The organism is Amycolatopsis rubida, from assembly GCF_900115345.1.
GTDB classification, from domain to species: Bacteria; Actinomycetota; Actinomycetes; order Mycobacteriales; family Pseudonocardiaceae; genus Amycolatopsis; species Amycolatopsis rubida.
Genome location: NZ_FOWC01000004.1, coordinates 401,436 through 455,317, shown reverse-complemented (window position 1 = coordinate 455,317; position 53,882 = coordinate 401,436). Strand labels below are relative to the sequence as shown.

Annotated in this window: 62 protein-coding genes and 1 pseudogene (2 of these 63 cut by a window edge); 44 read left to right on the top strand and 19 right to left on the bottom strand. The window is 69.5% G+C overall.

Annotated features, from left to right (window positions below):
- On the top strand, positions 1–269 hold the 3' portion of the coding sequence (locus tag BM362_RS19735) for a ClpP family protease (RefSeq protein WP_009073577.1). 322 nt of this gene lie to the left of the window's left edge; 269 of the gene's 591 nt are visible here — the last part of the coding sequence; the start codon falls outside the window, past its left edge; the stop codon is at positions 267–269.
- 89 nt (positions 270–358) lie between these two features.
- Here the strand turns inward: BM362_RS19735 and BM362_RS19730 are convergent, their stop codons facing one another.
- Positions 359–706 carry a helix-turn-helix domain-containing protein gene (locus tag BM362_RS19730; protein ID WP_067591536.1) on the bottom strand — a complete coding sequence of 116 codons (348 nt, stop codon included), beginning with the start codon at positions 704–706 and terminating at the stop codon, positions 359–361.
- A 59-nt stretch (positions 707–765) separates the two neighbouring features.
- Complete coding sequence (locus BM362_RS19725; protein ID WP_143132456.1) at positions 766–1,173, bottom strand: hypothetical protein; 408 nt, start codon at positions 1,171–1,173, stop codon at positions 766–768.
- 127 nt (positions 1,174–1,300) lie between these two features.
- Here BM362_RS19725 and BM362_RS19720 point away from each other — a divergent pair, with 127 nt between their 5' ends.
- From BM362_RS19720 to BM362_RS19705, 4 genes are all read left to right on the top strand, one after another.
- A complete protein-coding gene (locus tag BM362_RS19720; protein ID WP_093574120.1) occupies positions 1,301–2,635 on the top strand; it encodes a pyridoxal phosphate-dependent decarboxylase family protein in 1,335 nt (444 codons plus the stop codon).
- 291 nt (positions 2,636–2,926) lie between these two features.
- Positions 2,927–3,307 carry a hypothetical protein gene (locus BM362_RS19715; protein WP_093574119.1) on the top strand — a complete coding sequence of 127 codons (381 nt, stop codon included), beginning with the start codon at positions 2,927–2,929 and terminating at the stop codon, positions 3,305–3,307.
- Positions 3,308–3,480: 173 nt separating this feature from the next.
- Positions 3,481–4,659: an MFS transporter gene (locus BM362_RS19710; RefSeq protein ID WP_093574118.1), complete on the top strand. Its 1,179-nt coding sequence runs from the start codon at positions 3,481–3,483 to the stop codon at positions 4,657–4,659.
- A gap of 14 nt (positions 4,660–4,673) precedes the next feature.
- On the top strand, positions 4,674–5,486 hold the full coding sequence (locus BM362_RS19705) for an aldo/keto reductase (protein WP_093574117.1): 813 nt from the start codon (positions 4,674–4,676) through the stop codon (positions 5,484–5,486).
- A gap of 385 nt (positions 5,487–5,871) precedes the next feature.
- Here the strand turns inward: BM362_RS19705 and BM362_RS19700 are convergent, their stop codons facing one another.
- Complete coding sequence (locus BM362_RS19700) at positions 5,872–6,456, bottom strand: dihydrofolate reductase family protein (RefSeq protein WP_093574116.1); 585 nt, start codon at positions 6,454–6,456, stop codon at positions 5,872–5,874.
- 71 nt (positions 6,457–6,527) lie between these two features.
- Between BM362_RS19700 and BM362_RS19695 the strand changes: the two genes are divergently transcribed.
- From BM362_RS19695 to BM362_RS19640, 13 genes and pseudogenes are all read left to right on the top strand, one after another.
- Entirely contained in the window at positions 6,528–7,097 is a 570-nt protein-coding gene (locus BM362_RS19695; protein ID WP_067591515.1) for a TetR/AcrR family transcriptional regulator, read from the top strand.
- Between the two features lie 76 nt (positions 7,098–7,173).
- Complete coding sequence (locus BM362_RS19690; RefSeq protein ID WP_143132455.1) at positions 7,174–8,424, top strand: Dyp-type peroxidase; 1,251 nt, start codon at positions 7,174–7,176, stop codon at positions 8,422–8,424.
- A gap of 30 nt (positions 8,425–8,454) precedes the next feature.
- Positions 8,455–8,871, top strand: coding sequence for a MerR family transcriptional regulator (locus BM362_RS19685; protein ID WP_232791947.1), 417 nt, complete (start codon positions 8,455–8,457; stop codon positions 8,869–8,871).
- Between the two features lie 410 nt (positions 8,872–9,281).
- A complete protein-coding gene (locus BM362_RS19680) occupies positions 9,282–9,803 on the top strand; it encodes a YlcI/YnfO family protein (RefSeq protein ID WP_067591483.1) in 522 nt (173 codons plus the stop codon).
- A gap of 76 nt (positions 9,804–9,879) precedes the next feature.
- The gene (locus tag BM362_RS19675) at positions 9,880–10,725 is read left to right on the top strand and encodes a DUF4097 family beta strand repeat-containing protein (RefSeq protein WP_067591480.1); all 846 of its coding nucleotides are present in this window, start codon (positions 9,880–9,882) and stop codon (positions 10,723–10,725) included.
- A gap of 21 nt (positions 10,726–10,746) precedes the next feature.
- Positions 10,747–11,706: an ATP-binding cassette domain-containing protein gene (locus tag BM362_RS19670; protein ID WP_093574115.1), complete on the top strand. Its 960-nt coding sequence runs from the start codon at positions 10,747–10,749 to the stop codon at positions 11,704–11,706.
- Complete coding sequence (locus BM362_RS19665) at positions 11,703–12,518, top strand: ABC transporter permease (protein WP_067591473.1); 816 nt, start codon at positions 11,703–11,705, stop codon at positions 12,516–12,518. The genes BM362_RS19670 and BM362_RS19665 overlap by 4 nt, the downstream gene beginning before the upstream one ends.
- Positions 12,519–12,532: 14 nt before the next feature.
- Positions 12,533–13,723, top strand: coding sequence for a cytochrome P450 (locus BM362_RS19660; RefSeq protein ID WP_093574114.1), 1,191 nt, complete (start codon positions 12,533–12,535; stop codon positions 13,721–13,723).
- Positions 13,724–13,767: 44 nt separating this feature from the next.
- Positions 13,768–14,523, top strand: a complete 756-nt coding sequence (locus BM362_RS19655; RefSeq protein WP_067591467.1) for an AAC(3) family N-acetyltransferase — start codon at positions 13,768–13,770, stop codon at positions 14,521–14,523.
- A 24-nt stretch (positions 14,524–14,547) separates the two neighbouring features.
- A pseudogene (locus BM362_RS19650) lies at positions 14,548–15,615 on the top strand (type III PLP-dependent enzyme); the annotation flags it as partial.
- Between the two features lie 60 nt (positions 15,616–15,675).
- On the top strand, positions 15,676–16,068 hold the full coding sequence (speD, locus tag BM362_RS49075) for an adenosylmethionine decarboxylase (protein ID WP_232791945.1): 393 nt from the start codon (positions 15,676–15,678) through the stop codon (positions 16,066–16,068).
- Positions 16,065–16,919, top strand: a complete 855-nt coding sequence (locus BM362_RS19645) for a spermidine synthase (protein WP_093574113.1) — start codon at positions 16,065–16,067, stop codon at positions 16,917–16,919. Before speD ends, BM362_RS19645 begins: the two co-directional genes overlap by 4 nt.
- Positions 16,892–17,128 carry a hypothetical protein gene (locus tag BM362_RS19640; RefSeq protein WP_093574112.1) on the top strand — a complete coding sequence of 79 codons (237 nt, stop codon included), beginning with the start codon at positions 16,892–16,894 and terminating at the stop codon, positions 17,126–17,128. The genes BM362_RS19645 and BM362_RS19640 overlap by 28 nt, the downstream gene beginning before the upstream one ends.
- A 322-nt stretch (positions 17,129–17,450) precedes the next feature.
- Here BM362_RS19640 and BM362_RS19635 read toward each other — a convergent pair whose 3' ends face one another.
- Positions 17,451–17,921, bottom strand: coding sequence for a MarR family winged helix-turn-helix transcriptional regulator (locus BM362_RS19635; protein WP_093574111.1), 471 nt, complete (start codon positions 17,919–17,921; stop codon positions 17,451–17,453).
- 62 nt (positions 17,922–17,983) lie between these two features.
- Between BM362_RS19635 and BM362_RS19630 the strand changes: the two genes are divergently transcribed.
- The 3 genes from BM362_RS19630 to BM362_RS19625 all read left to right on the top strand — a co-directional run bounded on the left by BM362_RS19630 (position 17,984) and on the right by BM362_RS19625 (position 19,130).
- Entirely contained in the window at positions 17,984–18,379 is a 396-nt protein-coding gene (locus tag BM362_RS19630; protein WP_067591509.1) for a cupin domain-containing protein, read from the top strand.
- Positions 18,380–18,430: 51 nt separating this feature from the next.
- Positions 18,431–18,556, top strand: a complete 126-nt coding sequence (locus BM362_RS49970; RefSeq protein WP_280142732.1) for a hypothetical protein — start codon at positions 18,431–18,433, stop codon at positions 18,554–18,556.
- A gap of 367 nt (positions 18,557–18,923) precedes the next feature.
- A complete protein-coding gene (locus tag BM362_RS19625; protein ID WP_067591453.1) occupies positions 18,924–19,130 on the top strand; it encodes a hypothetical protein in 207 nt (68 codons plus the stop codon).
- A gap of 145 nt (positions 19,131–19,275) precedes the next feature.
- On the opposite strand, the gene BM362_RS19620 is transcribed toward BM362_RS19625, so the two are convergent.
- On the bottom strand, positions 19,276–20,445 hold the full coding sequence (locus BM362_RS19620) for a GyrI-like domain-containing protein (protein ID WP_093574109.1): 1,170 nt from the start codon (positions 20,443–20,445) through the stop codon (positions 19,276–19,278).
- Between the two features lie 16 nt (positions 20,446–20,461).
- Positions 20,462–21,193 (bottom strand): phosphotransferase family protein, encoded by a 732-nt coding sequence (locus BM362_RS19615; protein ID WP_093574108.1) that lies wholly within the window; start codon positions 21,191–21,193, stop codon positions 20,462–20,464.
- 280 nt (positions 21,194–21,473) lie between these two features.
- On the opposite strand from BM362_RS19615, the gene BM362_RS19610 reads away from it, so the two are divergent.
- A complete protein-coding gene (locus BM362_RS19610) occupies positions 21,474–24,227 on the top strand; it encodes a BTAD domain-containing putative transcriptional regulator (RefSeq protein WP_093574107.1) in 2,754 nt (917 codons plus the stop codon).
- Here BM362_RS19610 and BM362_RS19605 read toward each other — a convergent pair.
- Positions 24,224–24,760, bottom strand: coding sequence for a M15 family metallopeptidase (locus tag BM362_RS19605; RefSeq protein WP_198545575.1), 537 nt, complete (start codon positions 24,758–24,760; stop codon positions 24,224–24,226). The two genes, BM362_RS19610 and BM362_RS19605, sit on opposite strands and share 4 nt — an antisense overlap.
- Positions 24,761–24,848: 88 nt before the next feature.
- Here BM362_RS19605 and BM362_RS19600 point away from each other — a divergent pair, with 88 nt between their 5' ends.
- Together BM362_RS19600 and BM362_RS19595 are read left to right on the top strand one after the other, a co-directional pair.
- Positions 24,849–25,523 (top strand): response regulator transcription factor, encoded by a 675-nt coding sequence (locus BM362_RS19600; RefSeq protein WP_067591448.1) that lies wholly within the window; start codon positions 24,849–24,851, stop codon positions 25,521–25,523.
- A complete protein-coding gene (locus tag BM362_RS19595; RefSeq protein WP_067591445.1) occupies positions 25,520–26,632 on the top strand; it encodes a sensor histidine kinase in 1,113 nt (370 codons plus the stop codon). The genes BM362_RS19600 and BM362_RS19595 overlap by 4 nt, the downstream gene beginning before the upstream one ends.
- Here the strand turns inward: BM362_RS19595 and BM362_RS19590 are convergent.
- From BM362_RS19590 to BM362_RS19575, 4 genes are read right to left on the bottom strand one after another with little or no spacing between them, the layout of a single operon-like run.
- Positions 26,582–27,679 (bottom strand): UDP-N-acetylglucosamine--N-acetylmuramyl-(pentapeptide) pyrophosphoryl-undecaprenol N-acetylglucosamine transferase, encoded by a 1,098-nt coding sequence (locus BM362_RS19590; protein ID WP_093574105.1) that lies wholly within the window; start codon positions 27,677–27,679, stop codon positions 26,582–26,584. The genes BM362_RS19595 and BM362_RS19590 overlap by 51 nt on opposite strands.
- The gene (gene vanX / locus BM362_RS19585) at positions 27,680–28,288 is read right to left on the bottom strand and encodes a D-Ala-D-Ala dipeptidase VanX (protein ID WP_067591440.1); all 609 of its coding nucleotides are present in this window, start codon (positions 28,286–28,288) and stop codon (positions 27,680–27,682) included. It abuts the gene before it with no gap.
- On the bottom strand, positions 28,285–29,322 hold the full coding sequence (vanA, locus tag BM362_RS19580) for a D-alanine--(R)-lactate ligase (protein WP_093574104.1): 1,038 nt from the start codon (positions 29,320–29,322) through the stop codon (positions 28,285–28,287). Before vanA ends, vanX begins: the two co-directional genes overlap by 4 nt.
- Positions 29,315–30,334 carry a D-isomer specific 2-hydroxyacid dehydrogenase family protein gene (locus BM362_RS19575; RefSeq protein ID WP_093574103.1) on the bottom strand — a complete coding sequence of 340 codons (1,020 nt, stop codon included), beginning with the start codon at positions 30,332–30,334 and terminating at the stop codon, positions 29,315–29,317. The genes vanA and BM362_RS19575 overlap by 8 nt, the downstream gene beginning before the upstream one ends.
- Positions 30,335–30,454: 120 nt before the next feature.
- On the opposite strand from BM362_RS19575, the gene BM362_RS48260 reads away from it, so the two are divergent.
- Both BM362_RS48260 and BM362_RS19565 read left to right on the top strand, forming a co-directional pair.
- Positions 30,455–31,351, top strand: a complete 897-nt coding sequence (locus BM362_RS48260) for a metal-dependent transcriptional regulator (RefSeq protein ID WP_093574102.1) — start codon at positions 30,455–30,457, stop codon at positions 31,349–31,351.
- Positions 31,352–31,388: 37 nt separating this feature from the next.
- Positions 31,389–31,673 carry a hypothetical protein gene (locus tag BM362_RS19565; protein WP_161269503.1) on the top strand — a complete coding sequence of 95 codons (285 nt, stop codon included), beginning with the start codon at positions 31,389–31,391 and terminating at the stop codon, positions 31,671–31,673.
- Between the two features lie 331 nt (positions 31,674–32,004).
- On the opposite strand, the gene BM362_RS19560 is transcribed toward BM362_RS19565, so the two are convergent.
- From BM362_RS19560 to BM362_RS19550, 3 genes are read right to left on the bottom strand one after another with little or no spacing between them, the layout of a single operon-like run.
- Positions 32,005–32,661 (bottom strand): response regulator, encoded by a 657-nt coding sequence (locus tag BM362_RS19560; protein WP_067591427.1) that lies wholly within the window; start codon positions 32,659–32,661, stop codon positions 32,005–32,007.
- Positions 32,658–33,812, bottom strand: coding sequence for a sensor histidine kinase (locus BM362_RS19555; protein ID WP_093574101.1), 1,155 nt, complete (start codon positions 33,810–33,812; stop codon positions 32,658–32,660). Before BM362_RS19555 ends, BM362_RS19560 begins: the two co-directional genes overlap by 4 nt.
- Positions 33,809–34,417: a DUF1453 family protein gene (locus BM362_RS19550; protein ID WP_067591422.1), complete on the bottom strand. Its 609-nt coding sequence runs from the start codon at positions 34,415–34,417 to the stop codon at positions 33,809–33,811. The genes BM362_RS19555 and BM362_RS19550 overlap by 4 nt, the downstream gene beginning before the upstream one ends.
- A 30-nt stretch (positions 34,418–34,447) precedes the next feature.
- Here BM362_RS19550 and BM362_RS19545 point away from each other — a divergent pair, with 30 nt between their 5' ends.
- Positions 34,448–35,266 (top strand): VC0807 family protein, encoded by an 819-nt coding sequence (locus BM362_RS19545; protein ID WP_232791939.1) that lies wholly within the window; start codon positions 34,448–34,450, stop codon positions 35,264–35,266.
- Here the strand turns inward: BM362_RS19545 and BM362_RS19540 are convergent.
- Positions 35,251–35,697 carry a MarR family winged helix-turn-helix transcriptional regulator gene (locus tag BM362_RS19540; protein WP_093574100.1) on the bottom strand — a complete coding sequence of 149 codons (447 nt, stop codon included), beginning with the start codon at positions 35,695–35,697 and terminating at the stop codon, positions 35,251–35,253. The two genes, BM362_RS19545 and BM362_RS19540, sit on opposite strands and share 16 nt — an antisense overlap.
- Before the next feature lie 47 nt (positions 35,698–35,744).
- On the opposite strand from BM362_RS19540, the gene BM362_RS19535 reads away from it, so the two are divergent.
- Together BM362_RS19535 and BM362_RS19530 are read left to right on the top strand one after the other, a co-directional pair.
- Positions 35,745–36,200 (top strand): nitroreductase/quinone reductase family protein, encoded by a 456-nt coding sequence (locus tag BM362_RS19535; protein ID WP_067591417.1) that lies wholly within the window; start codon positions 35,745–35,747, stop codon positions 36,198–36,200.
- Entirely contained in the window at positions 36,197–37,393 is a 1,197-nt protein-coding gene (locus BM362_RS19530; RefSeq protein WP_093574099.1) for an FAD-dependent oxidoreductase, read from the top strand. Before BM362_RS19535 ends, BM362_RS19530 begins: the two co-directional genes overlap by 4 nt.
- Here the strand turns inward: BM362_RS19530 and BM362_RS19525 are convergent.
- The 3 genes from BM362_RS19525 to BM362_RS50900 all read right to left on the bottom strand — a co-directional run bounded on the left by BM362_RS19525 (position 37,360) and on the right by BM362_RS50900 (position 39,158).
- The gene (locus BM362_RS19525; RefSeq protein WP_093574098.1) at positions 37,360–37,968 is read right to left on the bottom strand and encodes a CPBP family intramembrane glutamic endopeptidase; all 609 of its coding nucleotides are present in this window, start codon (positions 37,966–37,968) and stop codon (positions 37,360–37,362) included. The two genes, BM362_RS19530 and BM362_RS19525, sit on opposite strands and share 34 nt — an antisense overlap.
- On the bottom strand, positions 37,965–38,861 hold the full coding sequence (locus tag BM362_RS19520; protein ID WP_093574097.1) for an NAD(P)H-binding protein: 897 nt from the start codon (positions 38,859–38,861) through the stop codon (positions 37,965–37,967). Before BM362_RS19520 ends, BM362_RS19525 begins: the two co-directional genes overlap by 4 nt.
- Positions 38,862–38,942: 81 nt before the next feature.
- A complete protein-coding gene (locus BM362_RS50900) occupies positions 38,943–39,158 on the bottom strand; it encodes a hypothetical protein (protein ID WP_483073385.1) in 216 nt (71 codons plus the stop codon).
- On the opposite strand from BM362_RS50900, the gene BM362_RS50895 reads away from it, so the two are divergent.
- The 7 genes from BM362_RS50895 to BM362_RS19495 all read left to right on the top strand — a co-directional run bounded on the left by BM362_RS50895 (position 39,078) and on the right by BM362_RS19495 (position 43,535).
- Positions 39,078–39,356, top strand: coding sequence for a hypothetical protein (locus tag BM362_RS50895; RefSeq protein WP_093574096.1), 279 nt, complete (start codon positions 39,078–39,080; stop codon positions 39,354–39,356). The two genes, BM362_RS50900 and BM362_RS50895, sit on opposite strands and share 81 nt — an antisense overlap.
- A gap of 45 nt (positions 39,357–39,401) precedes the next feature.
- Positions 39,402–39,557 (top strand): hypothetical protein, encoded by a 156-nt coding sequence (locus tag BM362_RS47525; RefSeq protein WP_167545369.1) that lies wholly within the window; start codon positions 39,402–39,404, stop codon positions 39,555–39,557.
- 23 nt (positions 39,558–39,580) lie between these two features.
- On the top strand, positions 39,581–39,715 hold the full coding sequence (locus tag BM362_RS49965) for a hypothetical protein (protein WP_255366209.1): 135 nt from the start codon (positions 39,581–39,583) through the stop codon (positions 39,713–39,715).
- A gap of 73 nt (positions 39,716–39,788) precedes the next feature.
- Complete coding sequence (locus BM362_RS19510; RefSeq protein ID WP_244287210.1) at positions 39,789–40,703, top strand: 3-oxoacyl-[acyl-carrier-protein] synthase III C-terminal domain-containing protein; 915 nt, start codon at positions 39,789–39,791, stop codon at positions 40,701–40,703.
- A gap of 12 nt (positions 40,704–40,715) precedes the next feature.
- Positions 40,716–42,002: a type III PLP-dependent enzyme gene (locus tag BM362_RS19505; protein WP_067591401.1), complete on the top strand. Its 1,287-nt coding sequence runs from the start codon at positions 40,716–40,718 to the stop codon at positions 42,000–42,002.
- Positions 42,002–42,790: a beta-ketoacyl-[acyl-carrier-protein] synthase family protein gene (locus tag BM362_RS19500; RefSeq protein WP_093574094.1), complete on the top strand. Its 789-nt coding sequence runs from the start codon at positions 42,002–42,004 to the stop codon at positions 42,788–42,790. Before BM362_RS19505 ends, BM362_RS19500 begins: the two co-directional genes overlap by 1 nt.
- A 100-nt stretch (positions 42,791–42,890) precedes the next feature.
- On the top strand, positions 42,891–43,535 hold the full coding sequence (locus BM362_RS19495) for a LuxR C-terminal-related transcriptional regulator (RefSeq protein WP_067591395.1): 645 nt from the start codon (positions 42,891–42,893) through the stop codon (positions 43,533–43,535).
- Positions 43,536–43,589: 54 nt separating this feature from the next.
- On the opposite strand, the gene BM362_RS19490 is transcribed toward BM362_RS19495, so the two are convergent.
- The gene (locus BM362_RS19490; RefSeq protein WP_067591392.1) at positions 43,590–44,873 is read right to left on the bottom strand and encodes a sensor histidine kinase; all 1,284 of its coding nucleotides are present in this window, start codon (positions 44,871–44,873) and stop codon (positions 43,590–43,592) included.
- 137 nt (positions 44,874–45,010) lie between these two features.
- Here BM362_RS19490 and BM362_RS19485 point away from each other — a divergent pair, with 137 nt between their 5' ends.
- The 8 genes from BM362_RS19485 to BM362_RS19450 all read left to right on the top strand — a co-directional run.
- Positions 45,011–45,808 (top strand): ABC transporter ATP-binding protein, encoded by a 798-nt coding sequence (locus BM362_RS19485; protein ID WP_067591389.1) that lies wholly within the window; start codon positions 45,011–45,013, stop codon positions 45,806–45,808.
- Positions 45,808–48,381, top strand: coding sequence for an ABC transporter permease (locus BM362_RS19480; RefSeq protein WP_067591386.1), 2,574 nt, complete (start codon positions 45,808–45,810; stop codon positions 48,379–48,381). Before BM362_RS19485 ends, BM362_RS19480 begins: the two co-directional genes overlap by 1 nt.
- Positions 48,382–48,472: 91 nt before the next feature.
- Positions 48,473–50,149 carry a phytoene desaturase family protein gene (locus BM362_RS19475; RefSeq protein WP_093574093.1) on the top strand — a complete coding sequence of 559 codons (1,677 nt, stop codon included), beginning with the start codon at positions 48,473–48,475 and terminating at the stop codon, positions 50,147–50,149.
- 25 nt (positions 50,150–50,174) lie between these two features.
- Entirely contained in the window at positions 50,175–50,444 is a 270-nt protein-coding gene (locus BM362_RS19470) for an acyl carrier protein (protein WP_093574092.1), read from the top strand.
- Complete coding sequence (locus tag BM362_RS19465; protein ID WP_093574091.1) at positions 50,437–51,003, top strand: hypothetical protein; 567 nt, start codon at positions 50,437–50,439, stop codon at positions 51,001–51,003. Before BM362_RS19470 ends, BM362_RS19465 begins: the two co-directional genes overlap by 8 nt.
- A complete protein-coding gene (locus BM362_RS19460; protein ID WP_093574090.1) occupies positions 51,000–52,220 on the top strand; it encodes an acyl-CoA dehydrogenase family protein in 1,221 nt (406 codons plus the stop codon). The genes BM362_RS19465 and BM362_RS19460 overlap by 4 nt, the downstream gene beginning before the upstream one ends.
- A complete protein-coding gene (gene sbnA / locus BM362_RS19455) occupies positions 52,211–53,191 on the top strand; it encodes a 2,3-diaminopropionate biosynthesis protein SbnA (protein ID WP_093574089.1) in 981 nt (326 codons plus the stop codon). Before BM362_RS19460 ends, sbnA begins: the two co-directional genes overlap by 10 nt.
- On the top strand, positions 53,188–53,882 hold the start of the coding sequence (locus BM362_RS19450) for a non-ribosomal peptide synthetase (protein WP_093574088.1). Its footprint extends 8,986 nt past the window's final position; the window shows 695 of its 9,681 coding nt (coding positions 1–695); it begins with the start codon at positions 53,188–53,190; its stop codon lies beyond the right edge, outside the window. Before sbnA ends, BM362_RS19450 begins: the two co-directional genes overlap by 4 nt.

Genomic DNA, 53,882 nt, shown 5'->3' with positions numbered 1-53,882 from the left:
CCGGCGCCGCCGGCCGCCGATCGGTGCTGCCGCACGCTCGGGTGGTGCTGCACCAGCCCGCCGCACAGGGGCGCGGGACGATCCCGGACCTGATCCTGCAAGCGGACGAGGTGATCCGGGTCCGGACGCAGCTGGAGGAGATCACGTCCCGGCACACCGGCCACGACGTGGCCGAACTCCGGCACGACACCGACCGCGACCGTGTTTTCGACGCGGCCGGGGCAGTGGAGTACGGGCTGGCGGACCAGGTGATCGAAGCTCGTCCGTGAGGCGGGGCGCGGGCCGGTCTGGGGGTCCGGCCCGTGGCTTCACGCCTCGGCTCCGGCCGCCGTGGGCACTGGCCCGGTGGCGGGTCGGCTCAGGCGGCCATGAGCACCGGCCCGGCCGGACGCCGCGCAGGCCGCGGTCCGGCCACGCTGATCCGCCGCAGGTCTCCGGCGATCCCGCTCAGCAGACCGGCCAGGCCGACCCCGAGCGCACCGGTCACCGCGGCGATCATCTCGCTCGACGGTTCCTTCCGGCCGCGTTCGATCTCGGACAGGTACTGCGGCGAGATCCCGGCGCGCTCGGCGACGTCGACGAGCCGCTCGCCCTGGTTTTCCCGAGCGGCGCGGAGACTGCGGCCGAGCACCTCGCGCCACAGGGGTTCCGCCTCGTCGTCCCGGGCGGGGGCGCGGCGCTGGTGGAAAGGAAGGATGTCCGCCATAGGCCCAGCCTGGCATCCGCGCGGCCTTCGGCGACAGCGGTTCCGCTCTGGGCAGAACGTCAGCCCGCGACTTGATTGCCGAGCATGATCACGCCGAGCACCAGCGCGATCGCCGACACCCCGATGCCCACTCCCGACACCGGCTTGCCCGTGCGCCGTCCGACGACGCCGGCGAGTCCGCAGGCCAGCCCGGCCAGCCCGAACGGGAGCGCGAGGTACGCCCGGACGCCGGTCAGGTCGATCGGCAGCAGCGGGACCACGCAGCCGAGGACGCCCAGCACCAGCGACAGCACGCCCAGCCAGACACCGTTCGCCGGAGCGGGCAGGGCAGGCGGATAGGGGGAGTAGCCGGGGTACTGCTGGGCGTTCGGCTGAACCGGCCATGGCTGCGGCCGCCCGGTCCACTGCGCCGGTGGGTGTGCGGGTCCGGCCGGCGGCATTCCCTGCGGACGGGGTTCGTCAGGCATCGGAAAGCTCCTCACCGCGCGAAAGAAACGTCGTCACACCTTAGAGCGCGGGCGCGCGAAGCCCAATCCGCTTCCCGCCAGTCGGTAGGGTGCCCGAGGAAGCAACCCGCGACCGACGAGGTGACGCATGGACCGGCGCGAACTGATCGACCAGGCTCTCCGCGGGGTCGAGGCCTGGGAACGCAAGTGGGGTCCGTTCACCCCGTCCCCGGCGAGCGAACCGGACGTCGATCTCCCCGCGCTGCTCGACGACTACGCCGCCCGGATGGACGCGTCCTTCCCCTTCTTCCACCCCCGTTACGCGGGCCAGATGCTCAAACCGCCGCATCCGGTCGCGGTCGCCGCTTATCTCGCCGCGATGGTGGTCAACCCGAACAACCACGCGCTCGACGCCTCGCAGGCCACCTCGCCGATGGAGGTCGAGGTGATCGCGGACCTGGCCCGGATGTTCGGGTTCGCGCGGCCGTCGCTCGGCCACCTCACCTCCAGCGGAACGATCGCGAACCTCGAAGCCCTTTGGGTCGCCCGGGAACTGGCTCCCGGCAAGGCAGTCGTCCACTCGCGGGACGCGCACTACACGCACGGCCGCATGTGCCAGGTGCTCGGCGTGGAATCCCGAGCGGTGCCAGCGCTTCCCGACGGGCGCGTTGATCTGTCCGCCGTCGAAGCGGAGGTCCGCGGCGGCGGGGTCGGCACGGTGGTGCTGACCCCGGGAACGACCGGGCTCGGGGCGGTCGACGACATCCAGCAGGCCCTTGCGCTGAAGGAACAGTACGGAGTCCGCCTGCATGTCGACGGCGCGTACGGCGGGTTCTACACCTTGCTGGGCGAGTACGAGGCCTACCGTGCGATCGGCTCGTGCGATTCCGTCGTCGTCGACCCGCACAAGCATGGGCTTCAGCCGTACGGATGCGGGGCGGTGTTGTTCGCCGACCCGGCGGTCGGCCGGTTCTACCAACACGATTCTCCTTATACCTACTTCACTTCCGACGAGTTGCACCTCGGGGAGATCTCCCTGGAATGCTCCCGTTCGGGCGCTGCCGCGGGCGCACTTTGGCTTACCCTGCAAGCCTTCCCGCTGGAACGCGACCATGGCCTCGGCCGGTTGCTGGCCGCTTGCCGCCGAGCGGCGAGCGACTTTGCCGGACTGCTCAGGGAATCCGACCGTTTCGCGTTGCACCTTGAGCCCAGCTTGGACATCGTCGCCTACTGGCCGCGCCGGGCCCGGATGAGCGAGATCACCGAAGCCGCCAACGCCATCCTGCGGAACGGCATGGCGGACAAGGACAACCCGCTGTACCTGTCCACTTTGCGCGTTGACGCGGATGCGTTCGCCGCGCTGCATCCGGACGTCGAACGGGACGCCGAGACCGTCACCATTCTCCGCTCGGTGCTGATGAAACCCGAGCACGAGGCCTGGATTCCGCAGCTCAAGCAAGCGCTGGACCGGTTGGCGGAGTGAGTCCCGGACAGCGGGACTGACCCGCTCGATCCGGACGGACCGCCGGTTACCTCGGTCGCAGAGCGGTCGAGGGGGTATTACGTCGCGATCGTCGTGGCGATCGCGCTCCTGACCGAGAACGCCAACTTCTTTCGTCCGGGTGGGCCTGCCCGACATCGCCGCCGCCTTCGGGACCGGCCAGGTGGCGCTGGTGATGACCGTCGTCCTCGTCGCGTCGCTCGTGTTCCTCCCGATCGCCGGGAAACTCGCCGGCTCGCTGGCCCGGGGTACTGGCTTTTCCTTACCGGACGTGTGCTCCAGTCCGCTTTCGTCGTCGCGTTCGGCGGTCCGCTGCTCGGCGGCGGGATGGCAGTGCTCGTGCTCGGCCTGGTCGAGAAGGTGTATCTCGGTTACGCAGTGGCGCTTTCGGTGGTACTGCTGCTTGTGTCGGGCACCGCCATTTTCGTCACCACCGCCAACAGTTCCGTGCTCATCCCACAGTTGCTCAGGACTCCGCACGTGCCCGGGATCGCCGAACGCGGTCTCGGCATGAACGCTCTGGAATACGGTGTGAGCTACGGCCTGCCGTTCGGTCTGGCCGGCGCGGCCGCGGGTTATGCCGCTGGATGGGTGTGCCGGAGATTCGCGCCGAGAACTGCTCCGATTCTGTCGCCGCTGCGGCTTGCGCCGTAGGAGTCTCCGTTGCCCTGAGTTCGCCGCCCGGGCCGCGTCCTCTCCTCGTGCCTCCCCGGGCCGCCAGCAACTGTGACTCTCATCAACAACAAGCGCCAACAACATGCCGCGTATGCAACTATTGCCAAGGCCGACAAGCGGCACCAACACGTAGACCAAGGAGACGCGGGCTCATGCCACTGGCACTGGTAGCGCTGGCCATCGGGGCGTTCGGGATCGGCACCACCGAATTCGTGATCATGGGCCTTCTCCCCGAGATCGCCGCCGACTTCGGAGTGTCCATCCCGGCCGCGGGGCTTCTGGTGACCGGGTACGCGCTCGGGGTCGTCGCCGGAGCGCCGGTGATGACCATGCTCGGCACGAAGATCAATCGCAAGACCATGCTCATGCTGCTCATGGGCCTGTTCATCGCCGGGAACCTGCTGTCGGCGGTCGCGCCCGTGTTCGGGGTCATGCTCGCCGGGCGGATTGTCGCCTCGCTTGCGCACGGGGCGTTTTTCGGGATCGGCTCGGTCGTCGCGGCGGAGCTCGTCGCGCCGGGCAAGCGGGCCGGGGCGATCGCGATCATGTTCACCGGGCTCACGGTCGCCAACATCGTCGGCGTGCCGCTCGGCACGTTCGTCGGGCAGGCGGTTGGGTGGCGGGTCACCTTCGGGATCGTGGCGGCGCTCGGCGTCGTCGGGCTCGCCGGGGTCGCGAAGCTGGTGCCGGACCTTCCCCGGCCCGAAGGGGCGCATTTGCGCAAGGAACTGGCCGCGTTCCGGAACGTCCAGGTGGTGCTCGCGATGGCCATGACGGTCCTCGGCTTCGGCGGGGTCTTCGCCGCGATCACCTACATCGCCCCGATGATGACCGAGATCGCCGGATACTCGGCGGGCGCGGTGACCTGGCTGCTGGTGCTGTTCGGCATCGGCATGTTCCTCGGCAACCTGACCGGCGGCCGGTTCGCCGACCGCAAGCTCATGCCGATGCTCTACGTCAGCCTCGGCGGGCTCGCGATCGTCCTGGCTCTGTTCACCGTCACCGCGCACAGCAAAATCCTCGCCGCGGCAACGATTCTGCTGATCGGTGCGCTCGGCTTCGCCACTGTGCCGCCGCTGCAGAAGCGCGTTCTCGACCAGGCACACGGCGCGCCGACGCTGGCGTCCGTCGTCAACATCGGCGCGTTCAACCTCGGCAACGCGCTGTCCGCGTGGCTCGGCGGCGTCGTGATTTCCGCCGGATTCGGCTACACCGCACCGAACTGGGTCGGGGTCGCGCTCGCCGGTTCCGCGCTCGGCCTCGCCTTCCTGTCGGCCGCTCTCGAACGCCGTCCGCGCGTCGCGGCGACCGAACCCCTTGTCCAGCACTGAGAAAGGCAACTCCCATGAAGATCCGCCTCAACAACGGCGTCGAAATCCCGCAGCTCGGCTTCGGCGTCTTCCAAGTCCCGGACGACGAGACCACCGCCGCGGTGGCCAGCGCGCTTGAGGCCGGCTACCGCAGCATCGACACCGCCGCGATCTACGGCAACGAGGCAGGAGTCGGCCGCGCCATCGCCGAGTCCGGGATCTCGCGCGACGACCTCTTCGTCACCACCAAGCTGTGGAACGAAGACCAGGGCTACGACTCCACCCTGCGCGCCTTCGACGCCAGCCTCGCGAAACTCGGTCTCGACTACGTCGACCTGTACCTGATCCACTGGCCGGCACCCGCCCGCGACCGCTACCTCGACACCTGGCGCGCCCTGGAACACCTCGCCAAGAACGGCCGCATCCGCGCCGCGGGCGTGTCCAACTTCCAGCCCGCCCACCTGCGCCGCCTGCTCGACGACAGCGGCCTCGTGCCCGCGGTCAACCAGATCGAGCTGCACCCCGGTCTGCAGCAGGCCGAACTGCGCGCTTTCCACGCCGAGCACGGCATCGCGACCGAAGCGTGGAGCCCGCTCGCCCAGGGCGCGGTCCTGACCGACCCGGCGATCACCGAAATCGCCGCGCGCACCGGGAAATCCGCCGCGCAGGTGGTGCTGCGCTGGCACCTGCAGCTGGGCAACATCGTGATCCCGAAGTCCGTGACTCCCGCCCGGATCCGGCAGAACCTCGACGTCTTCGACTTCGAACTCGCCGACAGCGACCTCGCCGCCATCGCCGCCGCCGACCGCGGCCTGCGCACCGGGCCGGACCCGGATCAGTTCACCTGACGGATCGCCGCGAGGCAACGGAAAACCGCTTCCTCGACGCCGCATCAGATGCACGCCAGGCACTCGATGCGGCGATTGACCCTCCGGGCGCGGCTCGGTCCAGGCAGAGGTGGCGATGCGGGGCAGTTGGGTGTGGTCGCTGTGTCGGTCGAGGCGGAGATGTGCGGCAGCTGGGCCTGGGCCGCCGTGTCGGTCGAGGCGGAGATGTGCGGCAGCTGGACCTGGGCCGCCGTGTCGGTCGAGGTGGAGATGCGGGGCAGTTGGGTGTGGTCGCTGTGTCCGCCGAGGCGGAGATGTGTGGCAGCTGGACCTGGCCGCTGTGTCGGCCGAGCGCGGGCCGGCCTGGCCGATCCGCCCCGGAAAGCCGCGGCCACCGCCAGTCCGCCTAGTTTCGCACAAGCCGGGTCGCCGTGACCCCGTTCGGAAATGCCGTCCGTTCCGCCACCGAAAACACCGTCGGGTCGAACCCGCCGTCCACCATCGGGATGCCCGCACCGGCCACCACCGGATAGCTCTTCAGCACGATCTCGTCGATCTCCGGCAGCAGCGCCCCGGCCAGTGTGCCGCCGCCGCACAGCCAGACGTCCTTTCCGGTTTCCTCCTTCTTCAGCTCTCTCACCAGGCCGACCGGATCGCCGGGGACGACGGTCACCGCCGGGTCGAGGTCCGGTTTCAGGGTGCTCGACACGACGTACTGGCGCAGGTGCGCATAGGGACTGGGGATGCTCGGATCGAGTTGATGGGTCGCGCGGCCCATCAGGACGGTGTCGAACCGGCGGTTCGGGGCGTCCTCGACACCGGCGACGGCGCGGAAGGCGGTCGGGACGGTTTCCGGGTACAGCGTGCTCATGAATCCCATATAGGCGGCGGTCTGCTGGGCGTCGCCCTGCGGGAAGAAGTCGAACTCGCCCGCGGGGCCGGCGATGCGGCCGTCGAGGGTGACTGCGATGTAGTACACGAGCTTTCGCATCTGGTAACTCCGTTTGTAGTACTATGTATGAAGTGGTTTGAACCATACAACTACAACTGGAGTGGTGTCAAATGGTGCGGAGGAACGACCAGCGGCGGGCTGCGCTCGTCGACGCGGCGATCGAGGTTCTGGCGCGCGAGGGTGCGCGCGGCCTGACATTCCGGGCGGTCGACGGGGAGGCCGGCGTGCCCGCGGGTACCGCGTCGAACTACTTCGCCAACCGCGACGAGCTGTTCACGCAGGCCGGGGCTCGGGTGTACGAGCGGCTGCAGCCGGAGGACGACTCGCTGCCGCCTGGGCTCGGGGACCGGAAGTCGTATGCGCGGCTGATGCGCGAGCTGGTCAGCCGGATCGCGGCGTTTCGCACCGGATATCTGGCGTTGCTGGAGCTCAGGCTCGAGGCCACTCGGCGGCCGGAGCTGCGGAGGGTGCTGACGGAGCGGGTCCGGGCCGATGTCGAGGGGAACGTCGCCTACCACGTGGCGTCCGGGCTTCCCGGCGACGCCACCGCGGTCAAGCTGCTGATTCTCGCGTTGAACTGGTTGATCGTCGAACAGCTGACGTTGCCGGACGTTTTCTCCGAAGCGGAACGGGAGCAATTGATCACCGAGGCGGTCGAACGGATCATCGGCCCCGAATAGGGGCTATCCGGGAGAAAAGGAACCGGTTCCCGGTCCGCTCCCGACCGGCAATTTAGGTTTGCCTATCGTAATCTGCGTGCAGTGGGCAGACGCGGTTCCGAACCTGATGATCGGCTTGCGCGAAGGGCTGGAAGCAGGCCTCGTGGTGAGCATCCTGCTGGCCGCGCTGCGCAAGATCCGGCGACCCCAAGACAGTGCGGCAGAAGCGGTTTCCACCGTTCCGGTGTGGCTGGGCGCGGTGACCGTGGCGGGCAGTTTAGCCGCAATTCTCACCTTTTCCACCGATGTCCTTTCTTCCCGGGCGCAGCAGATCGTCGGCGGCTCGTTGAGCGTGCTCGCGGTATTCCTCGTCACCGGCATGGTGTTTTGGATGCGGCGGACCGCGATGGGGCTTTCCGCGCAATTGCGCGGCGAGGTCGAACGCGCGGTGGCGATCGGCGCGGGTGCGCTTGCGCTCACCGCGTTCCTGGCGGTCGGCCTCACTGTCACGGTTTCGTTCGGCGCGAGCCTCTTCGATCGCGTCGGCCTCGCTGCGCGGAAACCGAAAAAGCTGACCCCGATGAAGATCTTCCCGGACGACGCGCCGGAAGCCGCCTGGATGCACGGGGATCTGCTGATCCAGCTGTGCGCCAACAACCCGGACACCGTGCACCACGCGCTCCGCGACCTCACCCGGCACACCCGCGGCGCGATGCAGCTGCGGTGGAAGATGCACGGTTACAACCCGCCGCCGCGACCGTCCGGCGCGGGACGGAACCTGCTGGGGTTCAAGGACGGCACGGCGAATCCGGTCGGCGGCGAGGCGGGCGGGCTGGTGTGGGTCGATGATCCGGCCGAGCCCGCGTGGGCGCGCGGCGGCAGCTACCAGGTGGTGCGGCTGATCCGGATGCTGGTCGAGTTCTGGGACCGGGTGTCGATCAACGAACAGGAGAAGATGTTCGGCCGCCGCCGCGATTCGGGCGCCCCGCTCGACGGCCACGCCGATACCGACAACCCGGACTACGCCGCCGACCCGAAGGGCGCGGTGATCCCGCTGACCGCGCACATCCGCAAGGCCAACCCGCGCACGCCCGCCACCGGCGACCAGTGCCTGGTCCGCCGCCCCTACAACTACGACCTCGGCGTGGACGCGAACGGGGAACTCCAGGCCGGGCACGTGTTCGTCTGCTACCAGGAGGACGTGCGGCGGCAGTTCGAGACGGTGCAGCAGCGGCTGGCCGGCGAACCGCTGGTGGACTACGTCCAGCCGTTCGGCGGCGGCTACTTCTTCGCGCTGCCGGGCGTCCGCGACCAGGTCGACTGGTACGCCAGCGGTATGTTTAGTTAGGCTAACCTTGCTTATGGTGGCCGAGATGCGGTGCAATGGGGTGTGGACCTGTACTCGATCGGCGAGGTGTCGGCGCGCTTCGACGTGCCGGTGTCGACGCTGCACTACTGGGAGAACTGCGGCCTGATCGAGCCGCACCGCCGCTCCGGATGGCGGTTCTACGACCGGGACCAGCTCTACCGGATCGCGCTGATCCGCACCTGGCGCGAAACCGGCCACCTGAGCCTCGACGAGATCGCGGCGCTGCTCGGGGCCCACGGCCAGCCCGGCGACTGGCGGAGCACGGTCGCCTCTCGGATCGAGGCGATCCAGGAGCAGGTGACGCGGCTGCTCGACGCGCAGGCGTACTTGCACCACCTCATGACGTGCCGACACGAAGGCGCCCTGGACGAGTGCCCGCGTTTCCGCGCCGGGATCGACTTGCCGGTCGCGAAGGCGGCCAAGTAGCCGCACAGGCGGCGGTGGTCCGTAAAAGACTCCCTGAACGCAAGCACGCGAAGCCCCCCTCGCAGCTGGTGGAGGGTCGTGAAGGGAACCCTGACGGAATCAGATTCCCTGAGGGTTCCCCTCACGTACGCGCACATCGCGCCCGAACGGGGGCAACGTCGTGCTCTCTCGGGACCCGTCGCATGCCGCGCTGCTGAAAGACGTCATCGGGGCGTCGCGGATCGCGGCGGCGGTGGCTTCGACGTGAGGCTCACCCCGCTGTGGGATCGGGCGGTGTGCCATCGCGGCACCTGAACTTCTCGGGTGGCACCATGCGCTGAGCTGGGGGTTAACCCGTATCTGCGCCATAGTGGTGCCAATCTGGGTCAAGGTGGCTTGTGATGGTGCCAAGTGTGTGCCATAGTGGTGCCATGGACTTGACCACGTACGTAAGCAACCTCGGGCGGGAATTCGCGACGCTGGCCGAGGCCGGCGGCGAAGAGGGACGCGCGCTGGTCGAGCGGCTGACCGGATCGCTCGAATCGGCGATCCGGATGACCCTCCTGGACACCCTGTCCGGTGCCGTCGACGAGATCACCCGGGACCTCGCGCCCGGCTCGGTCGAACTGCGCTTGCGCGGCCGCGACCCGAACTTCGTCGTGACCGCGCCGCCCGCCGAACCCGCTCCGGCCGCGGCTCCGGCGGCAGAACCGGCTCCGGAGGCCGAACCGCTGTTTTCCGAGGACGGCCCGTCCGCGCGGATCAACGTGCGGCTGCCCGAACAGCTCAAGGCCGCGGTCGAGGAGGCCGCCGCCAAGGAGGGCCGTTCGGTCAACGCCTGGCTCGTCCGGGCGGCCACCGCGGCGCTGCGGCAGCGACCCGAACGCGAACAGCGGTTCGAGCCGCCCGGCGGCGCGTTCTCCAAGCAGAGCTTCACCGGCTGGGTCCGGTAGCTCCCTTCTTCGCTGATTCCTTCACCCGTCCCTGACCTGCGGGGACGGCACACCTCTCCGAAACGTGGGGACAACCATGCCTAAATTCGACACGCCCGACCCGATTTCCGTCACCCTCGACCTCGGCGTCGGCCAGGTCCGGTTCGCCGCGAGCGACCGCTCCGACACCGTCGTCGAGGTCCGTCCGACCGACGAGACGGACTCGTCCGACGTCAAGACCGCGAAGCAGGTCCGCGTCGACTACAGCAACGGCACGCTGCACATCACCGGCCCGAAGATGCGGGCGTTCGACTTCTCCCGCAAGACCCGCTCGGTCGACGTGACGGTCGAACTGCCCGCCGGCTCGCGGGTCGCCGCCGAGGTGCAGGCGGGTGCCTTCCAGGGCACCGGGCAGCTCGGGCAGTCGCGGTTCAAGACCGCGGCCGGGAACGTCAGCCTCGACCGCACCGGCCCGCTGCGCGTCGACACCTCGGTCGGCCACGTGACGGTCGAGGGGGTCGCGGGCGACGCCGAGGTCTCCACCTCGTCCGGGAAGGTCCGGCTCGGGCCGGTCGACGGGACCGTGGTCGTCAAGAACTCCAACGGAGACACCACGATCGAGTCCGCCGGGGACGAGGTCCGGGTGCGCGCGGCCAACGGCGACATCGTGGTCGAGCACGCCGGGGCCGGGGTCGACGCGAAGACGTCCAACGGGGCGATCCGGCTCGGCGAGGTCGTGCGCGGTTCGGTCCTGCTCGAAAGTGCGATCGGCGACCTGCGGATCGGCATCGCGGAGGGCACCGCGGCCTGGCTCGACGTGAAGACCAACTTCGGCCACGTGCGCAACCAGCTGGAGACGTCGGCCGGCGCGGGCGAGTCCACGGAAACCGTCGAGGTCCGCGGGCACACGGCGTTCGGCGAAATCGTCATCCACCGCTCCTGACCACAGCTTGGGGAGAAACCGATGTCCAGCAACCATTCCCGGCCGGCGATCACCGCGACCGGACTCCGCAAATCCTTCGGCGGCCACGTCGTGCTCGACGGCATCGACATCACAGTCGCCCGCGGCACGGTCTTCTCGCTGCTCGGCGCGAACGGCGCGGGCAAGACCACCACGGTGAAGATCCTGTCCACTTTGATCAATGCCGACGCCGGTGCGGCACAGGTCGCCGGGTACGACCTCGCCGCGGAAGCCGACGGGGTGCGCGCCTCGATCGGGGTCACCGGACAGTTCTCCGCCGTAGACAATCTGCTGACCGGCGAGGAAAACCTGCTGCTGATGGCGGATCTGCACCACCTCGACCGGACCGCTCGGCGGCAGCGCACCGCTGAACTGCTAGCACAGTTCGATCTCGTCGAAGCGGCCAAGAAGCCGGTGTCGACGTACTCCGGCGGCATGCGGCGCCGGCTCGACCTGGCGCTGACGCTCGTCGGCAGCCCGCAGGTGATCTTCCTCGACGAGCCGACCACCGGCCTCGACCCGCGCAGCCGCCGGGCGATGTGGGAGATCGTGCGCGAACTGGTGGCCGGCGGGGTCACGATTTTCCTTACCACGCAATACCTCGAAGAGGCCGACGAACTGGCCGACCGGATCGCGGTGCTCGACCACGGGCGGATCGTCGCCGAGGGCACCGCGGAAGAGCTGAAGCGCCAGATCCCCGGCGGCCACGTCCAGTTGCGTTTCGAAGAAGAGGCCGACCTTGGACGCGCCCAGGACGGGCTGAGCGAGGCGTCGCGGCAGAACGACGCGCTGGTGCTGCGCGTGCCCAGCGACGGCAGCCTCCAGTCGCTCAAGGCGGTGATCGACCGGCTCGACGCGCTGTCGGTGAAGGTCGGCGAACTGTCCGTGCACACCCCCGATCTCGACGACGTCTTCCTTGCCCTGACCGGCAACCCCGCGGACGAAAAGGTGATTTCCCGATGACTGCTCCCGCTCTCGCCGGACCGGATCTGCGGTTCCACCCGGTGCGCGATTCGCTGACCATGCTGCGCCGGAACCTCAAGCACATGCTCCGGTATCCGTCCCTGACGATCATGCTGGTCGGGATGCCGGTCGTGTTCCTGCTGCTGTTCGTCTACGTTTTCGGCGGCACATTAGGCGCCGGGCTGGGCGGGGCCGGCGGCGGCAGAGCCGAGTACGCCAACTTCGTCGCGCCGACGATCCTGCTGATGACCATCACCGCCACCGTGCAGGGAACGGCGATTTCGGTGGCGATGGACCTGACCGAGGGCGTCATCGCCCGGTTCCGGACCATGCACATCGCACGGGTTTCGGTGCTGACCGGGCATGTGCTCGGCAGTGTGCTGCAAGCGTTGTTCGGGCTCGTGGTGGTCACCGGGGTCGCGCTGCTGGTGGGTTTCCGGCCCGCCGCCGGGGTCGGTTCGTGGTTCGCCGCGGTCGGATTCCTTGTCGTGGTGGCACTTGCGCTGGTGTGGCTGTGCGTCGCGCTCGGACAGGTGAGCAAGAGCGTCGAATCGGCCAGCAACACGCCGATGCCGTTGCTGCTCCTGCCTTTCCTCGGCAGCGGGTTCGTGCCGGCCGACTCGATGCCGGGCGCGTTGCGGTGGTTCGCCGAGTACCAGCCGTTCACGCCGATCATCGAGACCCTGCGGGCGCTGCTGCTCGACAGGCCGCTGGGCAACCACCTGTGGTTCGCGCTCGGCTGGTGCGCCGTGCTGGGCGTCGGCGGCTATCTCTGGTCCAAGAAGCTTTTCAATCGCGAATACGCACACTGAAAGGGGCATGGGGGATGACTGGCGAAGAGATCGTGCAGGGGGTTCCGCAGGGGCGGGCGCGGGGATGCCCGTTCGATCCTCCGCCGTCGCTGACCGCGGTGCGGGACCGGGCTCCGCTGACGCGGATGGCGTTCCCGGACGGGCACGTCGGCTGGCTGGCCACCGGACACGCGGAGGTCCGGGCGATACTGGGGGACCAGCGGTTCAGCAACCGCTACGAATTGTGGCACTACCCGTTTCCCGGGATGGAGCAGTTCCCGGAACTGCCGCCGGCTCCGGTGGGGGACTTGACGGGGCTCGACGCGCCGGAGCACACGCGGTTCCGGAAGCTGCTGACCGGGAAGTTCACGGTGCGGCGGATGCGGTTGCTCAGTGACCGGGTGGCCGAGGTCTCCGGCGAGTGTCTGGACGCGATGGAAAAGGCCGGGCCGGGGGTCGATCTGCTGGAGGCTTACGCACATCCGGTGCCCGCGGTGATGATCTGCGAATTGCTCGGGGTGCCTTATTCGGATCGGGCCGCTTTTCTGGGGCATGCCGCGGCGATCAGCGATGTCGATCTGTCCGAAGAGGAGCGGATGACTGCTTATGGCCAGTTGCAGGAGTATGTGGCTTCGCTGGTGCCGGCCAAGCGGGCCACGCCCACCGACGATCTGTTCAGCGACCTGGCCGGCAGTGACCTGACTGACGAGGAACTGGCTGGGCTGGGGACGTTCCTGCTGGCGGCTGGGCTGGACACTACGGCGAACATGCTGGCGTTGGGGACGTATGCGCTGCTGCGTAATCCGTCGCAGTGGGCGGTGGTGCGGGATGAGCCGGAGGCTGCTGGCGGAGCGGTTGAGGAGCTGATGCGGTATCTGTCCATCGCGCATACCGGGGTGCGGGCCGCGCTGGAGGATGTCGAGGTCGGCGGGCAGGTTATCCGGGCCGGGGAGACGGTGGTGCTGTCGGTGCAGGCGGCCAACCGGGATCCGCTGAAGTTCGAGCGGCCGGACGAGCTGGATGTGCGGCGGGTCGCGGTGGGGCATGTCGGGTTCGGGCACGGGGTTCATCAGTGTCTGGGGCAGCAGTTGGCTCGGGTGGAGATGACTGTGGCGTTGCCTGCCCTGGTGCGGCGGTTTCCGGGGTTGCGGGTCGTGGGGGAGGTTTCGTTGCGGCCTGAGGTGCAGAATATTTACGGGGTTCGGAAGTTGCCTGTTGCTTGGTGAGGTCGAGGCGACTCCCTCGTAGCCGATTGGTGGGGCAGGGGAGAATGGTGGTTGTGGTCGACGCGGATGCGGTGTGTGCGGGGGTTCGGGAGCTGGGGGTCAGCGGCGGTGCGGTGATCGTGCATTCGTCGTTGTCCGCGTTCGGGGAGGTGGACGGCGGGGCGGAGGCTGTGGTTCGGGGGCTGGTGCAGGCGGCGGGGACGGTGGTGGTGCCTGCGTTTACGCCGCAGGTGGCGGATCCGTTTCCGGAGCATGCCGGTAACGCCGAGGTGGATGAGGCCCGGACGCGGGTGCCGTTGTTTCACGCGGGACTGGCGACGCCGATGGGGGCGATTCCCAACGCGGTGCTGGGATGGGACGGGAGTTGTCGCAGCCGGCATCCGCAGGCGTCGGTAGCCGCAGTGGGGGCGCGGGCGGCGGAGGCGGCTCTTCGGCAGCCGCTGGCGTATGCGGTGGGGCGGGGGTCGCCGTTCGAGTGGCTGTATCGGGAGCGGGCCCAGATCCTGCTGCTCGGCGTCGGGCACGACCGGAACTCGTTCCTGCACTACGCCGAATCGCTGGTCCCGCATCATCGGCGGAAGGTTCGTCGGTTTCCGTACCTGGTGGACGGGGAGCGGGTGTGGGTCCGGACCGACGACGTCGGGGACGACAACGGGCGCTTCTTTCCTCAGGTCGGGGCGGAATTCGGGGAGACGGGCGGAGTGCGGCGGGGGAAGATCGGAGCCGCGGACTGTCAAGTAATGGACTGTGTACCGTTCGTAGGGTTCGCGCAGCGGAGGCTCGCGGAGCTGCTGCGGTGAAGACGGCACCTATACTCGGGCGTTGTGACTGAAGGGTTCTCGCGGGTGCTGGAGCGTTGCCGGGCGTTCCTGGAGGAACGGCAGCCGCCGACGCCGTGTCTGGTCGTGGACCTTGACGTGGTGCGCGGGAACTGCGAGCGGCTTCGCCAGGTGCTGCCGGAAGCGCGGATGTACTACGCGGTCAAGGCTAATCCGGCGCCGGAGGTCGTGCGGGTTCTTCGGCAAGCGGGAGCCGGGTTCGATGTCGCGGGGCGCGAGGAGATCGAACTGTGTCTCGCGCAGGGGGTGCGGCCCGAGTTGCTGTCCTATGGCAACACGGTGAAGAAGGCGCGGGACATCGAGTTCGCGCACCGCGTGGGGGTGCGGCGGTTTACCTTTGACAGCCTGGCGGAGCTGGAGAAGATCGCGGAGTTCGCGCCGGGGGCGACTGTCTCGTGCCGGATTCTGGTCGACAGTCCTGGATCGCGGACACCGTTCGGGCGCAAGTTCGGGTGCGACGTCGAGATGGCGGTCGACCTGGTGGTGCGGGCGGCGGAGCTGGGGCTGGATCCGGAGGGGGTCGCGTTCCACGTCGGGTCGCAGCATGTCGATCCGCGGGCGTGGGAAGCCGGGGTCGCTGCCGCCGGCGAGGTGACTCGTGCGGTGGCGGAGCGCGGGGTCTGCTTGCGGGGGTTGAATATTGGCGGCGGATTTCCGGTCGGCTATCTGACTGAGCCGCCGCCGCTGGCGGAGTACGCGGCGGTTATTCGCGAGGCGGTGGGGCGGCATTTCGCGGTGACGCCTGAGTTGTCGTTCGAGCCGGGGCGGGCGGTGGTGGCGTCGGCCGGGGTGATTCGCAGCGAGGTTGTGCTGGTGTCGCGCAAGTCCGCGGCGGATGAGAAGCGTTGGGTGTACCTCGACATCGGCCGGTACGGCGGGCTGGCCGAGACGGAAAACGAGGCCATCGCGTACCGGTTGGTCACTGCGCATGATGGCGGCCCGGACGGGCCCGTTGTGGTCGCGGGGCCGACGTGCGACGGGGATGACGTGCTTTACCAGCGCACGCCGTATCGGTTGCCGTTGGCGTTGCGGGCGGGGGATTACGTCGACATCCCGGACGCTGGAGCGTACACGCAAAGTTATTCTTCGGTGTCGTTCAACGGGTTTCCGCCGTTGCGGTCGTACTTCACCGGCGGGGAGCCCGGCGGGGTCGGGGAATTCGCCGGACGGCATGTGCTGGCCGAGTTTTCCGGGGTGTCCGCGGAGTTGCTCGACGACCCGGTGTTTCTGTGCGAGAGCTTGGAGCGGGTACTGGACAAGGCCGGCGCGGCGGTGTGCGAGCTGACCTGCAAGCAATTCGAACCGCACGGGGTGACGGCGATGGCGTTGCTGGCGGAGTCGCACGCTTCGATTCACACGTATCCGGAGCGCGGATCGGCGTTCGTGGATGTGTTCACATGCGGGCGCAAGGCGGATCCGGAGCTGGCGGTTCAGTTGTTGCGGGACTTGCTCGGCGCGAGCGTTTCGCGGGTCACCACTATCCACAGAGGACAGGAAGACAGTTGAACATCGAGGAACCGGTCGGCGCGGGACTGACCCGGCAGTGGCACGTCTCGGACGTGCTGGTCGACACGCGGACTGCCTGCCAGCACCTGGTGATCGGCAAAACAGCGCAGGGGATTTCGCTGTTCTGCGACGGCGAGCGGCAGAGCACCGAGTTCAGCCAGCTGGTGTACCACGAGGCGTTGCTGGTTCCGGCGTTGCTGTTGGCGTCCACTGTGGACCGCGTGTTGGTGGTCGGGTCCAGTGAAGGCGTGGTGTGCCAGATCGCCGCCGAGGCGGGGGCCTCGGTCGATCACGTGGACATCGACGCCGAGGCGGTTCGGCTTTGTGCGGAGCATCTGCCGTACGGGTACACGTCGGACGAGCTGGCTCGGGCGGAGCGGGGCGAGGGGCCGGTTCGGGTGCGTTACGTTGACGGGTGGGAGTACGTCCACACCTGCGCGGAGAAGTACGACGTGGTGTTGGTGGATCTGCCGGATGAGCAGGATGGCACCGATGCTCAGCACAATCGGTTGTACGGTACGGAATTTTTGGCGCGGTGCCGGTCGTTGCTGACACCTGGCGGGGTGGTGGCGTATCAGGGCGGGTGCCCGACGTTGTGGCGGAACTCGACGTTGGTGAAGTGCTGGCGCCGGTTCGAGGAGGTCTTCCCGGCACCGGTGTACTTCGGGTCGCCGGAGCACGAGTGGGCGTTTTTCTTCGGGACGGACGTGGAGGCACCGGTGGAGACCATGGTGGCGCGGTTGGAGACGCTGCCGTACCGGCCGGTGTCGGTTGACGCTCTGACGTTGCGCGGGGCGACGGTTCCGCCGATGAGCCTTCGCCAGTGCCGGATGGGCGGACGTTCGCGCTGATCACGCCGGACGGAGTGGCCAGTGAAGCGTTCGATTCCATTGTGGATCTCGTGCAGCGCAATGACAAGGGCGTGACCCGGCTGGACACCGCTGAGCCGGGTGCCTTGGGGAGAACGTCATCCTCAATCTCCTGCATTGCCCAGGCGACCCCGGTCAACGTGATGCGCGAGCTGTCCATGGTGGTCGGCCCGGACGCTGCCGAGCGGTAGCGGGCCGCGGCGTTGCGTGCCAGCCTTCCGGCGACGCACGGCTGGGAGGCGATTTCCTGTCCGGGCGCGGTGAACCGCATCCGGCGGCGGATCGGGCAGCAGCTCGCGCCCGGCGACGAAGGCTTCCAAGCCATACTGGACGAGGAGCGTGATCGGATCGCGGTGTGCCGGGCCAGCGGTGACCGTCGGCCGGTCGCGGAGCGGGTGAATCCGCCGATCCAGCGGCGGCTGACCAGTCTCGGGCTCGGAGCGCCGCCGGGCCAGGGTGTCCTCGCTGAGCACGGCATCTTCGGTTCGGCTCTGGAGAAGCTGGTACGCGTGCTCAGTGGCCGGAGAACCACCCCGGCAGATCCAGCCGTGCGGAATCCGGCGAAACGACCTTCCGCAGATCCTCCTCCATCGCCCGAAGCCGCCCGGTGCCCAAGGTCTCAGCCCACTCCGCCCGCAACCGGTCGAAGATCTGCGCGGACTTGGCCAGGCAATCGAGACCCCGGTCGGTCAGCCGCACCAGCAGGCGGCGGCCGTCTTCTGGGTCGCGTTCCCGGTGGAGGTAGCCGAGCCGTTCCAGGGTGTCGATCGTCTTGCCCGCGGCCTGCTTGGTGACCCCGAGCGTGCGGCCCAGTTCCACGGCGGTGGTGCCGGACGGGCCGATTGCCTGGAAGACGAAGCCGTGCATCGGGCGCAGGCCGGGGTGGCCTTGCTTCGCCAACTCGGCGTGCAGGTCGTCGATCAGGCCGCGGAAGGCGAACAGCAGGCGCAGCGGCAGCTCGTATCCCGGTGGATCGCTTGACATAGGTAGACAACCTCATTGACTATATGGACAACCTAATTGTCTACCTTAACGGGGAGAGCGGCGTGGCAGTGATCCGGGACGGCCGTCGGACGGAGACGCCCAACGCGGTGATGACGACGTTGGCTTCGCCGACGCAGGGCGGCAGCCGGCAGGCGGTATGGAGAGTCGAAATGGTGCCCGGTGCGGTCGGGCCGGTGCATGCGTTCGATACCGAGCAGGTGTGGACGATTCTCGGCGGCGCGGCGGAGATCACCGTGGGCGGTGTCGTTGAGGTCGTGCGGGAGGGAGAGACTGTGGTGCTGCCTGCCGACGCGGAGCGGCAGGTGCGGGCGGACGCGCGGAGCGGCATGGTGGCGATCGCGTGTGCGCCGGGGAGCACGAGGGTGTACCGGACGGGTGTGGTGCCGGCTTGCGCGAGGGCGGACGGGGACAGGATTCTTCCGGACTGGGTCGCCTGAGCTGTGGCGGGCGTCACGGAATGTTCGGCGATCTTGGGCGCTACAACGGATATGCCTGCTCCCACTGCGCCAGAAGAGTCCGCCTCGGTCGTTCCCGTTCTGGACGACTTCGATTTCCCGCTCGTCGACGGTGCCGCCTGCCGGATCGACGACCCGGACTGCGAAGCCTGCCAGTAACACCGCGCGCACGGAGGAATCCGGTGCGTGACAAGTGGTGACAACCGTCATTCTCGTGCCGTTGACATTGATGCGGTTCTCTCCCGACCGGGCCGACGCGGCTAACCTCAAGGCGCGGACCAATTCCGCATTGCCGGCCGAGGATCGCCGGGGCTGAGCTGCGGAGCCAGCCCACGGAACTGGCGGACGCCGCCGGTGCGGAACTGTTGCGGTACCTCGGTTTCACGAAGGTCGAGCGCGACGAAGGCGGGCGCGTTTCGGCCAGCACGCCAGGGGAGACGAGCGGACACGTCCGGACCCGGTTCGCCGACAAGTACGGCCGCGTTCGCGTTTCCCGGGCAGCGTGCGGTCTGCGGACGGCGGCTCCATGCACGTTGATCCGAAAGCGTTGAAGGCGTCGGCGAATTTCCGTCTCCTCGAAACCGGGCTGGCGTATCCGGCGTGCTACTCCAAGCTTTACCCGGATCTCCGGCAGACCATGGCCGACGCGGCGGTCGCGGCGCGGACCAGTCGCACCCAACTGCGCGACGATGTGGTGCTGTTGCCGAAACTGTTCCGCCGGTTGGTCGATTAGCTGAGCCTGGACGAAACCGGCGGCGTCTCGCACGCCGGGTTCGCGGATTGCGTCGACACCCGGGACGATCGGCTTTTCACCATCCCGGACGGGCACGCGACAGAACTCCCCACGCTCCTGTCCGTCCGGCAGCAGACGCTGAAGCTCAGGACTCCGCCAGAGCGGATCGTGTTCGAAGAGGCTTGACCGGCTGCCGTAGCACGGTCTTCAGCTTGTCGGGTGCCGTGCGGCGCGGGTCGCTCAGGTAGATCTCGTGATGGTCGCCGTTGAAGGTCAGGCCGTGCTCGGGCAGGTATTCCTGGTGGAGCCGGTGCAGTGTGGGCGTTTCGTCGTCGTACGAGCCGAGGTGCAGGATCTGGACGCTCGTGTCTTCGGTCAGTGTGCGTAGCCGAACTCGGGCGAGCGCGGGGTTGTCCTTCTTCTTCGCGACGCTTTCGGCTGCTTCCCGGACCATCTCCTCGGTGACCCAGTCCGGCTGATTGATCATCATCGTCCAGCCCCACTTCGCTTTTTCCCGCGTCAGGAAGACTGTGGGGTCGTCCGCGCGCCACAGCCCTTCGAGCGGTCCGACGACGAAGTCCCGGCCGAGGGCTTTCTTGCTGGCGAACTTCACCGAGTATGCGATTCCGTACAGCGCTTCGACGGCGTTCGTGTACTCCGGCGCGGTGTTCGGGTCGCCGTGGCCGTCGACGGCGAGGTACTGAAGCGCGGGGACGTCCACGACGGTGAAGTCTTTCGACGGCGGCGCATACAGCGCGCGGTGGGCCTTCTTGACGTCGTACTTCTCCATCGCGGTCTCCTCGGTGAGGACGCTCTCGGTCCAGGTGAGATCGGCCGTGAGCATCGCTTCGCTGTAATCGAAGATCGCTGCCGCGGCGTCGGGCAGGGGCTCTTGGCGGGCGCGCGTCGCCCGGACTTCGGCGAGTTGTTCGCGTACCGCGGCGAGTCGCGCGGTCAGTCCGGAATGCACTTCTGCGTCCGGCAGGCCGGGGCTGTTGGCCATGGCGATGAGGACGCGCGCGTGGATCGGCGTGCGGGCAGCGAGCGCTTCGCGGGTGGCGTCCGCGCAGAGTTGGCCGCCGGACGGCGTGGCCTGGAAGGTCGCGCGCGACTTCCCGGAGCGGGGGCCGTCGGCGGCTTCGATCAGGCCGCGCTTGGCCAGCTTGTCGAGGACGTAATAGATCGAGGAGAAGCCGAGTGCGGTCCAGGCGCGGATGCCGCGTTCCTCGATCACCCGCTCCAGTTCGTAGCCGTGCCGGGGTTGCTCGACGAGCAGGCCGAGGACGGTCAGTTCGGCGTCGGTGAGGACGGGCACGCCAGCTATTCTAGTGCTAGAATAGCTGGGCCGCCAAGACCGCGACTTCCGGAGCCGGGTCGAAGCCGTGTCCGATCAGCCAATAGACCACCCGGAGGCTGCGCAGCGACCACCACGCGCGGAGCACGTCGAGGTCGACGTCCGTGCCGTAGCCGGCCATGACGTCGGCGAGGTGTTCTTGATGGGCGAGGGTCAGGGCGGCGAGGTCGAAGAGGGCGTCGCCTTGGGCGGCTTCGGACCAGTCGAGGATGCCGGTGACCTCGTCGCCCTCGACGAAGATGTGCGCGACCTGCAGATCGCCGTGGGTGAACACCGGGATCCACGGGCGCAGCGCTGCTTTGGCGATCTGGTGGTTGCGGGTGACCAGGCCGGCGGGGAGGACGTCGTTCGCGATCAGCCACGCGCATTCGCGGTCGAGGTCCGCGGCGAGTTCGTCGGGGTTCAGGCCGGGCGACGGCGGCAGCGGTGCCTCGTGCAGCTTCCTGGCGGCGGCTCCCGCGGCGGCCCAGGCTGCCGATGACGCGGTCGACGGGGTGCCGGGGCGGCCCAGTTCGCGGCCGGGCAGCGCGGCGAGCGCGAGCACGGGCGGCTTCCGCCACCGGATCTCCGGCGTCGGGACCGGGGCCAGCGCCATCGCCGCGACCTCGGCGTCGGCGCGCGCCTGATCGGTGTCGACCTTCAGGAACACGTCGCCGACGCGCAGGGTCGCGCGTTCGTGGTGGGCGACGATGACTTCGACTTCCTCCACGGCCGCGATTGTCGCGAAGACGATCGCTCGCGTCGCCCGATTTTCCGGCGAACGGCGGCGAGTACCCCCAGCACCCGCCCCTGTCCAGAGGTTGTCCGCCCGGCCCCACCGCGTCGGCCCGGAGGCCGGCGACCAGGTCCCCACCTCGGGGGCCGGACGTGGTTTCCACCCTGCCCGGCGCCGTCCCCAAGCTGTCCCCGGTCTGTCCTTTCGCTCTCCGCGGTGCCGGTGACCTGCGCGGGTATGCTCGGACCCCGGAGCGGAGGAGGGAAGTCGCGGAATGGATTTTCGCGTGCTCGGAGCGCTGGAAATCCAGGACGGAACCGACCGGGTGACGCTGCCCGGAGCGCGCCATCGCCGCGTGCTGGCCTGTTTGCTGCTGTCGCCCAACTCGGTCGTTCCGCTGCCGAAGCTGATCGAGGCGACGTGGGACGGCGAGCCGCCCGCGACGGCCACCAAGCAGATCCAGAACTGCGTCTCCGTGCTCCGCGAGCGGCTCGGCGACCCCAAGCAGAAGCTCATCGTCACCGACGGCTCGGGCTACCGGATTACGGTCGGCAATCGACAAGTCGACTGGCTTCGGTTTACCGACGCCGTTGCCGCCGCCGGTCAGTCGGCGGAGGGCGGAGCGCTGGCCGACGCGGTCGAGAAGATCCGGTCGGCGTTGCGGCTGTGGCGCGGCCCGGTGCTGGACGGGCTGGACGCCGCGGGGCTCGCCGGGCGCGCGGCGCGGCTGGAGGAGCAGCGGCTCAACGCGATGGAGCTGTGCATCGACTGGCAGCTGAAGCTCGGGCAGCACCGCGAGGTGGTGGACGAGCTGAGGGCGATCGTCGAGGAACATCCGCTGCGGGAACGGCCGTACGCACAGCTGATGCTCGCGTTGGACCGCAGCGGTCGGCAGGCGGACGCGCTCGCGGTGTTCCAGCGGTTGCGGACGCAGCTCGCCGAAGAACTCGGGGTCGATCCCGGTGCGGAGGCGCGCCGGTTGCACGAGCAGATCCTGCGCGGGGAAACCGGAGAGCCGGTCGCCGCGGAGCCGCCCGAACGGCCTTCCGGTCAGCTCGATCGGGCGGCCGGGGAACTCGCGGCGGCGATCGTCCGGCAGTGGACCGCGGAGACCGAGATCCGTTCGCTGCACCGTCCGGAACCGGTGCCGCTGACCTGGACGAGCACCGAGCGTCCGGTGGCCGCGGCCGCGCCGGCGGTGCTCGGCCGGCCCGGCGGCCCCGACCGGCTGACCTTCAGCGGCGATCTCACCGACGTCGTCGCGAAGTTCCGGCAGGTCCCGGCGCGGCAGCTGGTCGTGCTCGGCGAACCGGGCGCGGGGAAGTCGGTGCTGGCCATCCTGCTCACGCTCGGGCTGCTGGCCGACCCGCCGCCGGGCGAACCGGTGCCGGTGCTGCTGCCGCTGTCGTCGTGGAATCCGCGCGAGGAACACCTGCACGGCTGGCTGGCCCGCCGCCTGGCCGAGGAGTATCCGGGCCTGGCCAACACCGGCGCGTACGGCAGGGGCGCGGCGCTGCGGCTGGTGCTCGAAGGCCGGGTCATCCCGGTGCTCGACGGTCTCGACGAGCTGGCTCCCGGGCTGCACACCGCCGCGATCGACGCGCTGGACCAGGCCGTTTCCGGAGGCCGTCCGCTCGTGGTGACCTGCCGCAGCACGGAATACGAATCCGCGGTGGCGCAGTCCGGGACCTTTCTGTCACGCGCGGCGGTGGTGGAGATCGAACCGGTCGAGACCGAGGACGCGATCGACTTCCTCACCGCCCGGCAGCGCTTCGGCGAAACCCGCTGGGATCCGGTCGTCCGGCAGCTGCGGCAGCATCCGGAAAGCCCGCTGGCGCAGGCACTTCGCACGCCGCTGATGGTCGATCTGGCCAGGACGGCGTACGCGCACCCCTCGACCGATCCCGGCGAACTCTGCGACACGACGCGGTTTCCCGGCCGCGCGGCGATCGAGGGCCATCTGCTCGACGAGTACCTGCCCGTGGTCTACACCTCGCGCCCGGCCCCGCCCGCCCGGCTCGACCGCCCGGCCCGCCCGCGCGATTACCCGGCGGAGCAGGCGCAGCGCTGGCTGAGCTTCTTCGCCCGGCAACTGGAACGGGACCAGAGCCGCGACCTCGCGTGGTGGCAGCTGGACCGTGCGGTGCCGAGGCTGGTACTGGGGCTCTGCCTCGGGCTGCCGCCCGCGTTGCTGTTCGCGCTGACCGGCTGGATCGCCGCGGGACCGGTGATCGGGGCGATCTACGGGCTGTCGTTCGCGGTGGCAGGTTGTGTGACGCATACCGTCGGCAGCCGACCGGGGCCGTTGCGCGTGGAGGCGCGGTTTCGCGGGACCGCGGGCCGCTTCCTGCGCCGGTTCGCGGTCGGGGTGCTGATCGGGGTGTGCCTCGGGCTGGCGTGGTCGCTGTCGGCCGGGGTGATCGCCCTGCTCGCGGTCGTGTTCGGGCTGGCGATCGGCGTGCACGTCTGGCTGGACACGCCGCTGGAGGCGAGCCGGGTGTCGAGTCCGGCGAGCGTCCTGCGCAACGACCGCGCCGCGACGCTGTCGTTCACCTTGTCCTTCATCGTTTCGCTGGGCTTGTTCTACGGGATGGCGTTCGCCTTCACGAAGGAAACGCGGTTCCTCGGCGTCTTCCACGACCATTACGACCTGGCGCTGGCCCTCGCGGGCGGCCTGGCGTCGGCGTTGCTGGGCCGGTTTCTGGTGCGGAGCCCGGGAAGCCTCGCCTATGGCATCGCGGGTGTGATCATCGGCGGCCAGGTCTTCTCGCGGGCATCGAGCACGGCACAAGCGGTGGCGGCCGGGGTGGTGTTCGGGTTGGCCGTGGGGTTGAGCGTGTGGATCGCCCGGGCTTGGGGCGCGTACACGTTCAGCCGGTTGTGGCTGGCCTCACGGAAGCGGATCCCGTTGGATCTGATGGGTTTTCTCGACGACGCGCATCGCCGCGGCGTGCTGCGTCAGGTCGGCGAGGTGTACCAGTTCCGGCACGCGCGGTTGCAGGAACGGCTCGCGGCGGATCCGGATTAACGCTGTAATCCCGGGTCCTGCGAAGGGTCCGCGTACATCGGCGGGCAGCCATGGCCGATGGCTTCCGGGCGCAGTTCGTAGTGCCACGGTTCGTTGCGGTAAATCTGGCACAGTCCATACGCGGCACCGTGCTCCGACAGCCACGCCGTCGCTTCGGCGGGGCCGAGGTCGATCGCGTTCCCCAGGACGTGCGCGGACCGGTCGGCGGTGGCTACCCAGCGAGCGGCTTCCTGCTCCGAGCCGTACTTGGCGATCGCCTGGTGCCGAAGCTGATTCTGATACGCCGGGGAACGCCAGCCGCTGTTGACGCGGAACTCGACGCCGTCGTTCGCGGCGTCCTTCGCCGCCCGGCGCAGCGCGTCCAGGAACACCGGGGCGAGATTGGCCACCGCCGGAATCTCGGCGAACACCGTCGTGCCGTACGGGACGGCTCCGTCGGCCTCGCTCAGTGCGCCACGACGGCGAAGCACCCGGCGGACGGTTCGCCGGAAGCCGGCGAGCGCCGGGCGTCGTGCTGACTCGCTGCGGGTCATGGCGTTCAGCCAAGGCGAACCGGTGTTGCCGGCACGTACGCGGTTTCGGATATGCCAGCGATACGCACCCGCTCGTAGCATCGAGTCCATGCGTGTGCTGATCGTCGAGGACGAGCCCTACCTGGCCGAGGCCATCCGGGACGGGCTGCGCCTGGAAGCGATCGCCGCCGACCTCGCCGGGGACGGGGACACCGCGCTGGAAATGCTGAGCGTCAACGCCTACGACCTGGCCGTGCTCGACCGGGACATCCCCGGACCGTCGGGCGACGAGATCGCGAAACGCGTCGTCGCCTCCGGCAGCGGCATGCCGATCCTGATGCTCACCGCCGCCGACCGGCTCGACGACAAGGTCTCCGGCTTCGAACTCGGCGCCGACGACTACCTCACCAAACCGTTCGAAATGCGGGAACTCGTGCTCCGGCTGCGCGCGCTCGACCGCAGGCGCGCGCACAACCGGCCGCCGGTGCGCGAGATCGCGGGGCTGAAACTGGACCCGTTCCGCCGCGAGGTCTACCGGGACGGCCGGTATGTCGCGCTGACCCGGAAACAATTCGCCGTCCTGGAGGTGCTCGTCGCGGCCGAGGGCGGGGTGGTCAGCGCCGAGGACCTTCTCGAACGGGCCTGGGACGAGAACGCGGACCCGTTCACCAACGCCGTGCGCATCACGGTTTCGGCGCTGCGCAAACGGCTCGGCGAACCGTGGCTGGTCGCGACCGTCCCCGGGGTCGGCTACCGGATCGACGACGGGCCGGACCGCGGATGATCCGCGAGCCCGGGATGAGCGTCCGGCTCAAACTGACCCTCAGCTACGCCGGATTCCTCATGCTGGCCGGGACGCTGCTGCTCGGCGCGGTGGGCTTCTTCCTGCTGGACTACCAGGACCGGGCGCTGGAGGTCATGCCGGTGGTGATGGCCCCGTCCGGCCGCGACCTGATCAAGGACTTCGCGCCGGACGCGGCCATCGTGATGCTGCTCCTGCTGATGTTCGGCCTGCTGGGCGGCTGGATTCTCGCCGGGCGCATGCTCGCCCCGCTGAACCGGATCACCGCCGCGACCCGGCAGGCCGCGACCGGTTCGCTCGCCCACCGGATCGAACTGGAAGGCCGCGACGACGAGTTCCGCGAACTCGCCGACAGCTTCGACGCCATGCTCGCCCGCCTCGACGCGCACGTCGCCGAACAGCGGAGATTCGCCGCCAACGCCTCCCACGAGCTGCGCACCCCGCTGGCGATCACGCAGAGCCTCCTCGAAGTCGCCCGCGATGACCCGGAGCGCGATATCGGCGAGCTGCACGAACGCCTCCGCGTCGTGAACGCGCGAGCGATCGAACTCACCGAAGCCTTGCTGCTGCTCAGCCGCGCGGATCAGCGTTCGTTCACTCGGGAGCCGGTCGACCTGTCGCTTCTGGCGGAAGAAGCCGCTGAGACGTTGCTCCCGCTTGCCGAGAAACACGGAGTGGCCATTGAGACCTCCGGTGATGTCACTGCCGTGAACGGGTCTCGGGCGCTTCTGCTGCAGTTGACGACGAATCTGCTGCACAACGCCATCGTCCACAATCTGCCGGAAGGCGGGACCGTGCAGCTCCGCACCACTGCCTCCGCGACGTCGAGCACGCTCGCGGTGGAAAACACCGGGGAGGAAGTCAGCCCGGAGCGGATCTGGACGTTCACCGAGCCGTTCCAGCGCGGCACCGAGCGGATCCGCCGCGATCACGTCGGGGTCGGGCTGGGGCTGGCGATCGTGAAGAGCATCGCGCAGGCGCATGACGGGACGCTCTCTCTCGCGCCGGGCGCCGCGGGCGGGCTGCGGGTGACGGTGCGGCTACCTGGCGGGTCGATGTCGTTGGGCGATCGCCAGGACGTGTCGCGCTAGGACGATGCCTGCGTCGGGTGCTCCGGTCGCGGAGGCGCGGGCGGACATCGCCGCGAGGCGCGCCGGGTCGGTGAGGATCGGGAGGAGAGCGGATTCGATCCAGGCTGGGGTGAGGTCGGCGTCGTCGACGAGCAGCGCGCCGCCTGCCGAGACGACTGGCCCTGCGTTCAGTCGTTGCTCGCCGCCGCGGTCGGGCAGCGGGACGAATGCGGCGGGGAGCCCGACCGCGGCCAGCTCGGCGCAGGTCATCGCGCCGGAACGGCAGATCGCGAAGTCGGCGGCGGCGTAGGCGTACTGCATTTCGTCGACAAACGGCAGGACGACATACGACGGATCGTCCGCTTCGACGGTGTGCCGCGGGCCGGTGATGTGCAGGACTCGCACCCCGGCCGCCCGTAGTGCGGCGGCTGCGCCGGAGGCGGCGGCGTTGATCGTTGTGGCGCCTTGCGATCCGCCGGTGACCAGCAGGACCGGGCCGTCGGGGTCGAGGCCGAACCGGCGGCGAGCCGCTTCCCGGGTCGCGAGCCGGTCGAGTCCGGTGATCGCTGGACGCAGCGGGATTCCGATCGCGGTGCCGTTTTTCAGCCGGACGTCCGGGGAGGCGGTGTACACGTGGGGCGTCATCCAGGCGGCCATTCGGTTGGCCGCTCCCGGGCGGATGTTCGCTTCGTGGATGACGATCGGCAACCGACGCTGGCGGGCGGCGAGGCAGGCCGGGGCGGCGACGTAGCCGCCGAAGCCCACCACGACGCCGGCTTGGACCTGGTCGAGGACCGCCCCGGCGGTCCGGATCGAATCGCGCAGGCGGGCGGGTGTGCGCAGGAGGGCCCAGGTGGCCTTGCGCGGCAGCGGGACCGGCGGGATGAGTTCCAGCGGGTACCCCCGAGCGGGGATCAGCGTCGTGTCCAGACCGCGGACAGTGCCGAGCGCGGTGATCTCCGCTGCGGGCGCCAATCGCCGCAGTGCGTCGGCGAAGTTCATCGCGGGTTCGATGTGCCCGGCCGAATGGCCTCCGGCGACGACCACGCGTGGTGCTCTGGTGTCCATCTAGGCGACGAGGAAATCGAAGTACGTGTCCGGATAGGGCTCGTCCTTCAGCGTGTAGTGCCACCACTCGGATTCGTAGGCGGCGAAACCGCAGTCCTCCATGATGGAACGGAGATGCTGCCGGTTCGCCGCCTCGGCCGCGGTGAGGCCTCGTGCGCCGTGGTGCGAGACCGCGTCCATCAGGTCGAAGCCGCCGCCCATGGGGACGAGTTCGCCGGTGTCAAGGCGATACAGCGTCAGATCCGCTGTGCTGCCTCGGGTGTGGCCGGATTTGGTTGCCACGTAACCGTTTTCGAACATCTCCGCACGGTTGAGGTTCGGGTAGTGCTGGCGCTTTTTCCGGCCGTCCTCCGGCTGTTTCGCCCAGCGCAGGAAACAGTCCACGGCGCGCTGCGGCCGGTAACCGTCCCAGATCAGCAGGCCGAAGCCCAGCGTCGCGGCTTTGTCCTGCGCGCTGTGCAGTGCGCCGCACAAGGCGTGGGTGCCGACGATCCGGTTCGCCAGGTAGCCCTCGACCGGTTTGCCGGTGAAGTTGTCCCAGGTGGCGTACTTGGCGTCCCAGCGAATCCCGGGCGCGATCTCGTCGAGGAAGGCGAAACCGGGCTTCATCGGGGCGTCCCGGCCAGCGCGAGCGACACCATCCGGTCGAGCATTCCGGAGAACGAGAGCCCGGCCGCCGCCATCATCCTCGGGTACCGGCTGTAGGAGGTCAGCCCGGGGAAGGTGTTGACCTCGTTGAGCATGACGGTGCCGTCTTCGAGCAGGAACAGGTCGACGCGGGCGAGTCCCTTGCAGCCCAGCGCGCGGTAGACGGTCTGCGCGCTCGCCTGGACGCGGGCGCGCGACTCCGCCGGGATGTCCGCGGGGACGAGGATGGTCGAGTTCTCGGAGCCGCTTTCCGGGTTGTCCTCCTGGTGGATCTTGAAGAACCCGTGCGACAGCCGGATCTGGTCCGGTTCGCCGACGATCAGGTCCGCGCCGTTGCCCAGGACCGCGCACCCGACCTCGCTGCCTTCGACCGCTTCCTCGATCAGCAGCTTGGAGTCGAACTGCGCCGCCTCCGCGATCGCGCCCGGCAGGTCTTCCTCGCGCGAGACCTTGGTGACGCCGAACGACGAACCGGACCGGGCCGGTTTCACGAAGACGGGATAGGCGAACTTGCTCGCGTCGACGTCCTCGTCCGCGGTGCCGGCCCAGAAATTCGGCGTCGCGATGCCCGCGCTGCCGACGACCAGGTACGCGAGGGATTTGTCCATGCACAGCGCGGAACTCTGCACGTCACAGCCCGCGTACGGGATGCCGGACAGTTCGAGGAGACCCTGCATCGCGCCGTCCTCGCCGAGTTTGCCGTGCAGCACCGGCAGCACCACGTCCAGCCGGACCGGTTCGTACTTGCCCTGCTCCTCGACGAGCAGCCCGTGGACGCCCCGGTCCGGCGACAGCATCGCCGGACGACCGCTGTCCTCCCACGCTTCGCCGGGGCCTGCGCACAGCTTCCACGCACCGTCCTTGGCGATCCCGACCCAGTACGGTTCGTATTTCTCCGGATCGAGGTTCTTCGCGACCTCTCGCGCGGATTTGACCGAGACGGGATGTTCCTCGGAGATTCCGCCGAAGACGACGCCGACCTTGAGCTTAGGCATGGTTTGTCCAGCTTTCGAAATTCAGGCAGTTGAGGAGACTGTTTTCCACCGCGTCGCGCAAGGCGTGGTCGGTGTGGTACGCGGTGTGCGGGCTGATCAGGACGTTCGGCAGAGTTCGCAGTCGCGCCAGATTGGTGTTTTCCATGGGTTCGCGGCGGCAGTCGGCATAGAACATCCCTTCCTCCCCTTCGAGGACGTCCAATGCCGCGCCGCCCAGCCTGCCGCTTTCCAGCGCGGACAGGAGGGCTTCGGTGTCGATCAATCCGCCGCGGCCGGTGTTGACGACGATCGCGCCGGGTTTCATCCGCTCGATCCGGCGCTGGTCCATGAGGTGGCGGGTTTCCGGGGTGAGCGGGGTGTGCAGGGTGACGATGTCGCTCTGCCGCAGCAAATCGTCGAGGGGAACGTAATCGGCCGACGTCCGGGGACGCAGGTCGTAAGCCAGCTTCTGTCCGCCGAAACCCCAGAGCCGGTCGATGACCGCCGCGCCGATCCGTCCGGTTCCGATGACGCCTACAGTGAGGTCGCGCAGTTCTTTTCCGGGCGTATGGCTCAATCGGTAATCGCGGGCGTCCGTCCGGCGGATAAGGGACTTCGCGTCGCGGATCGCCATCAGCATCAACATGATCGTGTAATCGGCGACGCTGTCGGGCGAATACGCGACGTTTTCCACCGAGATCCCGATTTTCTCGGCGTACCCGACGTCGAGATGATTGCAGCCGATGCTCCGCGTGGAGAGATACTTGACACCGATCTCGCTGAGCGCGCGCAAGGTGCCATTGGTGATGCGGGTTTTGTGGCTGACACTGACGCACCGCTTCCCGGCGGCGAGTTCGACCGTGGCTTCGGACAACGCCGCCTCGGTGACAGTCGGTGCCACCCCCAACCGAGACACCGCCTCCCGCACCAGGGCGGCTTCGTCGGGCCCGCAGCCGTAGATCGTGATCCCGGCCGCCGGAACCAGCGATCGAACCCGAAGGCCCGCGGCGCGTGCCGGTTCGCGGTAGGTCATGGGTGCCAGTCAAGGCAGGCCGATGTTGCCAGCACGTATGCGGTTTCCGATACACGGACGATATGCGGCTCCGCGGATCGCCTTGACCTCAACCCGAGTTGAGTTGCCAGGCTGGTTCTCGTGACCGCGCGGGGCCTGATCAACACCACCGAGATGTACCTCAAGGCGGCGTACGAACTGGAGGAGGACGGCGTGGTCCCGCGGCGGGCGCGGATCGCGGACCGGCTGGGGCAAGCCGCTCCCACGGTGAGCCAGACGGTCGCGCGGCTGGAGCGGGACGGATTGCTCGAGGTCGACGAGGACCGGCGGGTCGTGCTGTCCCCGGAGGGCCGGCGGATCGCGGTGCGGGTGATAAGCAAGCACCGGCTCGCGGAGGTGCTGCTGCACCAGGTGATCGGCTTGGATTGGGAGCGGGTGCACGTCGAGGCCTGCCGGTGGGAGCACGTGATGTCGGAGACCGTGGCCCGGCGGGTCTTCGAGGTGTGCGGGGGTCCGCGGCGTTCTCCCTACGGGGCACCGGTCCCTGGCCTTCCCGAGCTCGGGATCGACGTCGCTCCGCTGCCGGTTCCGCGGGGAACGCGAGCGCTGGCTGAGGCGGTGCGGGCCGGGCAGCGCTCTGCCCGGTTGTCTCGGGTCAGCGAGCGGATCCAGGACGACGTCGGGTTTCTCCGCGCGTTGCGGCTCGCCGGGGTGGTGCCGGGGGCGGAGGTACGACTGGCCGCGGCGGCGGACGGGCGGGTGTGCGTGGAGACCTCGGCGGGGGCGGTCGTGCTGGATACGCGGCAGGCCGGGATGGTGGCGGTGTGCTCGGCTGGGGTCTCCGGCCGGGGAAATGCGGTGGAGCTCGCGGACGCCGGCGTGGTCGGACGGGCGGGTGGGCGAGTGGGACCGGAAGAACGCGGCGCGCCGGGCGACGGTCTTGGCTCTGCCGACCGTCCAGACCTGGCATCATGCGCGAATCGTGCCGCCGCAGCGGGGGAACGTGCGGATTCCGGAGTCGATGGGGCCGCTCGGTGAGTTGATGGCGGTGTGGTCAGCCCCTGCGGACCGAGCGGTGAAGCTTCCCGAAGTGCGCGCAGCACGTCCGGTGCGGGTGACCGTGCACGTACCGGAGATGGCGGTCGCCGCGCTGATTCCCGATCTTCGGCTGGCGCGTCCGACGGTGCAACCACTGCCGGAGGGTCGCGTGCTGCTGGTCGACGGGCGGTCCGAAGGGCCAGACCGCAATGCGATGGTCTACGACTCTGACGGCGAAGCAGCGGCCGAGCAGACTTTCGGCGACGGTATCGACCACGTGCAGGCCACCCGGCGGCGAGGTCTGGGTCGGCTACTTCGATGAAGGCGTCCTCGGCTCGCTCGTCGCCGCGCCTCCCGCCGGCCGGAGCGGGCTGGTCCGGTTCTCGGCCGAATGGCGTACCCCGACTCCGCTCGCGCGGTGTGGGGCCACATCTTGGGCTGCTACGCCTTCACCGTCGACGGCGACACCGCATGGACGTGCTTCTGCACAGACTGGCCCGTCGTCCGCATCCACGACGGCCTACCGGGATCGGCTGGTTGCCGGAGTGCTGGAGGACGACCGGTTCCAGGTCACCGGCGAATATCGGCTCGGACGACTGGTACCGGCTCGGTCTCGAAGACCTGCCCGGGTAAGAACCCTTGCCGTGCCTCGGTTACTGCTGACGCCGGCCGTTCTGATAGTTGAGCGCGTAGCGGACCGCGTCGGCGCGCGAGTGGAAACCGGCTTTGGCGAAGAGGTTGTTGATGTGGGTTTTCACGGTGGCCTCGCTGATGACCAATGCGGCCGCGATTTCCGGATTGCGCAGGCCGTCGCCGATCAGGCCGAGGATTTCCCGTTCGCGCGCGGTCAGCGCGAGATCCGGTTCCGCGGGCGGGGCCGGTTTGGCCGCCAGTGCGAGCAACCGCCGCTGCACCTCGGGCGAGAGCACGGTCTGGCCCTGCGCCGCGGTGCGCACGGCGTGCAGGATCGTGGTGCGGTCCGCCTCTTTGGTCAGGTAGCCGCTCGCGCCCGCCTGCAGCGCGGCCAGGATCGATTCGTCGTCGTCGAACGTGGTGAGCACGAGAACCGTGGTGTCCGGCAGGGTTTCGCGGATCTTGCCGGTCGCGCCGACCCCGTCCAGGACCGGCATGTTGAGGTCCATCAGCACTACGTCCGGGCGGTGTTCCCGCGCCGCCTCGACCGCTTCCGCGCCGTTGGTCGCGGTCGCGACGACGTTGACGTCCTCGGCGAGGTCGAGCATGACCGCGAGCGCTTCGCGGACAGTCGCCTGGTCGTCGACGACAACGAGGCTGATCGGGCGGTCGGTCATCGAGGCAGCTCCAGTTCCACGGTCCAGCCGTCGCCGGCCGGACCTGCTCGCAGGGTGCCGCCGAGCAGGGCGGCCCGTTCGCGCATCCCGACGAGCCCGACCCCGGAACCGCCGGCCAGTTCGGCGCGGCGGGGTTCGGTAGCGGGCCCGTTGTGCACGGTCAGCCTGACATGATCGGCAGCGAAGGCCAGCCGGAGGCTGCGAGTCGCGCCCGGCGCGTACTTGGCCGCGTTGGTCATCGCCTCCTGCGCCGCCCGGACCATCGTGTGCGTGGTCTCCGGGCCGACCGCGCCGGCTTCGCCCTCGATCGCGAACCCGGCCGACGCGTGTTCGGCGAGTTGGCACAACGTCTCAGACAGCGGCAAGGTGTCTTCGCGCAGCGCGTGCACTGCGCGGCGGGTCTCGCTGATCGAGTCGACGGCGATGGCGCGTGCCTTGCGGACCGCGGCGGCTGCCTCGTCGTCGCGGCCGCTGTCGCGCAGTGCGTCGGCCATGTCCAATTGCAGGGCGATCCCGGAGAGCGAATGACCGAGGACGTCGTGAATCTCGCGCGCGATACGGCCGCGTTCGACAAGCGCTGCCTCACGGGCTTCGGACTCGCGGGCGCGCTGCGCCGATTCGGCGGCGAGCTGCGCGTTGCGGATCGCGTCGAGACGGTCGTGGTGCGAGATGCCGACCGCGACCGGAAGACTCACGGTCAGGGGCACCCACACCGGCCACACCGGGAAGCCCGGTGACAGCTCTCCGACCGTCCAGGTCGCGGCAACCGCGACGACCGCTCCGGCGACCGCGATGGTCACCGCGGCCCGGCGGGACGCGAGCTTGACCCCCGAGGCGGACGCGGCGACGAACGGGAACATCGCCGCGAACGTTCCGTGCGTGAGCGGCAGGAGCAGCGCGCCGAACAGCATGTACGCGCCCATCGCGGTGACCTGCCGCTTCTCGGACAGCCGGGTCCAGGGCAGCAGCGAGACGATCCCGGCGACCGAGCACAGCACGAACAGCGGCAAGGCCAATGGCCGGTACGCGATGGTCGCGTCCGGCCATTGAACCGCGGTGCAGGCGATCGCGGTGAGGACGAGGACGGGCTGGATCAACTCGTCCCGGCGCTGCCCGAGAAGGGACGGCGACCGCTGGTCCGGCGTGCTCATGGGACCAGGTTCCTCCTCGTCTGGCCGGCGTCGTGCGCGGACTGAGTGTTCCACTCGGCGGGGCGGCCGGTGAGGTTGCGCTGGATGGTGTCCAGCATCGGCGAGGTCTTCCCCGGCGCGCCGTCGCTGCCCTGGGTCCACATGACCTGGTGCCCGGCGCGCAGTGCGCGGTAGAGCACGACCAGCCCCTCGGCGAGGATGCCGACGCCGATGGTGAGCAGCATGCTGTTGGAGACGCCGCCCGCGTCCTGCGGGTCGAAGGCGTCGAGCGCGAGGTTCACGCCGATCTTGACCACGATGTTCGCCACCCACAGCCCGACTGTGACCGGGGTGTAGCGGACGAAGGCGGTGCCGTCGCGCCGGGAAATCCGGACGCTGACCCCGCGCAGGACGCCGAGGACGACGCTGATCGCCGCGGTCCCGACGAGGAAGACCAGCGAGGCCGCGGTTTTCACGTCGCCGGAGACTGTGCTGAGGCCGACGACGGACAGGATCGCGGGCAGGATGAGCATCTGCTTGGCCTGCGCGGGTTCGCCGATCAGCCGCCGCACCATCAGGTAGCCGACCGCCGCCACGATCAGGACGATCTCCACGGGTCCGCTCATGGGTTGTTCCTGCCTTTCGATTTCGTTCCGATGCCGAGAAAACTACGGCGGAACGGCGGCGAAGTCGTGCGGTGCGCGGCGTATCCGCGGGTGGAGAAATCCCTCCACCCGACCCTGGATTTCTCCACCCGCGGATACGCCTGCGGCGGCAAGACGACCGGCGGCGGCGACCGTAGCGTTTTCCGGGTGAATCCCAGCAGCCAAGCCAAACTCGGGGAGTACGGCATGACCTCGCACGCTCGCACGATGATCACCGCTCTGTTCCTGGACGTCGGCCTGCCCGTCGTCGCCTACTACGCGGCCAACCTGCTCGGCGCGAGTGCCTACGTGTCACTGCTGATCGGCACCGTCGTCGCGGGAGTGCGGACGATCTGGGTCGCGGTGGCACAGCGGCGGCTCGACCTCTTCTCGTCGTTCCTCGTGCTGCTTTTCGGCCTGGGCCTGGCGTTGAGCTTTGTCACCGGCGACCCGCGCCTGCTGTTGGCGAAGGAATCGGTGACCACCTTCTGCGCCGGCGTGGCTCTGGCCGGCAGCTGCGTGCTCAACCGTCCGCTCGCGTACTACGCGGCACGGCGCTTCGCTCGTTCGGCCGGCGGCGATCAGCAGCGCGAATTCGAGGCCACCGCGGGCGGCGCGGCGTTGCGGCGGCGTTGGTATCAGGTCTCGCTGGTGTGGGGCGTCGGGTTGATCGCCGACTCTGTGCTTCGCATCGTGGGCGTGTACACGCTGCCGTTCGACACGGCGGCCGCTTGTTCGCAGGCGTTGCTGGTCGTCGCGTTCGCGGGGCTCATTGGGTGGACGCTGCTGACCCGGCGGCGGGGTGAGCAGGCGGTTCAGCGTCGGTCGTAGGCGCGCATCGCCGCCGCGACCTCGTCCAGGAAGGACAGGACGACCGGGACGTGTTCGGGCTTGAGCCGATCGGTGATGGCTTCCATCTCGGCGAGCAGCGGGCCCAGCGCGGCCCGGATGTCCTCGCGGGCGTGGTCGGTGGCCTCGAGGTGGACGCGCCGCCGGTCGGCCGGGTCGGCGCGGCGGGCCAGGTGCCCGGCGGCGGCGAGCCGGTCGGCCAGCACGGTCGCGGACGCCGAGGTGATGCCGAGCCGATGGCCCAGCTCGCCCGGACCGATCGGCTCCGGACTGGAAACCACATGGTCGAGGGCTTGCACGTCGGTGACCCGCAGCGACAGTTTCCGGGCCAGCACCGCCTGCATGCCCCGGCCGGCTTGCAGGAGCCGCCGCACTGCCAGGGAGACCTCCCGCGCCGCTTGCTTGTCCGCCACGCCGGCATAGTAGCTAGAACTTCTAGCGACGAGGTACAGTGTCCGGTATGGCTAGAAAATCTAGCGAATTTGCCCAGGTCAATGCCGAGATGGTGCGCAAGCTGCTCGCCACCGAGCCGGATCCGGTCCCGGAAGGCGGCTACGGGCTTCGGGTGCTCGAAACGACCGGACGCCGCAGCGGCCGGATCCGGCAAACGCCGATCGGGGTTCTTCTGCTCGACGGCACCCGCTACCTGGTTTCGCCGGACGCGAACCGCGACTGGGTAGGCAATCTCGTCGCGACTCCGAACTGCCGTCTTCGGGCTGGTGGGGCCGACGAAAGCGGTTGCGCACAGCCGGTGGGCGGCGCCGAGGCGGTGTCGGTGATCTCGGCTTACTTGAACGCAGTGCGGGCTCCGTGGGCGATCGCCGCGTTTCCTGTCGGTCCCGCCGCGTCGGCAGCCGAGATCGCCGCGCAGCTGGGTTCGCTCGCCGTGTTCCGTCTCGAACCAGGGGCGGAATGACAACCGGGTCGCCGGTGGTCGTCGCGGGCGGCGGACCCGGCGGGATGGTGCTCGCCTACTTGCTCGGCCGCGCCGGAATCCCGGTCACCCTGCTGGAAGCGCACCAGGACTTCGACCGCGACTTCCGCGGCGATTCCCTGCACCCCTACACCCTCGAACTGCTCGACCGCCTCGGCTTGGCCGACCGGCTGCTCGCGCTGCCGCACCACAAAGCGCGCTTCTTCCGCTTCCACACCCCGGCCGGGTCGATCACCACCGCCGACTACGGCAAGCTCTCCTCGCCGTACAACTACGTCGCCCTGATGCCGCAGGCGCGCTTCCTCGACTTCCTCGCCGCCGAAACCGCCGCACTCCCGAGCGCGAGCGTGCGCACCGGAGCCAAAGTCGTTGACCTGAACCGCGACGACGACGGCCGAATCACCGGCGTCCGCTACCGCGACGACACCGGAACCCACGACCAGCCCGCCGCGCTCGTGGTCGGCGCGGACGGCCGGTTTTCCCGGATCCGCCGCCTGGCGGACGCGCCGGCCCGCTCCCTCGGCGCCACCACCGACCTGCTGTGGTTCCGGCTGCCGCACCGTCCCGAGGACCCGCCGGACGCCGACGTCGACCTCTTCTTCGGGCGACACCACTACGTCGGCCTGCTCGCCGGGACCGGCGGCTGGCAAGTGGGATACAGCCTGCCCAAGGGCGGCTACGCCGAAGCTCGCGAACAGGGTGTCGGTCCGATCCGGACATTTCTCGCCGAGCACGTGCCGTGGCTGGCCGACCGGGCCGATCTGCTGACCGATTTCGGCCAGACGACCCTGCTGTCGGTCGACATCTCCCGGGTGGAGCGCTGGTGGCGGCCAGGCCTGCTGCTCATCGGCGATGCCGCGCACGTCATCTCGCCGGTCGGCGGCAACGGGATCCTCATGGCGGTGCAGGACGCCGTCGCCGCGGCCAATCACCTCGTGCGGGATTCGTCCGACGCCGCCCTCGCGCGGATCCAAGCCGAACGCGAACCCGCGATCCGGAAGGTGCAGGCGCAGCAGGTCCGGCTGGAACAACGCGCCGCTCGCGCGAGGGAACGCGGTCGTCCCGCTGCCCCGCCGTATCGGCTGTTGCGCCTGCTCACCGGCATCCCGGGTGCCCGCGCTCGCGCCGCCCGCGCCAATGCCTACGGACCTGCTCCGCCACTGCTGGAATCCTGAGGCGGGAAAAGCCGGGGCAGGAAGCCGATCATCAGGGCGGACCAGGTCACGTGCGTCAGCACCGGTGCCTGCACTCCGCCGCCCCAACGGCGTTGCAGGGTGAAGAGCGTCCCCATAGTCGCCGACGCCAGCACCAAGGCCGGATTCCGCGTCGCCGTCGTCGACAGCACGTACATCGCGGTCGATGCTCGCGGGCCGAACGTGTCGTAAAGCGCGCCGCGGAAGAAAACCTCCTCAGCGGCACCGGTTACGAGCGTCGTCGTCACCACGGTCGGCGTCGAACCGTGATGGGCGTGGCCGAGCACGCCGGTGATCGCCCGGCGCAGCAACGGAATCCGGCGAGCGACCAGCGCGCAGCCGTAAAACGCCCCGAACGCGCCCGCACCCGCCAATACCGGCTGCACGACGTCGGTACGACCCCGTGGCACCGGCCCCGCCGAGCGCGCTCCGGCGAACCAGGTCGCCGCGACCGACGCGGTCAGCGCGTGAAACCGGCGCGATCCCGGCTTGCTCGCCAAGGACGCTCCCAGCAGCCCGGAACCCGCCGCGGTCACCGCCGTCAGGAACGCCTTCACCCGGTCCGCCGCTGTCGCACTCGTTCGCCCAGTGCTTGCAGCACGGCGTCGTTGTAGCTCATCGGCTCGAATTCGACGATGCGGCGGATCGCGTCGTCGCGGACGACGACCTCGTTGCCCATCGAGTCGATCAGCGCGCGCCCGGTCGTGGCATCGACGTCGGTGACCAGCGAAATCCAGTAGGACGACAGCCGGGGCGTGAGCAGCGGGACCGGCACGATCGCCAGCATCCTGCCCTCGATCACCGCGACGCGCTGCAGCATGTCCCGGTAGGTCAGCACTTCCGGGCCGCCGATGTCGAACGTCCGGCCCGCGGTCTCGGGATGCTCCAGCACGCCGGCCAGGTAGCGGACGACGTCGGCGAGCGCGATCGGCTGGGTGCGCGTGCCGACCCAGCGCGGGGTGATCATCGCGGGCAGGCGTTCGACGAGCTGGCGGGTCAGCTCCCACGACGTCCCGCCGTGTCCGATGACGATTCCCGCGCGCAGCACGGTCACCGGCACGCCGGTCTCCGCCAGCAGCCGTTCGACCTCGCGCCTGCTGGCCAGATGCGCCGACAGCGAGTCGGCGTCGTCGCCGAGACCGCCGAGGTAGACGATCCGGCGCACTCCCGCTTCCGCCGCGGCACGGGCGAACGCGCGGGCCGCGTTGGCGTCGCGCTTCTGGAAGTCCGCGCTGTCGAGGGAGTGGACCAGGTAGTAGGCGGCTTCGACGTTCTTGAGCGCGTCTCGCAGGGAGCCGATGTCGGCGACATCGCCGTGGATCGGCTCGCCGGCACCGCGGTACTGCTCGGGGCGGCGGGTCATGGCGAGCACGTCGTGCCCGGCGTCGGTCAGCGCCGGGCACAACCGTCTGCCGACGAACCCCGAGGCTCCGGCGACCAGTACGCGCATGCTTGCGACGGTAGCCGGACGAGCGGAATCCCGCTGATCACCGCGGCCCGGGACGCTCCCGGTCCGCCATGAGCTTGCCCATCAGCCGCGCGAGCGCCTCGTCCAGCTGGCCGCCGAGCCGCGGGCCGAGCAGGGCGTCCAGTTCGGCGTCGACGGCCGCAGCGAGCGAACCCGTCTCGGCCAGCAAGGATTTCCCTCCCCGGTGAGGGTGAGGATGTGCTTGCGCCGGTTGGCCGGGTCCCGCTGCCGCTCGATGAGGTCGCGCTGCTCCAGCCGGACGACCAGGCTGGGGCTCATCCGCATGAGCCGGGCGATGTCGTCCTGGGTCCGGGCGAAGCCCTGCTCGACCATGGCGAGCGTCCCGAGATGTTTGGGCTTCAGCCCGGATTCGCGCAGGTGCTCGCGAACTCGTTCGCCAGGTCGGCGCCGAGCACCATGAGCCGGAAGGCCGAGGTCTCGGGCAAGGAGCTGTCGGTCGCCACACCGGTACTTTAATCATCGATGAACAGTTCAATCTGTAAATAGTCGACTGGTGAGGTAATGACGATCGTCCTGGTGGTGGCCGATGCCGTGCTCGCGATGGTGGCGGCAGTGCGAGCGGCGGCGTTGAGCCACAGCGACGCGCCGACGAACGGCGAGAAGTTCCACGGCTGGATGTACGCGGTCAGGGCGGTGCGGCCGCGGTCGTGCCGCTGATCTGGTCTGGACCAGTCTGCGCGGTGGTCCTGATCGCGGCGGCGGTCGCGCAGGCAGGGGACGTCGGGATCGGGATCTTTCGCGGGGAACGGGGGATGCTCGCGGGGAGCGCCGTGGTGGGCGCGGCGCATGTGGTCACCGCCGTCGTGCTGTGGTGAACGAAGCCGGTTGAAAGCCGCGCGTCAGCGTCACGTCAGTGCCGGTTGGGACGCTGTCGGGGTGACGAGCCTGATGTCTGTGTCCAGTTACCTGCCCGCCGCGGTGCCGATCGCGACGCTGCAGGACGCGCTCGGCCTTACTGACGCCCAGTTGCGCAGGCTGCATCGCATCTACGGGTTGTCCGAGGTTTGCCGGTCGCCCGAGTCCGAGGCCGAGATGCTGCTCGGCGCGGTCGCGAAGCTCGACGGGTTCGCCGGGGTCGAGGAGCGCGTCCGCTACGTGCTGCGGCCGAAGACGGTACCCGCGGCGTCGCCGCATCCGTTCGATCCGCTGGCCGAGGTGCGCCAGCGGCTGGGATTGCAGAACGCGCTCGCCTTCACCGTCACCGACCACGCGTGCGCATCCGGACTGCTCGCGCTCGATCTCGCTGGTGCACTGCTCGAACAGGACGGCGACCCGGACGCGCTGGCGTTGGTTCTCGCCGGGGAGAAGGCTTTCACCCCGGCCGCGCAGATCATCCCGGACGTCGCGGTGATGGGCGAGGGGACCGCCGCGGTGCTGGTCGCCCCCGGCGGGCAACGGGATCGGCTGCTCGGCTACGCGACGACCACGCTCGGCGGTCCCGGCGGCGAGGTCATCACGAACGAAGAGCAGAACAAGGTCTTCCGGCAGATCTATCCGGACGCACTAGGCGACGTCACCCGCGCCGCGCTCGAAGCCGCCGGGTGCGCGGCGAGCGATCTCGCGCTCGTCCTGCCGCACAACGTCAACAAGGTTTCGTGGATCCGCGCGGCGGAGGCGATGGACGTGCCGCGGAAACGGATCTTCCTCGGCAACGTCCCGCGCACCGGCCATTGCTTCTGCGCGGACCCGTTCCTCAACTACCACACCGCGACCCGGCTCGGACTGCTCAACCCGGGCGAGCGCTACCTGATGGTTTCGGTCGGCCTCGGCTCGACGTTTTCCGCGATGGTCTTCGAACACTAGGAGCAGAACCTGATGAGTACGGAACTCGAGATCGAGGGCGTCGGGATCACCGAGCTGGCGGACCGCTACGGCACCCCGCTGTTCGTCTACGACGGCGGCGAGCTGGCCGGCCGGATGTCCCGGCTGCGCCGCGAACTGCACGACAGCATGGAGGTCTTCTTCTCGCTGAAGTCGAACCCGAACGTGTCGATTCTGGCTGTGCTGCACGACAACGGGGCCCGTGCCGAAGTGTCGAGCCTCGCCGAACTGCGCACCGCGCGCCGCGGCGGCGTCGAGCCGAACGACATCATTTTCCTGGGCCCCGGCAAGAGCCAGGCGGAACTCGAGGCCTGCCTGGACGAGGACATCGCGGCGATCGTCTGCGAATCCTTCGGGGAACTGGCGTTGATCGACCGGCTCGCCGCGGCGCGCGGAGTGCGAGCGCGGGTGGCGTTGCGGGTCAATCCGAGCTTCGCGGTCAAGGGGTCCGGACTGACGATGGGCGGGAAGCCGCGCCAGTTCGGCATGGACGAGGAACAGCTGTTCGCCGCCGAGGACCTGGTTTCCCGGCACGCGAACGTGCGGATCATGGGCGTCCAGGTCTACATGGGCACGCGCATTCTCAGCGAGGAATCGGTGGTGGAGAACACCACTCGCATCTTCGCGCTGGCCGAGCAGCTGTCCGCGCGACTGGGCTTCGGCCTCGACCTGGTCGACGTCGGCGGCGGGCTGGGCGTGGCGTACTTCGACGGGGAACGCGACCTCGACCTCGACCTGCTGACCTCGCGACTGAACCCGGTGATCGACGAGTTCGCCACCCGGCATCCGGACACACGGCTCGTGATGGAGCTGGGCCGCTACCTCACCGCGATGAGCGGCACCTACGTCGTGCGCGTCCGCTATGTCAAAACCTCGCTGGGGCAGAACTTCGCGGTCGCCGACGGCGGCACCAACCACCATATGGCGGCGGTCGGCATCGGCTCCTATGTCAAACGCGATTTCCCGATGCGGCTGCTGAACCGGATCGACGAACCGGCCACCGAGACCTGGCAGATCACCGGTCCGCTGTGCACCCCGAACGACGTGCTTGGCAAGAAAATCCCGCTGCCGCCGGTGCGGCCGGGCGACCTGATCGGCGTGGAACGCTCCGGTGCCTACGGCCCGAGCGCGTCGCCGGTGCTGTTCCTCAGCCACGGCTATCCCGCCGAGGTTCTGGTCCACGATGGACAGTCCTATGTGATCAGCGAGCGGGACCAGCCGGAGGACCTGCTGCGCCGCCAGCACCTGCATCGGCTGCCGGTTCCCGCGGTGGAGGGCTGATGTTCAGTGCCGGCGCTCCCGTGGCGGCCACGCGCACCTCGCCGTTCGCCGTGCTGCCGATGGGGCTGAAAACCGTGCTGCATCGGCGATTCGAGTCCGGCTCCGACCGGCTCGACGGCCCGATCATGACGCGCTACTTCACCGATCTGGCCGCCGGGCACGACGTCGGCTACTCGCCGGAGCTGGTCGCTCAGGCGCAGGGCAACACGTTCATCTCCCTGGCCCGGGATGTGCTGCACGGCCAGGTGAGCGAGCCGATCGACCTGGTCGTCGTCGCGCACGACGGCCCCGATTTCGACCCGCGGCTGTCCGCTCCGGTCAACCTCACCGCCGTGCTGCCGGGCGCCCCGATGACGTACTCGGTTTCCGGACAGGGCCCGCTCGCCGGTTTCCTCGCCTTGCGGGTGGCGGCCGGATACGTGCGCCGGAAGCCGATGCACCGCGTGCTGGTCCTGGTCATGGAGCAGCGAGGAATGCCCTACGCCGGAGAACGCCCGCCCGTGGACGCGGCGACCGCGCTGCTGTTCGAGTCCGGAGCAGGCAGCACCCGGGTCGCGGTGCTGCCCGGAATCGACCGGGCCGACGCCCGGGCCGAGACTGATCGGCTCGCGCCAGCGGATCGCTACGGACCGGGCTTGACCGGCGGACCGGTCGCGGAAGGACGTTCCGCCACCGCTCTGTGGGCCGAACCGCCCGCGGTGCTCGCCGATTACGACCCGATTCGCGGAACTCTGGGGATTTGCGCCTTCGCCCGGGAAAGCGAGCCGTCCGCGCCCCCGCTCGCCTGACCGCCGCTTTCGCGAACGCGGGCCGAACCGACACGGAACTCTCGTCCGCGCCCCTATAATCAGGAGCGGAACTGCCGCGGCGAAGAAAAGGTGAAGCTCTGTGCGCGTGGTCATCGGCGAAGACCAGTTCCTGCTCCGCGACGGGCTGGTCCGGCTGCTCGAAGCGCACGGGATGACGATCGTCGCGGCGCTGGACAACGGGCCGGATCTGCTGAACGCGCTGGTCACGGAGAAGCCGGACGTCGGCGTGGTCGACATCCGGCTCCCGCCGTCGTTCACCGACGAGGGCCTGCGCGCCGCGATCGAGGCGCGCCGTCAGGTGCCCGGACTGCCGGTGCTGGTGCTGTCGCAGTACGTCGAACGCTTGTACGTCAACGAATTGCTGGCCGACGGCGCGGGCGCGGTCGGCTACCAGCTCAAGGACCGGGTGCTCGACGGCGACCACTTCGTCGACGTCCTGCGCGGGGTCGCCGCGGGCAACACCATGATGGATCCCGAGGTGGTGTCGCGGCTGTTCACGCACAACACGCGCGACCGTGCGCTGGAAAGCCTCACTCCGCGAGAGAACGACGTGCTCCGGTTGATCGCCGAGGGACGGTCCAACAGCAACATCGCCGCCGAGCTGTACGTCACCGAGAAGGCGGTGTCCAAGCACATCAACAACATCCTGGCGAAACTGCAGCTGCCGGTGTCCGACGACAGCAACCGCCGGGTGCAGGCGGTGCTGGCCTACCTGCGTCACTGAGCGCCGATGCCAGGTCGGGTCGTGAGTGGCGCCGGTGAGAACCGGGATCGCCACTCACGACCCGACCGGCCGGCAGGGGATTTCGATGACCACCGAGGTCGGCCCGCCGAGCGGGCTGAGCACGGTGAGGAATCCGTCCAGCGGCGCGAGCCTGCGTTCGAGTTCCCGCAGGCCGGTGCCCTTGGCCGGGTCCGCGCCGCCCCTGCCGTAGTCGGTGACCGTGATGGACAGCCGTCCGCCGGAATGGTGTACGTCGATTTTCCCGGAATCCGCGCCGGAATGCTTCATCGCGTTGTTGAGCACCTCGGAAACGGTGAAATACGCGGCGGTCTCGACGGCGGGCGCGAACCGGCCGGGAAGGTCGACGGTGGTCTCCATCTCCAGCGCCGACTCCATCCCGAGTTCGCGGACCGCGTCGGCGAGACCGCGGTCGACCAGCACCGGCGGCTGGATCCCGCGAACCAGGTCGCGCAGTTCCTGCAGTGCTTTCACCGAGCTCGCCTTGGCCTCTTCCATCAGGCTCTTCGCCGCTTCCGGCTGCCGTTCGGCGAGTTTGGCCGCCGCGTCGAGCGTCATTCCCATCGCGACCAGCCGGGCTTGCGCGCCGTCGTGCAGATTGCGCTCGATCCGGCGCAGCTCCAGCGCCTGATGGCCGACCGCGTCGTCGCGCGTGGTGGTGAGGTGCTGCACGCGCTGGGCGAGCACGGTGCTTTCGGACGGGGAAAGGAATTTGGCCGCCAGCGCCGCGTGCAGTTTCAGCAGGTGCGGGGCGGCCCACAGGACGAGCGGGAAATGCAGCAGGCCCAGCACGACCGCGATCCAGGCGACGGCCGGATTGTCCACCGGCAGCGCCACGTACCAGTCGCCGAGCCACACATCGTCCAGAACCGGGTAGAGCAACGGCATGAGCAGCCCGCGCACGCCGTCGACCACGAGGGCCAGCGGGGCCAGCGTGAGCAGGCAGCCGATCGTGCCGTCCACCAGCAGCCAGGCCGTGTCCCGCCAGGTGGCGCGGTCGGCCAGCAACCGCGCGAACACCTGGAAGAACCGGGTGCCCTCGGGCAGCGGGAGATACGGCTCCGGCAGCTCGCGTCCGGTCCAGGCGCCGTGCAGTTTCCGCTGCAGATTGGCGACCGCGCGGACGGCGTAGACCACCGGGGGAATCAGGAACACGCCGACGCCGACTCCCAGCAGGGAAGCAGCGCAGGCCAGCAGCGCGAAAAGCACTACCTCGACCGGTGCGAGCAGGCCCAGCGCGGTGCTGTGCAGCACGGCGAGGCCGCCCCGCGCGAACCAGGGCTTCGGTGCCGCCGGCTCGCGGGCATCGGTGGAGGGCATATCCCGATTATGTGCTGTTCCGGGCTTTCCCGGCAGGGGTGCTAGGACCAGTCCGGATCGAAGAGCTAGCACCATCGGAATCGGCGCTCGTCGCTCGTAGGTTTTCGCTGTACCCGACGCGCCTGGGAGAGTGACCGATGTACCAGTCCGGACAGCCAAGCACGGATGCGGTGACACTCCGCTCCGTCACCAAGCTCTACGGAGGGAACCGGGCCCGCGTCGTCGCACTCGACGGGATTTCGGTTTCGTTCGCCCGCGGCAGTTTCACCGCGGTGATGGGACCGTCCGGTTCGGGCAAGAGCACGCTGCTGCACTGCGCGGCCGGGCTCGACCAGCCGGATTCGGGCACGGTCGTGCTGGCCGACCAGGATCTCGGCAGGCTCGACGAGGCGCAGCTGACCCGGATGCGCCGTGACCACATCGGGTTCATTTTCCAGCAGTTCAACCTGCTGCCGTCGCTCGACGTGGTCGACAACGTCACGCTTCCGCTGCGGCTGGCGGGCAAACGGGCCGACCCGGCGCTGGTGAACCGGATCATCGAGCAGGTCGGGCTCGGCGGACGGCGCGGGCACCGCCCCGGTGAATTGTCCGGTGGTCAACAGCAGCGCGTGGCGATCGCCCGCGCGCTGGTCAGCCGCCCGCACGTGACCTTCGCCGACGAGCCGACCGGCGCGCTGGACACGACGTCGGCGAGCGAGATCCTGGACCTGCTGCGCACCGCGGTGCGGGTCGAAGGGCAGACCATCGTGATGGTGACGCACGATCCGGTCGCCGCCTCCTACGCCGACCGGGTGCTGTTCCTCGCCGACGGGCAGTTCGCCGGCGAGTTGCACGAACCGACCGCGGACGAGGTCGCGCGCGGCCTGACCGCGTTGAGCTCGCGTACGACGCGGCTCGGCCGCGACGGCCGGAACACTGTCGGGACGGTGCGCTGATGCTGCGCCTTGCCCTGAGCACGCTCCGGTTCCGCAAGGCCGGATTCACCGCGACGTTCGTCGCGCTGCTCGTCGGAACCGCGATCGTGATGGCGTGCGGCGGGCTCATGCAGACCGGCGTCTCGCCGCGGGTGCCGCCGCAGCGGCTGGCCGAGGCCCCGGTGGTCGTCGCGGGCGACCAGCACTACGACCTGCCGCCGACGAACCCGGGCACCGAGGACGAGGACCACGAATCCGCGACCCTGCCCGAACGGGTGCGCCTTGACGCGTCGCTCGGGGCCAAGATCGCGGCCGTTCCCGGCGTCGCGAAGGTCATTCCCGACGTGTCGATCCCGGCGACGCTGCCCGCGGATCCCGACGTGAAGCTGGTACGCGGCACGGCGTTGGGGCACGACTGGGCGACTGCCGAGCTGGCCCCGTATTCGCTCACCGACGGCCGGGCTCCGCAGCGCGGCGGCGAAGTCGTGCTCGACCAGGCGACGGCCGCGGCCACCGGGGTCGCCTCGGGCGGTTCGGTGCAGATCGCCGTGCGCGGTGGTGTCCGGTCCTTCCAAGTAGTGGGAATCGCTGTCGCGGGCGGGAAAATGGCTTCCGACGCGGTGTTCTTCTCCCACGAAGACGCTCTCGCGCTGGCGCCCGCGCCCGGGCAGGTCGACGCGTTCGGCGTGCTTCCCGCCGCGGGCACGGATCCGGCCGCGTTGAGCACCCAGATCGCGAACGTGGTCCGGGACCAGCACGCGGTCGCGCTCACCGGCGTGGCGCGCGGGACGGCCGAGTTCGCGCAGGCGAGCGACGGCGGCGAAATCCTGGTGATCCTGGCCGCGGTGTTCGGCGGGCTCGCTGTGCAGGTCGCGTTGTTCGTGGTGGCCAGCACGCTGGGGCTGTCGGTGCAGCAGCGGCGGCGCGAGGTCGCGTTGCTGCGCGCGGTCGGCGCGACGCCCAAACAGGTCAGCCGCATGATCACCGCGGAGTCGATGGTGATCGGGGTCCTCGCGACCGTGCTGGCCGCTTTCCCCGGCGAACTGCTGGGGAACTGGCTGTTCGACCGGTTGTCCGGGTTCGGCGTCTTCGAACCGGTGCTGGCGTATCACCAGGACTGGATCCCGACCGCCGCCGGCGTTCTCGTCGGCCTGCTGTCCGCGTGGGGCGCGGGGTTCGTCGCGGCGCGGTACGCCGGGCGGACCCGTCCGGTGGAGGCGATGCAGGAACTGGTCTCGCCGAAGCGCTGGCTGACGTCGTTCCGGCTCTGGTGGGGCATCGGCAGCCTGATCGGCGGCGTGGCGCTGGCGTATCTGACGATCACCGTGATGGACGGACCGCTCGCGGCCAGTACGGCCGGTCCGGCGGTCACGCTCGTCGCGGCGGCGGTCGCGCTCTTCGCGCCGGGGATCACCCGGGGGATGGTCGCGGTGCTGCGGGTTCCGGTGCGGGCGGTGAGCGGGCTGTCCGGCTATCTCGCGATGGCCAACGCCCGGGTGCGGTGGCTGCCGATGTCCGGGGCGGTCGTGCCGGTCATGCTCGCCACGACGCTGGCGGTGTTCATGCTCTACTTCCAGACCACGCAGGTGGAATCGGCGAAGCAGAAGTACGCGTCGAACCTCTCGGCGGACGCGGTCGTCACTTCGTCGACCGGCGACGTCGGCACCGGGTTGCTCGACAAGGTCCGGTCGCTGCCCGGGGTCGGCACCGCTTCGGCGTACGTGACCAGCAAGGGCTACAACGAGAAGCCGTCCGATTCGAGCCAGGACGAGGACGGGCTCGCGCTGACGGGAGTCACCGGCGACGCGGTCGCGAAGACCCGGGCGTCCGAGGTCGCTACCGGCTCGCTGGACGCGTTGCAGGGCAATACCATCGCGCTTCCGGTCGACAACGCGACTCGGCTGCACGTCAAGCTCGGCGACGAGATCGGGCTGCGGCTCGGCGACGGCGCGCAGGTGCGGTTGCGGGTGGTGGCGACACTGCGGGCCGCGCCGGATTTCGCCACGGCGATGCTGCCCGCGGCCACGCTGGCCCCGCACACGACCGACGGGATCGCGTCGCAGGTGCTCGTCACCGCGGCGGCGGGCACGAGCGTCTCGCAGCTGATGAGCACGCTGGACGGGATGGCGCAGGCTTCGCCGGGAGTGCAGGTCGCGAACCGGGACACGCTCACCGCCAAGTTCGTGCAGGAACAGGAAGCGAACGCCTGGGTCAACTACCTCGTGGTCGGCATGATCCTGCTCTACGCGGCGATCTCGGTGGTGAACACGCTCGTGCTCTCGACCGCGCACCGGCGGCGCGAGTTCGGCCTGCAACGGCTGGCCGGGTCGAGCCGGGGCCAGGTGCTCGGGGTGATGGCCGTGGAGGGGATGGTCGTCGCGGTCATCGGCGTGGTCCTCGGCACCGCCGTCTCGCTCGCGATGCTGGTCCCGTTCAGCCAGGCCGTGTCCGACAGCTGGCTGCCGTATGGTCCATTGTGGATTTATGCGGTGGTGGTCTTGCTCGCGGTCGTGGTAAGCATGGTCGCCACGCTCTTCCCGACCTGGCTCGCGGTGCGCGGCAAGACCTCGATCGCCATGCTCTCTCCTGAATAGGTGACCCCCGGGCGACCGCCTGCCGCTGACTGCCCCCAGCTGTCAGCGCGCGGTCAGCCCGGGGTCACCGCCCCGCCGTAGCGTCACCGGCATGAGTCCGAACGAGGCGGGAAGCTCTTCCTGGGACGCGATCGTGATCGGGTCCGGGATCGGCGGCCTCGTCTGCGCCGGCTACCTCGCCGCCTTCGGCCGCCGGGTCCTGGTGCTCGAACAGCACGACGTGGCGGGCGGCAACTGCCACATGTTCCGGCGGCGGCGCTCCTACGAGTTCGACATCGGCGTGCACTACCTCGGCGACTGCGGGCCCGGCGGGCTGCTCCCGTCGCTGCTGGCCGGGCTCGGCGTCGGCGACCGGGTGCGGTTCCGCAGGCTCGACCCGGACGGCTTCGACCGGATCGTGCTGCCGGGCGTGCGCTTCGACGTGCCGGAAGGCTGGTCCCGGTACGGGGACCGGCTGCTCGCGACCTTCCCCGCGGAGGCCGCGGCGCTTCAGGAGTACCTGGCGATCTGCGGCGAGATCGCCGCGTCGGCTCGGTATTCCGCGAGTGCTCAGCCGGTGTTGGGCGGCTCGCCCGCGGTGGTGCGCTGGAGCCGCCGCGGCCTGAGCCGCCTGTTTGACCATTGTGGACTGTCTGCGGCCGCTCGCACGGTGCTGGCCGCGCAGTCCGGCAACTATGCTTCGTCGCCGGCGAACACCGTTGTCGCGGCGCACATTCGCATGCTCGACGACTACCTGACCGGCGGCGCGTACTACCCGGTCGGCGGCGGCCAGATGCTGGCGGCCGCGCTGGTGGAGCAGCTCGAAACGCACGGCGGGCAGCTGCGCACCAAAGCCCGCGCCGCGCGGATCCTGATCGAGGACGGTCGCGCGGCCGGTGTGGAGCTGACCGGTGGAGACGTGCTGCGCGCGCCGCTGGTGGTGTCCAATGCGGACTATCGGCGCACCGTGCTGGAGTTGTGCGGTGGCCGGGAAAACCTCCCCGAAGGCGTCGTCCGCCGCACCGAGGACGCGGTCATGCGGCTGCCGCTGGTCACCAGTTATGCGGTGGTGGCCGCGGAACTGCCCGAAGCGTCCGAGGCCAACATCTGGTACTGGCCGAGCGGTGACGTCGAAAGTGCTTACGCCCGAACCGAAGCGGGCCAGTTCGACGAGCTGCCGTTCGTGTTCATCTCGTCCGCGTCGCACAAGGACCCCGGCAACACCGCGGTCTGCCCGCCCGGACACACGAATCTTCAGATCATGACCGCGTGTCCGCCCGGCTATGCGCAGTGGGGCGTAACCGATGGCCCGGCGTCCGGGCTCCGCTACCGGCGGGTGGCCGAATACCGCGCGGCCAAAGAGAAACTCGCCGCCTGCCTGCTAGAGCGCGCCGAGGAGGTGCTCGGCCCGTTCCGGGATCGCATCGTCTACCTCGAATCGGCCACCCCGCTCACGCAGGAGCGCTACACGCTCGCCACCGGCGGAGCCGCGTACGGACTCCAGTCCTGGGGTCCGCACGGACGACGGCCGGACGTGCGGACCGCGGTCGAAGGGCTGTTCGTCGCCGGACAGGACGTCCATGGCGGGGGAGTCGTCGGAGCCGCGGTCGGCGGTGCGCAGTGCGCCGAAGCGATTCTCGACCGGCCGGTGCTGGCCGAAGCGTACGAAGGCGCGGTTTTCGCCGACCGCGCCCTGTTGCCCGACCGCGGCCACGACTGGGATCCGCTGCGGATTTCCCGCGGCCAGGCCCGCCGCGACGCCCGCGGATTCGCTCCGACGGCGCGCTGAACCCTGTGTAAGGAGAAGGAGAGCCATGACTGAGACCACGCAGACCCTGACCGAGGACCGGGTCGTCGAAGGCATCACCGGCGCGCTGAGCGCGGTGCTCGAACGGGACGTCGCCGACCTGTCCGAGGACACCCGGCTGTCCGACGCCGGCCTCGATTCGACCGGCGTGCTGGAATTGCTGATGCAGCTTGAGGACACCTTCGGCATCGAGTTCGACACCGAGAACCTGGAGATGCAGCACTTCGAATCGGTGCGTTCGCTCGCCGCGTTCGTCATCGCGGAAATCCGTGCCTGACCCGGCCCGGTGGCAGGAGTGTCGACGCGTCGCCCGGGAGCAGGGCGTCGCGCCCGCGCTCAAGCTGCTGCGGACGAGGCGCCGAAACGATGCGGTCGCGGCTGTCCCGGCGGGAGAGCTGCCCGCCGGGACGGAGATCCTGCGGGAAGCCGATCTTCCCGGCGGCGCGGTCGCCTTCGCCCGCGGCCTGCCGGGCGCGCCCGCGGGTCCGGACCTGGTGTGGGTGCGGCTGGGGCTTTCCCAGGGACTGCTCGACGAATGTCTTCGGTACCTGGGCGAGCGACGTTCGGGGGAAGAGTCGTTGCTGCGCAAGCAGATGATCCAGGACTGCCTCGCCACGGCGCTCAACGGCCAGCTGGCCGTCGAAGCCGATCTGCTGGCGGACGGGAGTACGGCTCCCGCGCGGGCGCGGTATCTGCACCAGCTGCTGTCCGATGTGGACCGGAAACTGCTCGGGCTGCTGGGGGCGAAGGGTTTTCTCGCCGGCGGACCGGGTGAGGTCGCCGACGTCTCGGAGCTGCTCGCGAGCGTCCACGAAATGGCCGAGGGGATGACGTGACGGGCACTGTGCTGACCGAATCGTTGCTGGCGCTGCGGGAGCTCGCCGCCGAATGGGCGAGCGGCCTCCGCGCCGCCGGTGCGGTGCTCGACCGCGATCCCGGGGCCATCGCCCAGTTCGCCGATCTGCCCGCGGTGCGCTGCATGGCGCAGCTGCTGGTCCCGGGGGAGTACGGGGCGGAGGGCATCACCGTCGCCGGGCACCGGTTCCACGGGATGACCGCGCTGGAACGGACGGTGCTGCTGGAGGAGTTCGCCCGGGGCGACGCGGGCGCGACGCTCGCCGCACCGGGCGCGTCCATGTCCGGCGTGCTGCTCGACGTGCTCGGCGACGACGAGCAGAAAGCCTGGTTCTACGGCAGGCTCGTCGACCGTCCGACGTGGACTTTCTTCGCGCTCACCGAACCCGACGCCGGTTCCGACGCGAACGCGCTCACCACGAGCCTGACTCCGGGACCGGACGGAGACTTCGTTCTCAACGGCCGGAAACGGTATGTCGGCAACGCTTCCCGCGCGGGCATGGGCGTCGTCTTCGCCCGCGCCGCACCCGGCCCGCTCGGCGTCCGGGCGGTCCTTGTGGACACCGCTTCCCCCGGTTTCCACGCCGAACCGCTGGACATGCTCGGATTGCGCGGCGCACGGTTCTGCGCCCTCGAGTTCGACAACGTGCGGGTCCCCGCGAACCGGGTGCTGGGCCGTCAGCTTTCCCCGGCCCGGCGCGGAATGTGGGCCGCCACGCTGACGTTCAACCGTCTCCGCCCCGGCGTCGCGGCGATCGCGGTCGGCATCGCGCGAGCGGCGCACGAGTATGTCCGGGCCGAAGGCGGCCTGCGCACCGGCGGCGTGGCCGCCGAATGGGATCAGCTGGGCTACCGGATCGAGAGCGTCCGGAACCTGGTGCACCTCGCGGCGATGGAGGTGGACGCGGGCGGCAGCCGCGGCGGGCACCTCGCGTCGTCCGCCAAAGCCGAAGCGAGCCGGCTCGCCGAGGACGTGACCAGGGCGGCCTGCCGGTTCTTCGGGCCGAGCGCGCGCTGGAGGCATCCCTTGCTGGACAAGCTTGTTCGCGACGCACGCGGCGTCGAATTCATGGAAGGCGCCGCGAACATCCAGAAACTCATTGTCTTCACCGGGCTGCTCGCAGGCAAAGTCGGCCATGGCGAGTCGTTCCCGGCGCTGAGCGCCCCCTCGGGCACCGGAGGTTTGCCGTGCGGGTGATATCCGCCCCCCAGGAGTTCACCGTCCCGGATCTCTATGTCGACCTGCGCCGGTTCGTCGGCCGGGACTTGTTCGTCAAGTGCGAGGGGTTCAACTTCGCCGGGTCGATCAAGCTCAAGGCCGCGCTGGAGATCGTCGAGCGCGCCGAACGGGACGCCGTGCTGCGCCCCGGGCAGACGATCGTCGAGAGCTCGTCCGGCAACATCGGCGTCGCGCTCGCGATGGTCGCGGCCAGCCGGGGGTACCGGTTCATCTGCGTCACCGACGACCACTGCACGCTGTCCGCGCGGCAGCTGATGCAGAACTACGGCGCCGAGGTCCACGTGCTGACCGAACCGCATCCGGTCGACGGACTGGTCGGCGCGCGGCAGCGGCTGGTGGAGAGTCTCTGCGCGGAGCACGAGGATTACGTCTGGCTCGACCAGCACACCAACCCGGGCAACTGGACCGCGCACTACCGGACCACCGGCCCGGAGATCCTGCGCATGTTCCCCGGCCTCGACGTGCTGTTCGTCGGCACCGGCACCGCCGGGACGCTGATGGGCTGCGCCCGGTACCTGCGCGAGGCGCGCCGGTCGATCCGCGTGGTCGCGGTGGACAGCGTCGGCTCGGTGAGCTTCGGCGGTCCGCCCGGGCCGAGGCAGATTCCCGGGCTCGGCTCCGCGATCCGCCCGGCGCTGCTCGACGAGTCCTTAGTGGACGATGTGGTGCACGTCGAGGAAACCGAAACCGTGCAGATGTGCCGGACGCTGGTGGGGCACGGGTTCCTGTTCGGCGGCTCGACCGGCACCGTCGTCGCCGGAGCGCTTTCCTGGCTCGCCCGCGAGGATCGCGACCTGACCGCGGTGGCCATCTCGCCGGATCTGGGCGACCACTACCTGGACACCGTCTACCGGGACCACTGGGCCGCCGACGCGCTCGGCCGCGTGCCCGGGCAGACCACCGACCGACTTTCCGAGGTGCCGCGATGACTGCTGTCGAGACCAGTCTGCCCCTGTCCACGGCCCAGACCGACGTCTGGTTCGACGAGCAGCTGTCCGGAGGCGGCCTGGCCTACGCGATGGCCGACTACCTGGACATCTCCGGCGACCTGGACGTGGCCGTGTTCGTCGAGGCGTTCCGCCTGCTCACCGACGAGGCCGAATGCTTCCGCGCGCGCTTTTTCGAGGTCGAGGGCGAACCGCGCCAGGTGGTCGAGCCGCTGACCGAGCTGCCGGTCAGCTTCCTCGATCTTTCCGGCGAGCCGGATCCCGAGGCGGCCGCGCTCGCCTGGATGCACGAGGACCTGGCCCGGCCGTTCTCGGTCAGCGATTTCCCGCTGTTCCGTGCCGCGCTGCTCACGCTCGGACCGCGCCGGCGATTCTGGTATCTCACCACTCACCACCTGGTGGGCGACGGGTTCAGCGCCGCGATCTGCCACCGCCGGATGGGCGAGCTGTACACGGCCGTGCGGACCGGCAAGGCGCCCGAGGGCCGTCCGCTGCCGCCGTTCCGGGACCTGCTGGAATCCGAACTCGCCTACCAAAGCTCGACGCACCTCGGGCGTGACCGCGAGTTCTGGAGCAGCCACTTCAGCACGGTCCCGGACCTGATCAGCCTGTCCGGCAAGGAACCCGCGCCGGCGCGCGGATTCCTTCGCGGCACGCTCGCCCTGCCTGCCGG

Bases quoted from the DNA above. Each gene is read 5' to 3' on its own strand.
- BM362_RS19595 (WP_067591445.1), top strand. From the start codon at position 25,520: ATGATCCGCGAGCCCGGGATGAGCGTCCGGCTCAAACTGACCCTCAGC.
- BM362_RS19635 (WP_093574111.1), bottom strand. From the start codon at position 17,921: ATGTCAAGCGATCCACCGGGATACGAGCTGCCGCTGCGCCTGCTGTTC.
- BM362_RS19720 (WP_093574120.1), top strand. From the start codon at position 1,301: ATGGACCGGCGCGAACTGATCGACCAGGCTCTCCGCGGGGTCGAGGCC.
- BM362_RS19695 (WP_067591515.1), top strand. From the start codon at position 6,528: ATGGTGCGGAGGAACGACCAGCGGCGGGCTGCGCTCGTCGACGCGGCG.
- BM362_RS19660 (WP_093574114.1), top strand. From the start codon at position 12,533: ATGACTGGCGAAGAGATCGTGCAGGGGGTTCCGCAGGGGCGGGCGCGG.
- BM362_RS47525 (WP_167545369.1), top strand. From the start codon at position 39,402: ATGACGATCGTCCTGGTGGTGGCCGATGCCGTGCTCGCGATGGTGGCG.
- BM362_RS19725 (WP_143132456.1), bottom strand. From the start codon at position 1,173: ATGCCTGACGAACCCCGTCCGCAGGGAATGCCGCCGGCCGGACCCGCA.
- BM362_RS19670 (WP_093574115.1), top strand. From the start codon at position 10,747: ATGTCCAGCAACCATTCCCGGCCGGCGATCACCGCGACCGGACTCCGC.
- BM362_RS19560 (WP_067591427.1), bottom strand. From the start codon at position 32,661: ATGACCGACCGCCCGATCAGCCTCGTTGTCGTCGACGACCAGGCGACT.
- BM362_RS19590 (WP_093574105.1), bottom strand. From the start codon at position 27,679: ATGGACACCAGAGCACCACGCGTGGTCGTCGCCGGAGGCCATTCGGCC.
- BM362_RS19485 (WP_067591389.1), top strand. From the start codon at position 45,011: ATGTACCAGTCCGGACAGCCAAGCACGGATGCGGTGACACTCCGCTCC.
- BM362_RS49970 (WP_280142732.1), top strand. From the start codon at position 18,431: ATGCCTGCTCCCACTGCGCCAGAAGAGTCCGCCTCGGTCGTTCCCGTT.
- BM362_RS19655 (WP_067591467.1), top strand. From the start codon at position 13,768: ATGGTGGTTGTGGTCGACGCGGATGCGGTGTGTGCGGGGGTTCGGGAG.
- BM362_RS19555 (WP_093574101.1), bottom strand. From the start codon at position 33,812: ATGAGCACGCCGGACCAGCGGTCGCCGTCCCTTCTCGGGCAGCGCCGG.
- BM362_RS19535 (WP_067591417.1), top strand. From the start codon at position 35,745: ATGGCTAGAAAATCTAGCGAATTTGCCCAGGTCAATGCCGAGATGGTG.
- BM362_RS19575 (WP_093574103.1), bottom strand. From the start codon at position 30,334: ATGACCTACCGCGAACCGGCACGCGCCGCGGGCCTTCGGGTTCGATCG.
- BM362_RS19705 (WP_093574117.1), top strand. From the start codon at position 4,674: ATGAAGATCCGCCTCAACAACGGCGTCGAAATCCCGCAGCTCGGCTTC.
- vanX (WP_067591440.1), bottom strand. From the start codon at position 28,288: ATGAAGCCCGGTTTCGCCTTCCTCGACGAGATCGCGCCCGGGATTCGC.
- BM362_RS19475 (WP_093574093.1), top strand. From the start codon at position 48,473: ATGAGTCCGAACGAGGCGGGAAGCTCTTCCTGGGACGCGATCGTGATC.
- BM362_RS19520 (WP_093574097.1), bottom strand. From the start codon at position 38,861: ATGCGCGTACTGGTCGCCGGAGCCTCGGGGTTCGTCGGCAGACGGTTG.
- BM362_RS19610 (WP_093574107.1), top strand. From the start codon at position 21,474: ATGGATTTTCGCGTGCTCGGAGCGCTGGAAATCCAGGACGGAACCGAC.
- BM362_RS19665 (WP_067591473.1), top strand. From the start codon at position 11,703: ATGACTGCTCCCGCTCTCGCCGGACCGGATCTGCGGTTCCACCCGGTG.
- BM362_RS19505 (WP_067591401.1), top strand. From the start codon at position 40,716: ATGAGTACGGAACTCGAGATCGAGGGCGTCGGGATCACCGAGCTGGCG.
- BM362_RS19500 (WP_093574094.1), top strand. From the start codon at position 42,002: ATGTTCAGTGCCGGCGCTCCCGTGGCGGCCACGCGCACCTCGCCGTTC.
- BM362_RS19680 (WP_067591483.1), top strand. From the start codon at position 9,282: ATGGACTTGACCACGTACGTAAGCAACCTCGGGCGGGAATTCGCGACG.
- BM362_RS50900 (WP_483073385.1), bottom strand. From the start codon at position 39,158: ATGAGCCCCAGCCTGGTCGTCCGGCTGGAGCAGCGCGACCTCATCGAG.
- BM362_RS19625 (WP_067591453.1), top strand. From the start codon at position 18,924: ATGCACGTTGATCCGAAAGCGTTGAAGGCGTCGGCGAATTTCCGTCTC.
- BM362_RS19700 (WP_093574116.1), bottom strand. From the start codon at position 6,456: ATGCGAAAGCTCGTGTACTACATCGCAGTCACCCTCGACGGCCGCATC.
- BM362_RS19730 (WP_067591536.1), bottom strand. From the start codon at position 706: ATGGCGGACATCCTTCCTTTCCACCAGCGCCGCGCCCCCGCCCGGGAC.
- BM362_RS19675 (WP_067591480.1), top strand. From the start codon at position 9,880: ATGCCTAAATTCGACACGCCCGACCCGATTTCCGTCACCCTCGACCTC.
- BM362_RS19530 (WP_093574099.1), top strand. From the start codon at position 36,197: ATGACAACCGGGTCGCCGGTGGTCGTCGCGGGCGGCGGACCCGGCGGG.
- BM362_RS19600 (WP_067591448.1), top strand. From the start codon at position 24,849: ATGCGTGTGCTGATCGTCGAGGACGAGCCCTACCTGGCCGAGGCCATC.
- BM362_RS19710 (WP_093574118.1), top strand. From the start codon at position 3,481: ATGCCACTGGCACTGGTAGCGCTGGCCATCGGGGCGTTCGGGATCGGC.
- BM362_RS19605 (WP_198545575.1), bottom strand. From the start codon at position 24,760: ATGACCCGCAGCGAGTCAGCACGACGCCCGGCGCTCGCCGGCTTCCGG.
- BM362_RS19510 (WP_244287210.1), top strand. From the start codon at position 39,789: ATGTCTGTGTCCAGTTACCTGCCCGCCGCGGTGCCGATCGCGACGCTG.
- BM362_RS19470 (WP_093574092.1), top strand. From the start codon at position 50,175: ATGACTGAGACCACGCAGACCCTGACCGAGGACCGGGTCGTCGAAGGC.
- BM362_RS19545 (WP_232791939.1), top strand. From the start codon at position 34,448: ATGCCGAGAAAACTACGGCGGAACGGCGGCGAAGTCGTGCGGTGCGCG.
- vanA (WP_093574104.1), bottom strand. From the start codon at position 29,322: ATGCCTAAGCTCAAGGTCGGCGTCGTCTTCGGCGGAATCTCCGAGGAA.
- BM362_RS19550 (WP_067591422.1), bottom strand. From the start codon at position 34,417: ATGAGCGGACCCGTGGAGATCGTCCTGATCGTGGCGGCGGTCGGCTAC.
- BM362_RS19480 (WP_067591386.1), top strand. From the start codon at position 45,808: ATGCTGCGCCTTGCCCTGAGCACGCTCCGGTTCCGCAAGGCCGGATTC.
- BM362_RS19490 (WP_067591392.1), bottom strand. From the start codon at position 44,873: ATGCCCTCCACCGATGCCCGCGAGCCGGCGGCACCGAAGCCCTGGTTC.